This window comes from Hymenobacter sp. (assembly GCF_035709525.1).
Lineage (GTDB): Bacteria > Bacteroidota > Bacteroidia > Cytophagales > Hymenobacteraceae > Hymenobacter.
In genome coordinates this window covers 1-57,671 of record NZ_DASTEP010000213.1, presented here as the reverse complement: position 1 = coordinate 57,671, position 57,671 = coordinate 1, and the positions used below count along the sequence as shown (strand labels likewise).

Sequence of the window (57,671 nt, the reverse complement as noted above, 5' to 3'; positions counted from 1 at the left end):
CAAGTAGACGACTGCGAGCTAAACCAGGATGCCTGCTGGATGCAGAACGTAACCGCCGTCGAACACTTGGCCGCCGCCTGCGCCGACCTCGGTATTCACCTCACGCACCTTAGTACCGACTTCATTTTCAACGGGAAAGAAGGCCCGCTGGCCGAGGATGCCGCGCCCGACCCCCTCAGCCACTACGGGGCCAGCAAGCTGGCGGCCGAGCGCGTGGTGCAGGCTACGCCGGGCTTGCGCTGGGCCATAGCCCGCACTGTGCTGGTGTACGGCACCCTGCACGGCGGCGGCCGCAGCAATATCGTGCTGTGGGTGCGCGACTCGCTGCGCAAAGGCCAGAAAATAAAGATAGTAACCGACCAGTGGCGCACGCCCACCCTGGCCGAAGACCTGGCCGAAGGCTGCTGGCTGCTGGCGCGGCAGTCGGCCCAGGGTATTTACCATATCAGTGGCTACGAGCTATTGACCCCCTTCGGAATGGCCGAGCAGGTAGCCGATTTTTTCGGGCTCGATAAAGCCTTGCTAGAGCCCGTGGATAGCACCACGTTTACGCAGCCGGGGCGGCGGCCGCTGCGCACAGGGTTTATTATCGAGAAAGCCGAGCGGGAGCTGGGCTACCAGCCGCGCTCGTTCAGGGAAGGCATAGCTTTGCTGGCGCACCAGATGGGCTGAATGCGCCAATTGTCAGGCTGGTAGGTGCGTAAAAAAACCCGTTGGCAGAACCAACGGGTTTTTCAGCTATAAACCTTCCGCTTTTTAATAAATGGACTCGAATACTGGACGTTGAATACTTCGAAACGTATGAGCAAGCTGGCTCAAAAGCGAAGCTTGCTAGTGATAAACTACTGAACTACTATGGTTGGGTGGGCCAAAAGCCCACCAACAAGCCACCAACCAGCAAGGCCGTGCGCTGGCGCAAGCCAGCCTCACCCAAGGCGCGGGGTACCAGCCGCCCATCGGGAGTTATGAAGTCGCGCTCGGCCGAGAGATAAGAAAAGTCCTCAGCTAAGGCGCCGGCCGGCGAGATGGCTTGGTTGAAACAATAGGTAGTACTCATGGCAAATGGTAACGGGAGGAGCGAGTGGACTGCCTTGGTCAGCAACTCAGTTCCTGATTCTGTTACAATTTTAGAGAGGCCTTCAGGCCCTCAAAAGGACAAACCGGCCTTTTTTCAGACATTGCAGATTATGGATGTTTGTGGGTTGAAAGGCCTAAAAAACCCCGCATAATTGAAAAAAATAAGCTGGTCACTAGCTATTTTTATGAATTAAATGCTTGATAGTAAGCGAAATAAATAAATAGCTGTAATTTGAAACTGTTGGTTTTTTTGCAAAAAAAGTGCGAAAACGAGACATTTGAACAGCCAAAAAACGCGCTTTTTGCAGGCTTTTTTCTTGAAAAAAAGTCGCAAAATCAGCGCCCACTACGGGCCAGCCGCTGCAATGCCAGCAGTGTGAGCAGCAGGCCGCCGCCGGCGGCGGCCAGTAGCCACCACGCGCCGGGCTCCTGGCGCAGCATGCCGAGTAGCTGGCCCCAGCTAGAAATATCGGGGGGGCGCCCTACCCCCAAAAAGGCCAGGGTGGTTTCTAGCCCCACCAATCCGGCCACGCTAAGCGGCACCGTAGCGCGCAGTGGGCGGCAGGCGTGGGGCAGGGCATGGCGCAGCCACACGCGCGCGGGCGAGAGGCCTGCCGCCCGGGCAGCCTCCACAAAAGGCAGGGCGCGCACTTGCAGCATGTGGGCGCGCACCTGCCGGGCGGGCTCGGGCCAGGTCACGGCGGCCAGCAGCAGCAGCAGCTGGCTCGCCGAAAGTGCGGGGCCAGCGGCCAGCACCAGCACCAGTAGCAGCCGGGGCACTGCCCCTAGCAGGGTAATAGCCCCTTGCAACAGACTATCGAGGGGGAGGGGCCAAGCCAGGCGGCCCAGCCACGGCCAGCGCGGCCCCAGCCGCCAGGCCAGCGCAGCCACCCCCAGCAGCAGCCCGGCGAAGGCCCTGCCGCCCGGCAGCGCGCCTAGCCACCAGGCAAAAGCCACCCCCAGCAGCCCGGCCGACAGGGGCAGCCGGCAGCCCCGGTTGCCCCAGTAGCCCGCACTACCGCCGGCCAGCGCGCCGGCCAGCGCCGCCAGCACGGCGGCGGGCAAGCTCAGCATCACTACCTGCCGGGCTCCGAAGAGCACTTCGGTGGCAACATCGCGCCCCAGCAAGTCGGTGCCCAGCCAGTGCGCCGACCAGCTGGGTGGCTCGGCCACGTGCAGCAGGTCGGGCACGCCGGGCGCAAATGGCAATGGCAGCACCGGGGCCAGCAGGCCCGCCGCCGCCAGCAGCGCCAGCCAGCCAGCCGCCAGCCATGGCCATTCCGCAAAGCGAGAAATGCGCGGTAAGCTCATGAGGCCAGGCGAATACGCGGGTCGGCCCAGGCATAAAGCCCGTCGGCCAGGGCCAGGCCCAGCAGGCGCCCCCCGGCCGTGAGCAGCACGCCCGCCACCACCACGGGGTAGTCGTGGGTGGCGGTGGCCCCGGCCAGCAGGCGGCCCACCCCCGGCACCGCAAAAACCGTTTCGACCAGCACGGTGCCCGCCAGCAGCGTGGGCAGCAAGCCCGCAAAGGCCGTGAGCAGCGGCAGCAGCGCATTGGGCAAGGCGTGGCGGCGCAGCACGGCAGCGGCGGGCACGCCCTTGGCGCGGGCCGTGGTGATGTAGAGCGCCCGCAACTCGTGGCGCAGGGCGGCGGCGAGCGGCAACGTCAGCTCGGGCAGCGTAGCCAGCACCAGCGTCAGCGCGGGCAGCACGAGCTGGAGGGCCATTTCCCCGGGCATCGGCTCGCTGAGGCCATCGGCCGACGAGATGGCTGGTAAGATATTGAGGCCGCTGGGGTTAGCAAAAAGAAACAGCAGCCCGATTGCCAGCGCAAAAATCGGCAGGCCCTGCAAGCTGGTCAGCACCAGGTGCAAGCCCGCCCGCCAGCCGGTAGCTGGCCCACCCGCCAGCGCCAGCCCCAGCGCCAGGGCGGCCAGCAGCGCCGCCGCGGCCGACACTACTGCCAGCGGCAGCGTATAGGCCAGCGCCGCGCGCAGCTTGGGGCCGATGGGCTGGCCGTCGCGATACGACCAGCCAAGCTGGCCGTGCAAAAGCCCACGCAGCCAGCGGTGGTACTGGTTGTGCGGGCCGTGCCAGTGCCAGGCCGCTGTAGCGCGGCTGCGCGTGACGTAAAAAACCGGCTCCTCGAGCCCCAGGCGCTGCCGCAGTGCCTGCCGGGCCACCGTGCTGGTGGCGCTAAAATGCCCCTGCAAGTCGGTGGCTTCGCCCAGCATAGCTTCTTCGACGCCGGTGGCCAGCAGCCGGCTCAATACAAAAACCAGCGAGGCCGTAGCCCAGGCGGCCAGGCCAGCCCGGCCGAGCTGTAGCAGCAGCCAGCGTTTCATAGCAGCGGTAGGGTTACGGCACTACTACGGTAGCGGCGCTGGCCAGGTCCCAAGTGGCCGCCGCCGCGTAGTAGCCCGGCTTATAAACCGAAGGGTAAAGATGCTTGAGCTCGCGGGCGGCCGCCAGCCGGTAGGGCAAAAAGAAGAGCGGCACCAGCGGCATCTGCTGCTGCATCACCATCTGAAAGCGCCGCAGCAGCTTGCGCCGCTGAGCTGGTGCCCCGGTAGCCGCAATGTCCTCGATGAGGTGGTCGGTAGTGCGCGAGCTGAACTTGGGAAAGTTGCTTTCCGGAATGGTGCGCGAATGCAGCAGCATCGTGAAATCGAACGCAAAAGGAGTGCTGCTTATCTTACGAACGTACACATCGAAGTCGCCCTCGTGCATGGCTGTGGTCAGGAGCGCCGGCTCGGTAGGCAGTAGCGCCACCGGAATGCCCAGCTTATCGGCCGCCGACTTAAACTGCAGGGCTACCGTTGCGAATAGCGGCTCGTCGGCGCGGTAGCGCAGGCGCAGGGCCAGTGGCTGCCGTGCCTGCTTGCCGCCGGGCCGCACCCAGCCGGCCGGCTGGCGCTGCCAGCCCGCGCGCTGCAGCAGTGCCACGGCCTGTGCAGGAGCATAGGTGGGCAGCGCCAGGCTGTCGTTGTAGTAGCGCCGGTTGCTGGGGTGCACCAGCCCAACGGTGCGCAGGCCCTCACCCAGCTGCGTGGCTTGCAGCAGTTGGGCAGGGTCGAAAAGCTGGCTCAGCGCCTGCCGGGTCAGCGAGTCGCGGAGCATCGGCTGGCGGGTGTTGAAGCCAGCCAGCAGCAGCTCGTAGGAGGCAACGGTATAAAAGGAGAGTTCCTGCGCCGCTTCGTCGTCGGCCCGCAAGCGGTTGAACGTCCGGGTCGCTAGTTGCGGCAGCACATCCAGCTCTTGCCGCCGCAGCGCCAGCGTTGCTGCCGCTTCGTTGGAAATGATGCGGTAGGTGAGCTGCCGGGGGCGGGCCTGCAGCACAAACGGCGTGGGCCGCACGGCATCGGCCCACCAGTGGGGCTTGCGCACAAACGTGATGTACCGGTCTATTTCCCAGGCCGCCATGCGGTAGGCACCGCAGCCGGGCAGCCGCTCGGGGTGGTGGCTGGGGTCATTGTGCTGGTAGCGGGTTACCAGTGCCCGCAGTGCGGTATCGCGCGGGGTGAGGCTCGCCAGGTTGACCAGCCGGGTTAGCGAGCACGCGCGCAGCGTGTGCTCGGTGTCGAGCGCGGCTTCGGGCAAAATCGGAAAATCACCCGTTTGGTAAACGAAATTAGGTGCCTGGCCCCGGCACACCAGCGTAAAGCGCCGGGGGTTCGCCTTGTCCAGCCTGATATCGCGGATAAAGCTGAGCTGCGCCCGCGTTTTCTCGTTGGGTAGCCCCGGGCACTGATACAGCTTGAGGCTGAAGGCCACGTCGGTGGCCAGCACCGGCCGGCCAGTATCCCAGGTGGCCTCCGGGCGCAGCTCGTAGCGCAATTCGGTAAGGGAATCGCCTACGAGCTGCACGTGGGGGAGGGCCTTGGCCAGGGCCGGGGCGTAGAGGCCCGTCGAAAAATCGACTTGCAGCAAGCTGCAGTGCAGCAAGCCCAGGGCATCTACCGCATTTTGATTGGGCTGCACCAGCGGCGACAAGTTTTCGGGGTCACGAACCCAGCGAATTCTAACGACGCTATGCGTCTGGTGCTTATCTGCCGATGAACACGCACTGCAACCCAGCGCCAGCAGAAGACCAAACCAAAAGAACTTCATTTAACCAGCGGGAAGAAAATCAATACCGGCAAGTTAAGGGAGGGTAGGGCTTTGGCAAGCCTAGTCGTGGTCCCAGCCGCTGCCGCCGATGTTGGTGTCGGGGTTAGGCTGGCCGGTGTAGTCGTGGTCCCAGCCGCTGCCGCCAATGCGGCCTTCGGGGGCAGGCGTGCCGGTGTAGTCGTGGTCCCAGCCGCTGCCGCCGATGCGGCTTTCAGTGGTAGGCTGGCCGGTGTAGTCGTGGTCCCAGCCGCTGCCGCCGATGTTGTTGGTAGGGGTGCCGGTGAGGGTGGCAACTTGGAGCAGCGCGAGTACTATGAGGTCAAACATGGTGGGGGAGTTGGGTTAGCGGGGGTGGTAGGTGATTAACTGATGCAAAATTCCTACTCCGCTCAAGCGCTGCAAAGGACAATGTTCCTGTAAACAGGACATTAAAAATTATAATATTTTATGGGATTATTGCGGGCTAAATAAATCTGAAAACAGCCTTCTTTCATCTAAAAATAGGCTTTGTGCTAGCCTTTTTTTGCAAAAAAAAGTTAAAATTGTGACACGTCTTCGTGGAAAAAACCCACCTGCCCACCTTACAAAGGTCTGCTGCGGGTTTGCCACTGAAAAAGGACAAAGTGTTTGTTTTTTTCTGTGCTATTTTTAGCCCTCGTGTGGGCATAATCCTTGTTATTTGACGCGCCAGCGCACTTTGCCGATGAAAGAGATAGCAAATTTGGCTCGAATTGTGACATTGCGCCGGCTGCGAAACGAACCGTTGCTGGACCTCGACGCCCGGCAGCCTGGCAAGGAAACGCAACTGGCTACCATCCTGGCGGCCGATTCGCATATTACTAATGCTCAAGCTGCTAAGCAGGTGTATGGCAAGAGCTCGGACGCCAGCCAAACGGCTTTTTTGCGATTGCGAGCCCGCGTGCAGGACAAGCTGCTGAATCACCTGTTCTTTCTCGACCACACCGACGCGCGCCTGTTTGTGGCGCGGCGCTACGAGCTCGAATGCTTGGATTTGTTGCATAAAGTGACAATTCTTTACCTCGAAGGCGAATACTCGCTGAGCGAGCGCCTGCTGCGCCGCTGCCTGCGCCAGGCCGAAAAGGGGGAGTTTACGAAGTATGCTGAGCAGGCTTGCCAGCGCCTCGCCACCTTGTATGCCGAGCAGCGGCAGCTGCACAAGTACAACGCCTACAGCAAACAGCTGGCCAAGCTGCGGCAACTGCTTGTGTACGAGCAAGAAGCGGAAAAGCTCTCGATAGAAGTGCGCCTGACCATGACGCGCGCCGTGACGATGCGGCGCACGCTGCTGCCCAAAATGCCCGCTTACATCGAGCAGGCCGAGCAGCTGCACCTCAAGGCCAACACCTTCGCTACCTACATCGCCCTCTACCGCCTGCGCCTGACCCAGGCCGAACTGACGGGACACTACGACGAGATTATCCGCTTTACCACGGCCGCTACCCAGCAGCTGCGCCAAGGCAAGCTCAACGAACGCCGCTTCGACCAGCGCTTCAACCAGTTTATGAGCGTGTACGCGCACTTGCGCAGCCGCCAGTACAAGGCCGGCCTCAAGCTGGCCGAGGACTTTGCCACGCACCTGCACCCCACGTCCAACAACTGGTTTTACTTCTACGAGCACTACTTGCTGCTGGCCTTGCACGCCGGCGAGTACGACCACGCCCTGCGCCTGCTACACGTGGCGCACAAAAACCCGTCTTTTCCGAAGCAGCGGCCGGCCGCCCAGGAGCGCTGGCAGCTGCTGCAAGCCTACGTAGAGTTTGTGCAGCCCGAAGAAGCCCTGCCCACACGCCGGCGCAACCAGATGGCGACCTCAGCCCTGCTGGTAGTGCCCGAGTTCACGCGCGACAAGCGTGGGCACAACGTGGCCATTCTGGTGTTTCAGCTGCTGCACTACCTGCGCCAGCGCGAGCTGGAGCCGGTGCTGTCGCGTCTCGAGCGCCTGCGTAAGTACCAGCAGCGGCACCTGCGCGACGCGGCCACCCTGCGCAGCCGCACCCTGCTGCGCCTGCTGATGCTGCTGCCCGAAGCCGAATTTGACCCCGAGGTGCTGGCCAAGCGTGGGCAAGTCCGTCTGGCCCAGCTCAGCCAGGCCCCGATGGTGGGCGACGCCGACGCCGAGGTCGAAATCATTCCCTACGAGCGCCTCTGGGAGCTGACGCTCGACATTCTGCGGGCCGGCAAGCCGGAGTAGCGGCCGGGCTACGGCTCCACTACCACCTCTTGCGTGGCGCAGTGGCTGCTGGCGCAGTCGCCGGGCCCGTAGCCGCGCAAACTCAGGCGCACCGGGTAGCGCCCAGCCTTGCGAAAGGTGTGCTCGACGCGCTGGCCCTGCTGCGTTACCTCATCGCGAAAGTCCCAGATATACTGCACGTTCTGGCAGGTGGGCAGGCCCGAGTCCAGGGCGTCGAAGCGCACCGGCTGGCCCACCCGCACGGTGGTAGTGGGCAGGCGGAAATAAATGACGGGCTGGGCCAGCAGGTCTACCACGTAGGTTTTTTCGGCCGGGCGCACCTCGCCGGTGGCGGGCACCACCACGTCGAGCACCACCTCGTAGCGGGCGCGGCGCTTGTAGCAATGGCTCACGGTGAGGCCCGTGAGGGTCGTGCTGTCGCCCATACGCCAGCGGTACACGAGCGGGCCGGCCGCCGGGTCTACAGAGCGGCTGGCGTCGAAGTCCACGCACAGCTGGGGCAGTATCGGCGGGCCGCAGTCGGCCCCGGTGTTCTGGGCGTGGGCCGGCTGGCCGGCCAGCACGCTGGCAGCTAGCGCGAAAAGGGCTGATAAAGTAGGTAGTAGCCTCATACAAGCAAAGTAACAGCTGGCCCCGGCCGCCGGGCCTAATACCCGGCGGCCGGCACCCACAAATAATATAATAAAAGGTCGCCCTTACAGCCGGTTGAGCCGCTGCAATACCGTGCGCAGGTAGGTCTGGCCCACCGGAACGTATTTATCCTTAATAAGCAGCGAATTGTCTTCCAGCGCCTGAATACAGTTGATATTGACAATAAACGAGCGATGCACGCGCACAAACTGCGAGGGCGGAAATTTCTCCTCAATGGCCCGCATGGTGCTGTACACGATGAGCTTGCTGTGGCTGGTCACGATGTGCACGTAGTCGCCCAGCGCCTCCACGTACTGCACCTCCTTGAAATCGACGCGCACCAGCTTCGTATCCACTTTCACAAACGTGAAGTCGGGCTCGGTGGCCGGCGCGGACTGGCCCGCGGCCTCGGTTTCAGCGGTGCGCTCGGCGCTGATGAGCTCCAGCACCTTCTGGGCAGCCTGCAAAAAGCGCGGGTACGACAGCGGCTTGAGCAGGTAGTCGGCCACCGCAAACTCGAAGGCCTGCACCGCGTAGTCGTCGCTGCTGGTAATGAGTACTACCTGCGGCAGCTCAATTTGCATTCGCAGAAGGTCGATGCCCGACATCAGGGGCATCTCCACATCCAGGAAAAGTACATCGATGGGCTGCGCCTGCGTGCGAAGCTGCTCGGCAGCCTCCACCGCGCTGGTGCACGAGCCCACGGCTTGCAAAAAAGGCGTGTTGGCGATGCAGTTCAGTACTATCTGTACGGAGAGCGGGTCGTCATCAACCACGAGACAGCGAAGCGGCGCACCAAGGCCCGGCGACTCAGAAGGCGAAATAGTCATAGCAGAACTAGGTTTCATAATGTTGTTTTTATTGAATCAGATAATTGTATAAAAGTAATAGATTGAGCCGTAAAATTCAGACTGATGAAACTCGAATTGAAGAAGTAAAATAAGTAAAAGATAGCTTATCCCAGAGCCGGCTGCTGCTAGGCACGCGCTTGCAGCAGCGGGTAAAGCAGCGCTAGCTGCTGGCGAATGGCGTCGAGCAGCGGCGCGCAGTGGGCGCAGTCGGGGCGGCGGGCGCTGCGCTCCAGCTCATCGAGTTGGGTGTGCAGCACCGGCACCCCGAAATAAGCCACCTGGCCCTTGAGCTTGTGCGCCACCTGCGCTACCTGGGCCGCGTCGTGCGGGAAGGCCGCCGCCAGCAATGCCTCTAGCGGCGGTGCTTCTTTCAAAAAAGTGCTGACAATCTGACTAATGAAGGCCTCGTTGCCGCCCGCTAGCTCTTCCAGGAGCTGCCAGTTGGGCCGCAGAGCGGCGGCAGCCGGCGGCGTTTCTTCGCTGGTAGCGACGGCAGGCGCGGCCCCTACCGCCCGGCCCGTGAAGTGCGCCAGCCGGGCGTGCAGCAGCGCGGGGTCGAAGGGCTTGGCAAGGGTGTCGTTCATGCCGGCCGCCAGGGCCAGGCCCCGGTCTTCGGGCAGCACCGAGGCCGTGAGGCCGATGATGGGCAACTGCCGGGCATCGGGGAATACCTGGCGCAGCGCCCGGGTGGCCGCGTAGCCGTCGAGCTCGGGCATCTGCACGTCCATGAGCACGGCGTCGAAGGGCTCGGCGGCCTGGGTGGCCTGCTCCACGGCCAGGCGGCCGTTGGCCGCTATCACTACCTGCACGTTCCAATTTTCCAGCGTTTTGCGGGCTACGAGCTGGTTTAGCTCGTTGTCTTCGGCCACCAGCACGCGCAGGGCCGGCTCGAAGGCGGGCAGCGGCCCGGCGTGTAGTTCGGGCTGCGCCTGGGCGGCGTCGGCCACCGGGAAAGTCAGCTCGAAGAAAAACTCCGAGCCCACGCCTTCCTGGCTGCGCACGGCCAGCTGGCCGCCGTGCAGCTGCACCAGGTTGCGGGCAATGCTGAGGCCCAGCCCGGTGCCGCCAAACTCGCGGGTAGTGCTGGCATTGGCCTGCGAAAAATCCTCGAAAATGGCCGCCAGCTTATCGGCCGGAATGCCAATGCCCGTGTCCTGCACCCCAAAGCGCAACGCCACGTGGCCGGCGTCGGGCGGGGCGGCGTCGGCCAGGCCCACGCGCACCGATACGCCGCCCCGGCGCGTGAATTTCAGCGCGTTACTGACCAGGTTGACCAGCACCTGCTGCAAGCGGGTAGGGTCGCCGAGCACGGCGGCGGGCACCTCGGGTGCTACCTCCACGCGCAGTTGCAGGCCCTTGCTGTCGGCCGCGTAGCGAAACATGGTGCTGAGGCGGCGCACCGCGTCGGGCAGGCGGAAGGGAATCTGCTCCAGCGTAAGCTTGCCGGCCTCCATCTTCGATGAGTCGAGGATGTCGTTGAGAATTACCAGCAAGTTTTGCGACGACGAGCCGATGGCCGTCAGGTATTCGGCCTGCTCCTGGGTGGGCTGCGTGTTTTGCAGCAGGTTGGTGAGGCCGATAACCGCGTTCATCGGGGTGCGGATTTCGTGGCTCATATTGGCCAGAAACTGCGCCTTGGCCCGGCGCGAGGCCTCGGCCGCGTCGCGGGCCACCAGCAGCTCGCCGTTCATCTGCTCGATGTGGGCGTTTTGCTGGCGCAGCTCGTGGGTGCGTTGGCGCACCGTCAATTCTAGCTGCGCCCGCTGGGCGCGCAGCAGGCGCTCGCGCCCGCGCACCACGGCCAGCGTGCTGGCTACCAGCCCCAGCGCGCCCAGCGCCAGCACCCAGCCGCGCCGCCACCACGGCGTGGCAATGCTGAACTGCGCCCGCGCTACCGGGCTCCAGGGTGCGGCGGCCGGACTGGCGTAGCGCACGCGGGCTTCGAGCTCGTAGTGCCCTGCGCCCAGGCCCGGAAACTGCGCCTCGCCCGCCGAGCTCGGCCGGCTCCACTCGTCCGACAGCCCGCGCAGGCGGTATTGGTACAGCAGCGGCGCATCGCCGGCCGCCAAACTCAGGCCCTGAAACGCAAAGCTGACGCGGTGCGCCTGCGCCGATAGCTGGCCTACGGCGGTGGGCAGGCGGCCTTCGCCATCTACCTCGGCCCCCGTCAAGGCTAAGCTGGGCGCGGCGGCCACTTGGCTGATTTCGGCCAGCAGCGCCGGCCAGTCGAGAGCCAGCAAGCCGGCTTGCGTGCCCACCCACACCGCAGGGCGCGCCCCCCCCAAGTAGGCCACTGCCGGCAAAAAATTGCGCGCCAGCAGCCGGATGGGCTGCCCTGTGCGCGTCTTGGCGTCGAGCAGCGCCAGCGCCTGCGGATGCACCAGCAGCAGCCGCTGGCCCACGGGCAGCATCGCCAGGATGTAGTCGTCGGGCAGCCCGGCGGTGGCCGCGCTCAGGTGCTGCCACCGCTCCGCGCCGGCCGGGCAGTAGTAGAGCCCCTGGCCCTCGGTGCCCACCCAGATGGTGCCCTGCGCGTCTTCGGCCAAGGCATTGGCTTGCAGGCCGCTGGGGTGCAGCTTATAATGCGTGAAACGTCGCTGCTGGGGCTGCCAGGCGGCCAGCCCGGTGCCGTGGGTGGCTACCCATACCCGGCCGCGTCGGTCGGCCAGCAAGGCGTAAATCTGGTTGTGCAGCAGCCCATTGGCAGTAGTGTACTGCACGGCCGGGCCCGCCAGCGGCAGGTGGTACACGCCATCGGCCACGGTGCCCACCCACAGGCCCGAGGTAGGCGAGTAGGTCAGCGCCGCCACGTCGAGGTCAGCCGGCAGGCCCGGCACGGGTGCGGCCGGCCCGCCGCCCGCCGGGGCCAGCCACACGCCGCCGTGCGCCCGCCCTTGCCAGGTGCCGCCACCCAGGGCAACTGGCCGGGGCAGCAGCACGCGCACCGGCGCGGCTAGTGGTGTGCTGTTAATGGCTACGCCACCGCTCAGGTGTACTAGCTGATTTCCCACCGCGCCCAGCGCGGCGGCCGGAATGCCAGCCAGCGCCAGGCCCGCCGCCGGACTGGCCGGCAGCGGTAGCAGCTGTGCAAATCGGTCGCTGTGTCGCCACAGACCCTGGGCCGTGCCCAGCCAGGCGTTGCCATCGCGGTCCTCAAGCAGGCAGATGGGGCTGACTTCGGGTGGCAGATGCAGCGGGTAGCGGCGTAAGTAGGCGCGCAGCCGGGCCGAGTCTGGTGCGGGGGCCCCGAGGCCGGGCGCACGCCAGCCGGCCGGCAGCCGCGCAGTGGCGGGCAGAGGACGAAACGCCGCGCCCGGCGCGGGCCGCAGCGAGCGCCTACCTTCGAGATGGGCCACCCAGAGCCGGCCGGTGCCGGGCTCTTCCCAGAGGCCGGTTACGAAGTCTTCGGCTAGGCCATCCTGAGTGGTAAATGTTTGAAAGCGTGTGCCATCGTAGCGCACTAGGCCCTCGCCGGTGCCCAGCCAGAGGTAGCCCTGCTGGTCTTGCAGCAGGCAGTAGATGAAGGTCTGGTTCAGGCCTTGGGCCGGGCCAAACTGCTGCACGAAAGCCCGGGGCGCGGGCAGCGGCCCGCCCCGGGCCGCCCCGCTCAGCAGCAAGCCAATCAGCCCGAACACCACCCGCCAAAAACCAGCGACACGCCGCATAAACACGATAAGCAAAGCCTAGCCGCTGAAGGCCAGCCGCTGGCCGGCGCTAGGTTGAGCAGGCAAATTAGGGCGGGGCGGCGGCTGCGGGCAATCGGGGCGGTTAGCCGGGCATTTCACCCGGCCAACCGCCCCGATTGCGTAGTGAAAAGCTGGGCTAGTAGCTGGCTATGACCTTAAACTCAGTAGGCCGCTCGCTGTCGGTGAGCGCGGCGGTGGGCTCGCTGGTGGCGGGGCTGGCCGTGCTGAGGCGCTTGCGGGCAATGCCGTGGGTAGCCAAATAGGTAAGCACGGCTTCGGCCCGCTCCTGGCTGAGGTCGGCTGCGGCGTCGGCATCGGCCGGGCCGTTGGCTTGGCCGCTCAGTTGTAGGCGCAGGCGCGGCTGCTCGGCCAGCAGCTCCTTGAGGCGCACCAGTTCGGGCGCGCTTTCGGGGCGCAGCTCGGCCTGGGCCGGCACAAAAAAGATATTGCGCAGCCCCACCGTGGTGCCCGGCACCGGGCGGGCCAGGGCCACGTCTTGCAGGCGCTCGGTGTAGGGCGCATCGGCCGGCAAGTCAAAATTGGCCGAGTGCAGCAGGTAGCCCGGCTGGCGCACCAGCACGCCATAGTTGGCCCCCGAGGGCAAGCTGAGCAGGTAGCGCCCCGTGATGGCGTTGGCCTGAAAAGTGGCCACCAGCTCGTTTTTGCGGTTGTCGACTACCTCTATCGTCGCGCCTAGTGGCTTGTGGCTCACGGCGTCGATTATCACGCCCTTCAGAATAGTGACGTGGGCCGTGGGGGCCGCTACCGTGGGCGCGGCCGGTACACTCGGCGGGGCAGGAGCGGGCGGCGTTGCCCGGGCGGCTGGTTTGGCAGCAGCGGCTGGCCGGGTGGCCGCCGGCCGGGCGACTGGCGCTGGGCTGGGCTTGGCGGCTTTGGTGCCGGTTAGCTTGGGTGCGCTGGGCGTCGCGGCGGGTTTGGTGGCAGCAGGCTTGGCGGTAGGCTTAGCCGGGCCGGATGGTTTGGCGGCGGGCGAGGTCGGCTTGGTCGCTACCGGCTCGGGGCCCAGAAACGTGACGCGGTAAATATCCTTACCGCCGAGGCCATCGGGCCGGTCGCTGGAGTAGTAGGCGCGCTGGCCCGAGGCCCCCATCACGAAATACACGTCGTCGTCGGGCGTGTTGATGGGCCAGCCCAGGTTTTCGGGCTCGCTCCACTGGCCGCTGGCATTCAGCGTCGATTTAAAAATATCGTAGCCGCCAATCGAGCTCTGGCCTTTCGAGGAGAAGTACAGCGTCTTGCCATCGGGGTGCATAAACACGCCTTCCTCATCGTAGGGCGTGTTGATGACGGAGCCCAAATTCTGGGCTGGCGTGCGGGCGTCGAGCTCGACGCGGTAGATGTCGCGGCCCCCGCGCCCGCCCGGCCGGTCGCTCACAAAGTACAGGTACTTGCCATCGGGCGAGTAGCAGGCCGACGACTCGCTGTACTTGGTGTTGACGCGCGGGCCGAGGCTCTTGGGCTTGCTCCAGGCGTTGCCCAGCAGGTTCGATTCGTAGATATCGCCCTCGTTATCTTCGAGATACACCAGCAGGCGCTGGCCATCGGCCGAGAGGCCCGCCGTGGCATCGTGGCGGGGCGTGTTCACGGGCGCGCCCAGGTTGTGGGCCGGGCTCCAGGCCGTGCCGTTCCAGTCGCTCTGGTAAATGTCTTCGAGCATGCCATCGCCGTCGCTGTCGAGCTGCCCGCCCGTCGAGCCCGAGCGCCGCGAAGTCAGCAGCAGCACCGACTCGTCGGCCGACAGCAGCGGCGCGTAGTCCGACATGGGCGAGTTGATGGCCGGGCCGGCATTTTCGACCAGCACGCGCGCCGGGTGGGCTTGCAGCTGCAAGCCGCGGTAGCACTCGCGCACGCGCTGCGCCAGGTCGTCGGTGGTCACGGCCAGGTCGTCGCTGGTGGCGTCGGCCGCCACCGGGCGGGCCTGCTCATATTCCTTGATGGCCGCCTGCCACTGCCCACCCAGGTGCAGGGCCCGCGCCAGCAGGTAGTGCAGGCGCGGCTCGGCGGTGGCATCGAGCTGCTGCGCCTTTTGCAGATAAGCCAGCGCGGCCTGCTTCGTGGAGGAATGCAAGTAGCACTCCCCGATTTTTGCATTCAGCAGCGCGTTGCTCGGATTGAATTTTTGCGCCCGCAGGTAGTGCGGCAGCGCGGCCCCGAAGCGGGCCGGGTCGGCCCCCATTTCGTGGTCGCCGTCGGCTACCTCGCGCTGGGCCAGCTTCAATCCTTCTTTATCAATGTTGAAATGCTCTTTCGTAAAGGGCACGCTTTGGGCCTGAGCTACCACCGCGCCGAACAGCGAAAACCCAGCGCACAGCAGCGCAGAGCGGGTAAAAAGAATCATAGCCTAGTGAAGTATTTAGTAAAGGAATCAGGATTGAAGCTGCGCCACGCTACTGCCCGCCAACTGCCCAACTGAGGGCCCCGAACGGCGTGCAACGCACGGCTCATATGATAGAAAATGGTATAATTTCAAGTATAATATTACGAGATAGCCCGTAGTCAGCCTAAAGGTAAAAAGAAAAAAGTGCAAAAAGATAATCAGGCTTCTATTTCGCTGCGCAGGCTACGGGCCGCCGAACCTTTTGCCAGGGTTGCTACTTATAAAAGGCGGCGCGGTGCCGTGCGTATTTTTGTAAGGAAGCGGCCGCGCCGCACCCTTTATTTTTCTTTAATTGCTATGGCTGTTTACCCCGAATACATGGTAGCCCCCATCCGCCAGGACCTGGTGGAGGCTGGCTTCGAGCAACTTATGTCGCCGCAGGAAGTGGATGCGGCGCTCGCCGACAAAGAAGGCACCGTGCTGGTGGCCGTGAACTCGGTGTGCGGCTGCGCCGCTGCCAAGGCGCGCCCGGCCCTCAAGCTGGCACTTGCCAGTGCCGACAAAAAGCCCACGAAACTCGTAACCGTTTTCGCCGGCATGGAAACCGACGCGGTGGCCAAGATGCGCGAGCACCTGCTGCCCTACCCGCCCTCGTCGCCCTGCATCGGCCTGTTCAAGGATGGCGAATTGGTGCACATGATTGAGCGCTACCACATTGAGGGCTCCGACCTCATGCGCATTGTTAACAACCTGCAGGGCGCGTTTCAGGAGTATTGCTAGTAACCTGACCAGTAGCAACACAAAAAAGCCGTTTCCAGCCTGGAAACGGCTTTTTTGTGTTGCTACTAGATAAAATTTCTGACTACGACTTCTGGTACACGCCAAACAGCAGGTCGCTGGGGTGGTGGCGTAAGAACTCGTCTTCGGCCTCGAAGAGCTGGCGCAGCAGTGCCTGCGTGGCGGCGTCTTCGGGCAGAAAGTGGTGCGCGATGTCTTTAAGCACTAGCGTTAAAATATTGCCGCCCAAAGGCTTTTCCTCCAGCATGCGGAAGCGGCGGCGGATGGCAGGCAGAATGGCCTCGCTTTCCACAGCCTCCGACGGGTCGGCCACCAGCATGCGCAGGCGGCCGGGGCCGCTGATGCGGGTTTTGAGCTGCCGGGCCATGTAGCGGCGGCGGTGGGTGGCGGGTAGCTGCCGCAACAACTGGTTAGCGGCCGCGAGCTGGGCGGGCGTCCATTGCAGGCGATTGGGGCCCACGTAGTCGTTGATAATCAGTAAGCCACCCGGCCGCAGGGCCTGCCACACGTGGCCCACCACAGCCTCTACCTGCCGGAAATGATGCAGCGCCGAGTGAAACAAAATAACATCATACGCGGCCGTGGGCCAGGGCTGGCGGTTCACGTCGCGTACCTCGAAACGCATGTTAGTCAGGCCTTCCTGCCGGGCCTGCGCGGCGGCCTTGGCCAGCAGCGCCCCGGCAATATCGACGCACTCGACCAGCTCGAAGGCCGGGTGGCTCGCAAACGCCAGCTCGTGGCTGCAACTGCCGCTGCCCAGCGAGCACAGACGCAGGCCGGTGCGCCCGCGCAGGTACTTCTCCACCACATAGCCTTCGTAGGGCCGGGCCGGGTCGCCGGTAATCTTGGCGTTCCAGCGCCCGCGCACAGCGGGCAGTATCCACCAGTTGGCGGTGCGCAGCGTGGGGTCGTCGAAGGCGCTCTGGGTGCGGGCCAGCGCGCTGAAATTTAGCTTGGAAAGCAGAAACCCCGCGCCCCGCTGCCGCAGCTTGGCCAGGGTTTCTACAAAGTCGTCGGAAGTGAGAAGCGGCATAAATCTAAGTAACCGCAGATTCAAACAGATTTTTACCGCAGATTCAAACGGATTTTTAGGATTTAACGGATACGCCTGCTGCGCAGGCTGACTACATAGCCAGGCTGACAAAATTAAATCGGCCTCAAGATTAGCCAGCCTGCGCAGCAGGCGTATCCGTTAAATCCTAAAAATCCGTTTGAATCTGCGGTCTAGTTGGCTACCTCACTCAAGAACTTGATGCGCACCAGCCGGACTTCTTCCTCCGTGAAGTCATCGGGGCCCAACTCGTTCATCGCCACCGCAATGTTGTCGGAAGTGGCCGACATGAAGTAGTCGAAAATCTCGTCCTGCTTGTCCTCGTCCACTGCATCGCGCAGGTAGTAGTCGAGGTTGAGCTTGGTGCCCGAGTAGCAAATGTGCTCAATTTCTTCCACTAAATCGGCCATCGAAATGCCCTGGCTGCGGGCAATGCCCGCCAGGTCCATCTTCTTGTCAATCTGCTGGATAATGTAGATTTTGAGCTTCGAGCGATTGACGGTCGACTTGATAACCACGTCGGCCGCCGTCTCAATCTCGTTTTCCTCCACGTGCTTCTTTATGGCGGCCACGAAGGGTGCGCCAAACTTCTGGGCCTTGCCCTGGCCCACGCCCGCGATGTGCGTTAGCTCGTGCAGGCTTTGCGGGTAGGTCGTGGCCATTTCCTTCAGGCTCGGGTCCTGGAAGAGCACGTAGGGCGGCAGGTTTTTTTGCTTGGCCAGCTGCTTGCGGAGCTCCTTGAGCTGGGTAAACAGCACCTCGTCGTGGCCGGCCGCCTGCTGCGACTTCTCCACGTCGGCTTCTTCCTGCTTTTCGGCCTCGAAGTCGTGGTCTTTGGTGAGTGTAATGCGCTGCGGATTCTCGATAAAATCGATGCCTTTGTCGGTGATGTGTACCAGGCCGATAGAGTCGATGTCCTTCTCCAGCAGGCCATTGAGCAGGCACTGGCGCAGCACCGACAGCCACAGCTGCATGTCGCCGCTCAGGGCCTTGCCCTGGCCGTACACCGGCAGGCCATCGTGGCCGTAGCTGTCGATATGCGGGTTGCGCAAGCCCAGCAGCACCTGCGCCACGTGGTCGAGGCCAAAGCGCGCCTCCGTTTGCACCACGGCGCGCAGGGCCAGGCCCACGTGCTCGGTGCCGTCAAATTTATCCTTGGGGTGGCGGCAGTTGTCGCAAAAGCCGCAGTCGGTATCGAGCTGCTCGCCAAAGTAGTGCAGCAGCTGCCGCCGCCGGCACACCGACGACTCAGAGTAGTTCGTCATTTCCAGCAGCAGCTGCCGGGCGTTGTCGCGCTCGGTCACGGGCTTGTCTTTGCTGAATTTTTCGAGCTTCAGAATATCGTCGTAACTGTAGAACATCAGGCAGTTACCTTCCAGGCCATCGCGGCCGCCGCGGCCGGTTTCCTGGTAGTAGCCCTCAATGCTCTTGGGCGCATCGTAGTGAATGACGAAGCGCACGTCGGGCTTGTCGATGCCCATGCCAAAGGCGATGGTAGCCACAATCACGTCGCACTCCTCGCTCAGGAAGGCGTCCTGGTTGTGCATGCGGGTGTGCGGGTCGAGGCCGGCGTGGTAAGGTAGGGCGCGCACGTCGTTTACGCGCAGTAGCTCAGCTACTTCCTCTACCTTCTTGCGGCTGAGGCAGTAGATGATGCCCGCCTTGCCCTTGTGCGACTGCACGTACTGAATGAGCTGCTTTTTGGTGTTGCGCTTGGCGCGCACCTCGTAGTAGAGATTGGTACGGTTGAAGCTGGTTTTGAACACGCTGGCATCGTCCATGTGCAGGTTTTTCTGGATGTCCAGCTGCACCTTGGGCGTGGCCGTGGCCGTGAGGGCGATGAGTGGAATCTTGCCGCCCAGGTTGTCGATGATACCGCGAATCTTGCGGTACTCGGGCCGAAAGTCGTGGCCCCACTCCGAGATGCAGTGCGCCTCGTCGATGGCTACAAACGAGATGCTGGCCTTCTGCAAAAAGGCGATAGTGTCCTCTTTCGTAAGGCTTTCGGGGGCCACGTACAGCAGGCGCACCTCACCGCTTATCACGTCTTTCTTGACGCGGTTCATTTCCGTCTTGGTTAGCGTTGAGTTGTACACCTGCGCATTCACGCCGAAGGCCGCCAGCTGGTCGACCTGGTTTTTCATGAGCGCGATGAGCGGCGAAATCACGATGGCTGTGCCCGGCATCACCAAGGCCGGCAGCTGGTAGCATAGGCTTTTGCCCGCCCCGGTGGGCATGATAACAAAGGTATTGTGCCCGGCAATAATATTTTGAATAACAGCCTCTTGCGTGCCCCGGAACTGGCCGAAGCCAAATACTTCCTTCAGTTTGGTTTTAATTCGGGCAGCGGGAGCCAGCGGCTCGGCAGTAGCAAGCATCGGCATAGAATGGTATCGGGGTGCTAAGGAGGGCAACGGAAAGTAACGAAGATAAGCACAAAGGGAATTTTTTTGGAGAAAAACGGGTTTTTGCGCAACATTTTTTGAACGCTGCCAATACGGCGGTTTTTAGGCTTTTGCGCTCCGGCTTTGCGGGGCCGGAGCGGGCCAGCTAAGCAGGCTCGCCGTAGCTTTGGCCGTGCATCCGATTTCCGACTTTCCCGTGCTGCCGGCCCCCATCGACGTGCCGGCCCTCGCCCGCCAGGTGCTGCTCGAAGAAGCCGACGCCCTGCGCGACGTAGCCCAGGCCGTGGCTGCTACCCCCGATTTTGCGCAGTGCGTGGCGGCGCTACTCGGCCTGCGCGGCCGCGTAGTGGCCACCGGCGTAGGCAAGAGCGCCCACATTGCCAGCAAGCTGGTAGCTACCCTCAATAGTACCGGTACGCCCGCGCTTTTCATGCACGCCGCCGATGCCATTCACGGCGACCTGGGCATGATTCAGGCCGAGGATTTCGTCATCGCCATCAGCAAAAGCGGCGATACGCCCGAGATAAAGGTGCTGGTGCCGCTGCTGCGCCGCAAGGGCGTGCCGCTGGCCGCGCTCGTCAGCAACGCTGATTCGTACCTGGCCCGGCAGGCCCAGTACGTGCTGCACGCGCCCATCCGGCGCGAGGCCTGCCCGCACGACCTGGCCCCCACTACCAGCACTACCGCTGCCATGGCCCTGGGCGACGCCTTGGCCGTGTGCTTGCTTGAATGCCGCCAGTTTTCGGCCCAGGATTTTGCCCGCCTGCACCCCGGCGGCACGCTGGGTAAAAAGCTGTATTTGACCGTAGGCGACCTCAGCCGCCAAAACCAGCGCCCGCAGGTGGGCCTTGCCGCGCCGCTGCGCGAGGTGCTGTTTGAGATATCGGGCAAGCGCCTGGGAGCCACGGCCGTGCTCGACACCGAGGGCCGCCTGGCCGGCATTATTACCGACGGCGACCTGCGGCGGATGCTGGGCCGCTGCCAGCTGGCCGAGCTCGATACGCTGACGGCCCAGGATATTCTCACGCCCACGCCGGCTACCATCGGGCAAGAAGAATTTGCGGTGGAAGCCCTGCGCCTGATGCAGCAGCGCAACATCACGCAGCTGATAGTGCTGGACGGCGGACAGTTCGCGGGCTTTATTCACCTGCACGACTTGCTGCGCGAAGGGCTGGTATAAGAATAGCGCCCTAACTTCACCGGCAACTGTGTTGCCCACCTTCGTTTTGCTGCCTTGGCTGCTCTCGTCCTTTCGTTTCTCATTCCGGCCTATAATGAGTCGGCGCGCCTGGGGGCTACCCTCGACCAGGTGCTGACGTACCTGCGCGCGCAGCCTTATGATAGCGAAGTGATAGTGATGGACGACGGCTCGACCGACAACACCGTGGCCGTGGCCGAAGAATATTTTGCCACGCACCGGGGCCGGGTGGCTACCCGCGTGCTCAGCTACACCCCCAACCGGGGCAAGGGCTACGCCGTGCGCCAGGGGCTGCTGGCCGCGCGCGGGGCGGTGGCGTTGTTTTCGGATGCCGACCTCTCGACGCCTATCGCTGAAACGCCCACCATATTGAGGCCAATTCTGAACGGCGACTACGACGTGGTGTTCGGTTCGCGGGCTCTGCAAGGTAGCGTCATTGGCCAGCACCAGCCTTGGCTGCGCGAGGCCAGCGGCCGGTTTTTCAACCGCATGGTGCGCCTGGTCACCGGCCTGCCCTACGCCGATACGCAGTGCGGCTTCAAGGCTTTTCGGCTCGATGTGTGCCGCCCGGTAGTGGAGGCGGCCCGGCTCGACCGCTTTGGTTTCGATGTGGAGCTGCTGTTCTTAGCGCACCAGGCGGGCCTGCGCCTGCGCGAGCAGGCCGTGCGCTGGAACGATGCCGCCGGCAGCAAAGTGGGCCTGCTCAGCGGCCTGCACGGCTTTCGCGAGCTGTGGGCGCTGCGGCAGCACCAGCGACGGGGGCACTACGCGGCGGCGCTGGCTTGCTCGCGGGCGCTGGCCGCCAGCCAATGCGCCGCGCCCGCGCGCGGCCTGGTTTAGCTCCTACCTTTGTAACTTCTATATAAGCTCAACCTTAGCTTACCTTACATGCAAAGCACTTATCTGGTTGTGATGGCCGGCGGCATTGGTAGCCGATTCTGGCCTTTCAGCCGCACGCAGCACCCCAAGCAGTTTCACGACGTGATGGGCGTAGGCCGCTCGATGCTTCAGCTAACGGTAGACCGCTTCCGGGGCATCTGCCCGCCCGAAAATGTCTTCGTCGTAACCAACCGCGACTACGTGGCGCTGGTGCAGCAGCACCTGCCCGACCTGCCCGCCGACCAGATACTCGGCGAGCCCATCGGGCGCAACACGGCCCCGTGCATCGCCTACGCCAGCTACCGCATTGCCCAGCGCGACCCGCAGGCTACCATCATCGTATCGCCCGCCGACCATGCCGTGCTGCGCGAAGAAGAGTTTCGCCGCCTCATTCAGGAGGCGGTGGCCGCCGCCCGGCAGCACGAGGTGCTGCTGACCCTGGGCATCCAGCCCTCGCGGCCGGATACCGGCTATGGCTACATCCAGTACATGGACACCGAGGGCCACCGCCTGCCCGGCTTCAACTTGTACAAGGTCAAGACCTTTACGGAGAAGCCCAACCTGGAGCTGGCGCGCATGTTCCTGGAAAGCGGCGATTTTCTTTGGAACTCGGGGCTGTTTGTGTGGCGCGCCGCTACCATTATCGAGGCCTTCCACCGCTCGCTCAATGATATTGCCGAGGTGTTTGAGGAAGGCAAGCATGAGCTTGGTACCCCGCGCGAGGCGGCCTCCATCGATGGGGCTTACGCTCGCTGCCGCAACATCAGCATCGACTTCGGCATCATGGAAAAGGCGGATAACGTGTATGTGCTGCCCGCCGACATCGGCTGGAGCGACCTTGGCACCTGGGACTCGCTGCACCGCGTAGGCCAGCCCGATGCCGCCCGCAACGTGATTGACGGCGACGTAATTCTCTACGACACGCAGGACTGCATCATCAAAACGCCCCACGAGCGCCTGGTAGTAGTGCAGGGCCTCGAAGGCTACATCGTGGCCGAGTACGACAACGTGCTCCTCATCTGCCAGCGCTCGGAAGAGCAGCGCGTGAAGGACTTCGTGGCCGATGTGAAAGCTAAAAAAGGGACCGGCTATAATTAAGCCGCAACTAATTTTGAAAATAAAGAAGGCCCGCTGTGCAGCGGGCCTTCTTTATTTTCAAAATTAGTTGAGCTTGGAGAGAATCAAATCCAGTTTGTTGCCAAACTCGGTTCGCATTTCGGTGACGTCCGTTTGAATCTTCGCAACGTCCCCTTTCAGCGTTGCAACGTCTTCTTTAATGACGATGTGCTCGTGAAGCAGAAAAGAAATATTATCGCTCTGCTGAATGAGTACCTGCGTGTTCTGCGAAACAGCGTTATGTAGCTGCTTGAGTTGGGCGGTGTGGCGGTCTAGCACAGCCAGCGCTTCGGCTACCAGCGGCTCGAGTTGATTGAGTCTTTCGTCGGCGTTCATGTTTGTTTTGTTTGTATGAGTAGTAGCAGGGCCACGGCTCTGCCTTAAATATACAGTCAAAAGCTAGGCCCGGTTCTTGGCCACCTCGAATAGCATGATGCCGGCCGCCACGCCCACATTGAGGCTCTGAATCTGGCCGCTCATCGGGATGCGCAGGCGCTGGTCGCAGAGGCGCAGCAGGTCGGGCGAGATGCCATCTTCCTCGGAGCCCATCACCACCGCGATAGGGCCGCTGAGGCTGGCGGGCGCGGTGTGGCCGAGGTCGGCGTCGGCCTTTTCGGTGCAGGCTACCACCGTGAGGCCGCTGTTTTTGAGAAACTCGATGGTGCGGTGCAGGTCGGGCTCGCGGCACACGGGCAGCAGGTTCAGCGCACCGGCCGAGGTTTTCACGGCGTCGCCGTTGATTTGGGCGGCGCCGCGGGCGGGCACTACTAAGGCCTGCACGCCCAGGCACTCGGCGGTGCGGGCGATGGCGCCGAAGTTGCGCACGTCGGTCACGCGGTCGAGCAGCAGGATAAAGGGCACTTTGCCTTCCTCAAACAAGCCGGCCAGCAACGAGTCGAGCGGGGCAAAATCGATGGGCGACACGTAGGCTACCGCGCCTTGGTGGTTTTTGCGGGTCATGCCCTCCAGCTTTTCCAGCGGCACCATGCTCACGGGCACGTTGGCCGCGCGGGCCAGGTCCGAAATGTCCTGGGTCATGCTGTTCTTGGTGCCGCGCAGCAGGAAAATCTTATCCAGCGTGCGGCCCGCGTTCAGCGCTTCCAGTATCGGGCGCAGGCCGAAGAGCATGTCGATGCTGCGGTCGGCGGCCGGGCGGGTATTGTGCTGCTTGTAGGGCGCGTCGCCGCTGGGCTTGCGCGGCACCTGCCGGCCCTGCTCGTCGTAAAACGGGCGATTGGGGCGCGCACGGTTGGCCCCGGCATCGCCGCCGGGGCGGCGGTCGCCGCGATTTTCACGGGGCGCATCGCGGTTGTCGCGGCGCTCGGGGCGGCTGTCGCCGCTGCCCTCGCGGAAGCGGCGGGGCACGTAGTCGTCGTCAAACCCGCCAGTTAGCGAGCGGTCGTTGTCTTTCTCCATCGTTCAACGGCGGCGTACCAGCCCGCTTCGTAATCGGGCCGGCGCACCAGTTCATAGTTATCAGGTGCTAAGGTACTAGGGCGGGGGCGGAAGGTAAACGTGAGGTCGCGCCCGCTCTGGTCAAGCTCGGCGTATTGCCAGCGCTCGTCGCCGGTGGGCAGGCGGCGCACGCTGGCCGGCGCACCCAGCACCACGTACACCAGGCCGCGGTCGGTGAGCCAGCCCGGCTTGTGGCCGGTGAAGAGCTCGTTGGCCGCCGTCACGAGGCCGTAGTAACGCCGGATGAGGTCGCGCGCCCGCGTTTGGTCGCCCCCGGCCGCCGCCAGCCAAAACTGGTCGACGGCGCGCTTGGGGCTGGCAGCCTGGCGCAGCTGCTGGCGCTCGGCGGCAGTGGTGAGGTAGAGTAGGTTTTCAATCAGCTCATCGGCCGTGGTCTGGCCCGGGAAATCGGGGCGCGCCACCAGCAGCGGCACCGTGCGGGTGGGCTCGCCGCCCGCGCCGCCCACGCGCAGCGCATACAGCCCCGGCTGCGGCAGACGCAGCAGGTGGTCGGGCGGCAGCGGCGCGGCGCTTGAGTCGAGCACGCCCAGCTGGCGCGGGGCGGCCGGCTGGCGGCGCGGGTCGGCAAAGGGCGGCAGGGCCGCCACGCCCGTAGCCGCGTAGCGCCGCCAGCGCACCGGCTGCGGCAGCCCGAAGCCCGCTACTACCACCGCCTCGCCGGCCCGCACATAGGGCCGGCCCAATATCATGCCCATCGAATCGAGCAAGACAAAAGGCCGGGCCAGCCGCTCGGCGGTGAGGCGCAGCCAGGCCGTGGTGACTGGGCTTTGGTCGGGGCCGTCGGGCTGGCTGGTGCCAGCGGGCAGCTCCAGGCGCGCTTGCAGCACGGCCCCGGCCGGCAACTGGGCGGCGGGCAGCGCCGCCGTGAGCACCACCGTGGGCGCGTTGGGGTCAGCGCCGGGGTAAAGGCGCAGGCGCTTGGTGGCTTGCAGTAGCGGCTGTTTGGCATCATAAGCGGGCCAGGCCGTGAGGCGCACCAGCGGCCAGGGCTGCCCGGCCGGGCGGCCCGGCTGGTTGAGCAGCAAACGCAGGCTGTCGCCTTCGCGGCGGGTTTCGACTACCAAGCGGCTGGCCGTGGCGTGGTAGAGGCCGGCAAAATCGGGGCGCGGCGGCACTGCCTGCGCTTGCGCGCCCAGGCTCGCTAACAGCCCAAGTAGCACAAAACCGGCCCCGAAGTTGTTAAACTTGTGCCCCCGTTGGCCGTATGGTTTTCTTTCTTTCTGCTCGCTGCCTGTCATGACGTTTCTGCTCGCGCTACTGGTTTTTTCGCTCCTTGTACGCTACTTGCTGCCGGTGGTGCTGCGGGCGGTGCTTGGCAGCTTCGTGCGCCAGCAGGTGCACAAGGCGCAGCAAGGCGGCTTCTACCCGCCCACTGGCGGCCCGCAGCCGGGCTACCGCTCGCAGGCCCGCCAGCCCGAGGCTGCGCCCGGCCAGGTGCGCGTCGACTACGTGCCGCCCAAGACGGCCACCGAGCGCCCGCGCGAGTTTCGCGGCGGCGAGTACGTAGATTTTGAAGAAGTGAAGTAGGCTGCCCGCTTACTGGGCCGCTGGCACTACCACGGCTGGTGGCAACACGCCGGGCTGGTTTAAAGCATCGCGGCGCTTCGCATAAGGAGTGCCGTAGATGCCTACAAAATCCATTACCGCCTGCGGGTCGAGCGCGCCATCTTTCAGCAAGTGGGCGTTGTAGATGATGCGCGCCAGGGTAGTAGGATAAAGAATATTGAAGACGTCGAGGGGGCGCGGCGTTTCTGCCTTCGCGTAGTGGCCATTGAGGAGTCGCGAACTGGTGAATGGGCCAGTGAAACCAGTAAATGTGTATTCCAGATAATTAGCTGAGCCCAGCGGGTCTTGCAGCGTCATTTGCCGCACCACGAAAAGACGCTCGTGCTGCGGCGAGCTAACGTAAAATTCCTTCAGCTCGCCCCGCTCAATCCGCAGGTAAGGCTGCCCGTCTACGGTGATGAGGTCTTTCTTAATCGCAAAACGCTGGGCCCGGGCCGGTAGCGCCAGCGTGCTGAGTAAGCAAGCGAAAAGGAGGTAAGTGGCAGCTTTCATGGGTGGAAAGTAGGAAAAGGGTGTAAGTCAGCCGTGCCAAAAGCCGTGCCACCGGCGCGCCGAGAGCTTTAGTAGACTCAAATACCCAGCCCGAGGCGGATGCCCGAGCGGTTGGGCTCGCCGCGCTGCATAGACGTGAAGAAGTCGACGCGCCCGATTTTAAAGATGTGCTCGATGCCCGCGCCCAGCTCCAGGTAGGGGCCCGACTGCCCGGTCTGGAGGTAGTTGAGCGAGAAAACCTCCTGCCACTTCAGGGCCTTTAGCAGCGGGATTTTATTGAAAATAAACCCGTTGAAGTGGTGGTTGAAATGCCCCTCGAAGTAGCTGTGCCGGGTGCTGAATTGGTAATAGTCGAGCAGCTGAAACTGGCTGAAATTGCCGGTGAAGATGGTGCGGTTGCCCGAGAAGTGCCGGAAATCGATAAACGTCAGATTGGCCTGGCTACCCACGAAGCCGCCCAGCACAGCCTCGTAGGCCGAGGTGCCTAGCAAGCCCAGCTGCACCGTCTGGCGCACCGAGCCTTGCAGCAGCGTGTAGCGCACGTGCGTGCCCAGCACGCCCACGCCCTGCCGAATCTGGCCCGTGAAAGTGGGGTACTTGGTGCCCAGGTTATACTTGCCATCGGGGCGGGTAATGTACTGGGTGCCGGGCCGGTAGCTTACCACCAGCGAAAGGGTAGTGGCCCGGCTGCGGCCAAAGCCCGTGCCTTCGGGCATCTCCTCGGCCACCGGCTGGTTGGGGGTAAAGGCCCGGCCCCGCACGTCGTTCCAGAGGTAGGTGCTGGTATTCTCCAGCTCGTGGCGGTCGAAGTAGCTGGCCATGCCGCGCACCGTGAGGCCGTTCACCGGCTCCCAGAGGTAGCTGATTTCGGCCCCGTCGCGGCGGTACAGCTTGGCGTAGTTGCGGTTGGCCAGCAGCGAATAAGCCGAGTTGATAAACGGCGTGAGCTGCGAGTTGCGGTCGAAGTTCTCGATAGTGCGGCCCGCTACCAGGCTCACCTGGCGCAGCTTCACCGCGTCGAGCTGCCAGCTCAGCGCCAGGCTGGGTTGCAGCTGCTGGTTTTGGAAGCCGTAGCGCAGGGTAGGGGTGAGGGTGACGAAGCGGCGGTTGTCGGTGCGCTGGGTGTAGGTGGCCTGCGCGTTCAGCACGTAACCCTCCACGGTGTTGTATTGCAGCTCGTTGAAGATGGGGTCAATCGAAAAGCTGCGCTTGTGAAACGTGTTACGGTAGGTGTAGCCGCCCAGCAGCAGCTTGGTCGGCGTAAACTCGTTGCGCTTGCGGTCGAGCGAATCCTGGTAGGGGCGCGAGTTGCGCACCACTTCCGAGCTGTCCTTTTTGTGGTAATCGAGCTTTTCCTCCTCCGTCAGCGGCACCGGGCGTAGCTGGTTCCAGTAGGCGCTGTCGCGCTCGTTCACGCCTTTTTCTACCAGCATTACTTCGCCTCTTTTCAGCTGGGCAAACGGGTCGTTGCGCACCGAGTCGCGCCGGGCCTGCTTCACCTGGCGGCGCACCTGCCGGTTGAGGCCCGTGAGGTCGGGCTTCTGGCGCTTAATCTGGCGCGTCAGCTCCTTGGTCGTGACCGGGGCGATAACGGGTGGCGCGGCGGGCTGGGCCGGAGTGGGCTGGGCGGCCGTAGCGACTGGCTTCTTCACCTCGGGCGGAGCGGGGTAGGTAGCCACCACGTGGTTGTAGTTGGAAAGAATCGCCGTGGCGTAGCCCGAGCCTTTGAAGCCAAACGCCGAAAAATTGACGCTCAGCTTCTGCGATTGCAGCGCCCACACGTGCGGCACGCCCGGCGCGGGCGCAAACAACTGCTCGATGTGCAGGTCGTCGACGTAGTCGAGCTGGGCGTCTTTGGTCAGGCGCACATCCACCGAGTGCAGCCGCCACGAGCCATCCACGATGTACACGAAGCCCGAAAACACGGGGTCGGTGCGGCGGCGCGGAATGAGTTTAATCTTATGCACCAGTTCGCCGCCTTGCTGCGTGGTGCCCACCAGCTCGTACTGGTAAAACAGAAACGAGTTGTTGGCAATCGGCGACACGAAGCCGCGCTGCGAAAAGCTGGGCTTTAAGACGTTGTCATAAAAATCGAGCCCCGTCTGCGCCCGGTTGAAGCTGATGCCGCGCGAGTCGCCGCTGACGCGGCTCGAAATCATGCGCTCCTTGATGGTATTGGGCTGCGTGAAGCGGATATCCGACAAGCTTTCAGAAAGATACAGAATGCCCGGCTTCACGTCGGGCCCCACTTTAAACAAGCCGAATACCTTGCTGGGCGTTTCGCTGAGGCGAATCAAGCTCTTGATATACAGCCGCGCCTGAAACGTGGCCACCTCGCGCTGGTGGTAGCCGCGCCACTGCTGCGCCTGCTGAATGATGGCGTAGGCCGGGTCGCGGTCGGAGCCGCGCACCGCTACCTCGCCCAGGCTGTAGGCCTCGGGCGTCAGGGCCACGTTGAGCACCAGGGTCGAGTCGCCGCTGGGCACGCGCACGCTCTCGGTGCGCGGCCGGTAGCCCACGTACTGAAACACAAGCTGATACTGCCCGGCCGGCAGCTTGAGCTGGTACTGGCCCTGGTCGTTGGAGCCGGTACTGGTGGCCGAGCCGCGCACCGCCACGTTGGCAAAAGCCAGCGCCTCGTTGTTGGTGCCGCTCACCCGGCCCTTGATGGTGCCGGCCTGCGCCGGCCGCGCCAGCAGCCCGCCCAACACGGTAAATAATAACCCTAAACGATAGTAAAAGCGCATACGCTGACGAAAATCCGAAGTGGCCGGCAAGATAGGAGCCGCCGCCACTGCCTAGATGAATAATTCCGGGAAAGGGTTGGCTAGGCGCATTATTTAGCGGCCTCGGCGGGCCGGTGCCGGGCAGCGTACCAGGCATTGAGGGCCACGCCCAGCAGCACCAGCGCCATGCCGCCGTAGGCCAGCGGCTTGATGCGCTCATCGAAAAACCAGTAGCCAAACGCCGCCGCGTACACCAGCCCGAGGTAGTCGAGCGCCGCAATGCCGGCCGCCTGCTTGCCGCGCTGGTAGCTCTGCGTCACGCACCACAGCGCGGCCTGCGTGAGCAAGCCCACGGCCGCCAGCCACGCCCACTCCAGCCCCTGCGGCGCGTGCCAGTCGAAGGCCGTCCAAGCGCCCGCCACGGGCAGAGTAACCAGCTGAAAATAAAAGATAACGACCAGCGGGTGCTCCTTCTGGCCTACCCGGCTGTTGAACACGTAGCTCAACCCCGAGGCCGCCGCCGCGCCCAAACCCAGCGCCACGCCCGCCCAGCCCAGGCCGCTCACGCCCTGCGCCACGGCCACCCCGCCCAGCGAAATACCAAAAAACAGCCATTGCCAGCCGCGCACCGGCTGCCCCAGCAGCCAGATGCCCGCCACCGCCGTGAAAACTGGCCCCAGATACTGCAACGTCACGGCCGGGGCCAGCGGCAGTTGCTTGATAGTGAGAAAGCCCAGCACCAGCGCCGCCGTGCCCATAATGCCCCGCCACACCAGGTCGGCCCGCTGCGGGGCGTGGCCCCAGGGCGCACAGCGCACCCCGCGCAGCATAGCCAGCGTGAGCAGCAGCGAGATAGCCGAGCGAAACAAGATGATTTCGCCGGCCGGGATGTCGGGCAGCTTTTTGAGGCACACATTGACCAGCGCGAAGAGCAGCGTCGAGGCCAGCATATAGCCCACGGCGGGCAGGGAAGAATTTTTCAACGAAGACGGGGCTGGGCGCGTTCTTTACCAACGCCGCCCGGCCAACTTCGTTCGGCTGCCACCTTCTTTTCTCATGTTCAAGAACCCCGACAAAGCGCCCAAAACCTACACCCCCGCCGAGGCCCTACCCAAGATAGCCGCCTACTGCGCCTACCAGGAGCGCACCCAGAAAGAGGTAGCCGACAAGCTGAAAAGCTACGGCCTCGACGAAGACGAGGCCGGCGAAATCATCATCCGGCTAAGCCGCGAAAAGCTGCTCGATGAGGAGCGCTACGCCCAGGCCTACGCCCGCGGCAAGCACCGTACCAATGGCTGGGGCCGCCGCCGCATCCGGCTCGAAATGAAGGCTAAGGGCCTAAGCGACTACTGCATCAAGAGCGGCCTCAAGGAGCTGGATGGCGACGAATACTACGACAAGCTGAAGCAGCTGCTCGGCCAGCGCGACGCCCGCGAAAAGGAAAGCCACCCCCAGAAGCGCAAGATGAAGCTCATGGCCTACCTCACCCAGAAAGGCTACGAGTCGGATTTAATCCAAGACGCGCTGGCCGAGCTGTAGATGGGCAGCCCGGCCGCCGCAACTGCCGTGTGGGCAAAAGCGTAACGCGGGCGAAATGTAGCCGCAACCAAGCGTGGCGGTACTGCTACGGTGTGTAGCTGCCTAAGCCAGAATGGCCTTTGCCCAAGCATAATTTTTACCAGCTTATTCCATTTTTTTGCGGCACGCAGGATATGAAAGCAACTATTATTAACTTATATTTGCCCGCATCAGGCTGACTTCGTGCAAATTTTTGCCGATAGGAATCGGGCTGATACGTAGCTAGTTGCCAAGTTGAGGCATTTGCCCGAGCCCAGGGCGTAGCACTGGGCCTGCGCCGGCGAGTGCCGCCATTTTACTTTTTTGTTAGCTGGCGCGCCTTCGGGCCCCGGCTAGCTTTCCTCGTTAAATCACACTTCTATTTCTCACATTTTCTCCCCCACTAATGCCAAATTTCTACTCCACGCTGCGGAGGCTCGCGCTGACGACTCTGCTGGGCGGTGGCGGTTTGCTGTCGGCCCAGGCCCAATTGGGCCAGACCGTAACCGCCGCTTCTAACGCGGCCGGCACCTACACCGACCTGGGTACGACGGGCACCGTCATTGCCACCGCTAACACAGATGACGCCAACTCGGCCGCGCAGAACATCGGCTTTACGTTCGGCTACAATAAGCTGACGTTTACGCAGTTTGTGCTGAACACCAACGGGGTTATCCGTTTGGGTAGCGCCGCGCCCTCTACGGCCGCGCTCTACCTCGATACCAACACGGGCAGCACCGCCACCGACCCGCTGCAAAGCACCAACGCCGCCGACGTTAACCTGATTCTGCCCTTCAATACTGACTTGGTAGCGGGCACGGGCGGGGCCGAATACCGGGTGGCTACCACCGGCAGTGCCGGTAGCCGTGTGTGTACCATTCAGTGGAAAAACGTGGCCGATAAGGCTGGCGCAGGCACTAACACGCAGCAGTTCAGCAATTTCAGCTTCCAAGTGAAGCTTTATGAGAGCGGTCGCATTGAGTTTGTATACGGCACGGCCACGGCCGGCTCGGCTGCGGCCAACGCCCGCGACACCGACGTGGGTCTGAAAGGCTCGGGTATCGGCACCGGGCAGCTGCTGCTGGCCACCAAAGCCAGCACCGATGCCTGGAGCGCGGCTACCTTCCGCAGCAGCAACTATGGCCTGAATACGTTTGTCGTTTCTAAAACGCCGCTGCCCGATGCGGGCCGCACGTTTGGCTTCAGCGACCCGTCGTATTGCGTGGCGGGGGCGGTTACGCAATATCCTTACCAGCAGAATTTTGATGGTGCAACAGCCCCGGCTCTGGCCTGCGGCGTTACGACCATCAACTCCAACAACGACACCGGCGTGTGGGCCACCTATAACGGTAGCGATGCGAGCTCAGCTCCCAATGCCATGCGCTACAACTACAGCTTCGCCAACGCGGCCGACGACTGGTTCTTTACGCAGGGCCTGACCATGACGGTGGGGCAGAGCTACCAGCTCCAGTTCAAGTACAAGTCGGGCTCGGCTACCTACACCGAGGCACTGGAGGTGAAAGTGGGCAACGCCGCTACGGTAGCCGCCCAAACGACGACCGTATTCTCGAACACCGCCATTAAGAATACGACGTACAGCACCACGGGTGCCGGCAGCGGTGCCGGGCAGGTAATTCTCTTCACGCCGACTACGAGCGGGGTGTACTACTTCGGCTTCCACGCCATCAGCATCGCCAACCAGCTGAACCTCTTTGTAGATGACCTGCAAGTGACAGAGGTGCCCTCGCCGACTTGCCCGCAGCCCACGGCAGTAGTGGTTAGCAACATCACGACGACCGGGGCCACGGTTTCCTTTAACGGCCCCACCAACGGCACGGCCTACAGCGTGGTGTACGTGCCGCGCGGCACCACTCCCACGGCCACCAGCCCCTCGGTATCGACCACTACCTCGTCGGCAACCCTGACGGGCCTGAACTCGAACACCAACTACGACATCTACGTGTTGGCTACCTGCGGCACCAGCGGCAACAGCGTACTTACCGGGCCTACGCCGTTCACGACGGCCTGCGCCATCGTGACTAATTTCCCCTACACCGAAACCTTTGACGGTGTAACGGCCCCGGCGCTGCCCTGCGGCATCACGGTAATCAACACCAACAACGACACCGGCGTGTGGGTCAATAACAGCGGCAACGGTAATACGGCCCCTAACGCCATGCGCTACAACTACAGCAGCACTAATGCGGCCGATGACTGGTTCTTTACCAACGGCATCACGATGACGGTGGGGCAGAGCTACCAGCTGCAGTTTAAGTACAAAACGGCCTCAACGTTCTACAATGAAGGCCTGGAAGTGAAAGTGGGCAACGCCGCCACGGTGGCTGCCCAAACGACCACCGTGTTCTCGAACACCGCTATCCAGGGCACGAGCTACGTGACGACCACGGCTGGCACCGGGCCTGGGCAGGTAGTTCTTTTCACGCCGACTACGAGCGGGGTGTACTACTTCGGTTTCCACGCCATCAGCATCTCCAACCAACTGAACTTGTTCGTGGACGACTTGCAAGTGACGCAGCAAGTATCGCCAGCCTGCCCGCAGCCCACGGCAGTGCAGGTCGGCAACATCACGACGACCGGCGCTACGGTTACTTTCACCGGCCCCACCAATGGCACGGCCTACAGTGTGATATACGTGCCCCGTGGCACTACCCCCACGGCCACAAGCCCTTCGGTAACGGCTACGACCTCGCCCGTTACCCTGACGGGCCTGAGCTCGAACACCAACTACGACATCTACGTGCAGGCCACCTGCGGCACCAGCGGCAATAGCGTGTCTTCGGGCCCGGTAGCGCTGCTCACGGCGTGCGCTATCGCTACCACGTTCCCCTACACCGAAAACTTTGACGGCGTAACGGCCCCGGCGCTGCCCTGCGGCATCACGGTAATCAACACCAACAACGATACCGGCGTGTGGGTCAATAACAGCAGCAGCAACGGTAGCTCGGCCCCTAACGCCATGCGCTACAACTACAGCAGCACGAACGCGGCTAATGACTGGTTCTTCACCAACGGCATCACGATGGTAGCCGGCGGTACCTACCAGCTCCAGTTCAAGTACAAGTCGGGCTCGACGTTCTACAATGAAGGCCTGGAAGTGAAAGTGGGCAACGCCGCCACGGTGGCTGCCCAAACGACCACCGTGTTCTCGAACACCGCTATCCAGGGCACGAGCTACGTGACGACCACGGCCGGCACCGGGGCCGGCCAAGTGGCGGGCTTCACGCCTACTGCCAACGGCGTATACTACTTCGGTTTCCACGCCATCAGCGTAGCCAACCAGCTGAACCTGTACGTGGACGACCTGCAAGTGACGGTAGTCAGCCTGGCCTCGTGCCCGACGCCCACCAACGTAGCGGTTAACGGCATCACCGACACGCAGGCGCAGGTTACCTTCAACGGCCCGAGCATTGGCACGAGCTACACCATTATCTACGTGCCGCGCGGCACTACCCCCACGGCCACCAGCCCCTCGATAACTGGCACCAGCTCGCCCATTACCCTGACGGGCCTGACGCCCAACACGCCTTACGACATCTACGTGCAAGGCACCTGCGGCAGCGCCGGCCAGGGCATCACGACCACGGCGGTTGGCTTCACCACGGCTTGCCTCACCACCGCTACGTTCCCCTACACGCAGAACTTCGACGGGGTAACGGCCCCGGCGCTGCCCTGCGGCATCACGGTACTCGACGCCAACAACGACGGCAGCACCTGGATGAACAGCAACGACCAGCCTAGCTCGGGCGTTAACTCGATGCGCTACATGCCGAGCGCCGTCAACCCGGCCGACGACTGGTTCTTCACCAACGCCCTGCGCCTGTCGGTGGGCAAGAGCTACCAGCTGAAGTTCAAGTACCGCGCTTTCTCGTACAACTACCCCGAGAAGCTGGAAATCAAGATTGGCACCAGCACCACGCCCGCCAGCCAGACCACCACGTTGTTCTCGAACAACAACATCATCAACAACGCTTACGTGACGTCGGCTTCGGGCAACGCGGCCGGGCAGGTAATCAACTTCACGCCGACCGCCGCCGGTATCTACTTCATTGGCTTCCACGCCATCAGCGCGGTCAATTCGTTCTCGCTCTACATCGACGACCTCGAAGTAGTAGAGGCCCCGGCTCTGGCTACCAAGAGCAGCGTAGCGCCGGGCTTCAGCGCTGAGGCCTCGCCGGTACCGTTCAGCGACCACCTCAACCTGTCGCTCACCACGCTGAAAGCCGGCCCGCTCCAGCTGACGCTGCTCGACGCCGTAGGCCGCGTAGTGCGCGAAACCACGACCAACGTACCGGCCGGGGCTAGCTCGCTGGCCGTGCCCCAGGCAGGCAGCCTGCCCGCTGGCATGTACATCCTCACGGTGCGCCAGGGCGGCAATACCCAGGTTATCCGCGTAGCGCACGAATAGGCGCTACCCATTTGCAGAAAGACCCCGGCTACTATAGTGGCCGGGGTCTTTTTTTGGGTGGGGGCGTAGTAGCCAGCCGCAGTATTGGTTTCGGGGCAGGGTAGCCACCCCAATTGCATTTCTACCTGGCAGTTCAGCATATTGCTGAAGTATAATCTAGGTAATAAATTGTATACTAGATTTTTGCATCAGGTATAAGCAGGCCCTGGCTGCTTGATGAGTAGCAACTAAAACAGTTTTTTATGGATTGGTTCATTCGGCTTATTATCTTTTATGCCTATTTTTAGGCAGCCGAAACACTTTCTTTACTTAGAAGAGAGTTTTGGCTGGTTGCAGCCAGGTCGGTGCCACGAGTGGCCGGCCTTTCTAAGACGAATAACTTCTTTACCAAGCTCCTGCCTCGCCAATCATCCCCACTTCTTCTCATGAAAAAAAAATTACTGGCACACCCGCTTTTGCGCTCGGCCTTGCTGCTACTGCTGGCGCTGCTCGCGCGCCCAGCAATGGCCAGCCACTTGCTGGGTGGTGAGCTTACGTATCGCTTCGTTGATGCCCTGGGCCCCGCGTCGGCCCCGTTGCGCTACGAGCTGACCCTGACGGTTTACACGGTCTGCAACAACACCGTAACGCTTGACACCAATATCGGCATCTACGAGCGCTCGACTGGCGCCCGCGTTGTTATGACGACGGTCAACTACCCGACGGTGTCGGGTGGCAACATCAACGTCACGTTCCCGGCAACGGCCGCCTGCAACACGCCGGCCCAGATACCGGGCTGCACCATCACGGGGCCTTCGCAGCCGTTCTCCTTTTACCGGGCCACGGCGCTGGTCAACCTGCCCAACACGACGGCGGGCTTCTACGCCGCCTACTCTTCGAATGCGCGCACCAGCGACATCCTTAACCTGGACAACCCGGGTAGCCAAAACCTGGAGATATACACCCTGATGGCGCCGCCCACGGTGTTCAACCGCTCGCCTGTTTTCGCTAACACGGCCGTGGCCGTTATCTGTGCCAACGACACGACTTACTACCTCAACAACGCCATCGACGCCGACGGCGACGAGCTGGAGTACTCGTTTGGCCAGCCCTACAGCGGCGCGCTGCCCACCACCGCTCCCTTCAACCCGGCCCAGCCGCTGGCCCCGTATGCTACCACCAATGCCTACTCGGCCACTACGCCGTTTGGGGTGGGCCGGGGCATTATCAACCACCTGAATTCCTCGACGGGTATTGCCACCTTCTCGACGCCGGTGCTTGGTAAATATGCAGTAGCAGTAGACGTAAGGGAGTACCGCATTATCAACGGGGTGCGCACCTTGCTGGGCTCTACCCGGCGCGACGTGCAGCTGGTAGTAGCCAACTGCCCCTCGACGCCCGCCCCGGTGCTGCCGGCCCCCATCGCCATTGGCGGCACTACCACGCCGCTGCCCCGCAACTATACCATTGAGGCCGGCACCACCCAGACTATTCCGATTACGGCCACGCAGAAAGCCGGCAACCCGCTGACCATGACCGTGAGCAGTGCCCTGCTCGATGGCCCCGGCGGCTACGATGCTACCGTGAACGGCAGCACGGGCACGGCCGCTGGCCTGGCCGGCGCCGTAACGGCCAACGGCAACGGCTCCGTAGTGGGCACGTTTGTATACAAAGCCAGCTGCACCGAGGCCCGCACCCAGCCCTACGACATCGCCGTGACGGTGAAAGACAACGGCTGCGCCGGCAAAACCATCTACGACGTGTTCCGCATCACGGTAGTGAAGCCGCAGGGCCCCACCGCCATCACCGGCAACCTGGCCGTGTGCGGCGTGGGTGGCACCACTAGCTACACCGCTACCGGCGGCACCACGGCCGGCGTAAGCTGGACCGTAACGGGCGGCACCATCGTGGGCAGCGCCACCGCCAACCCCGTGCAGGTGCAGTGGAGCGCAGCTGGCCCCGGCACCCTCACCGTCAACGGTGTATCGGCCGCTGGCTGCATCACCGACGCCGTAACGCAGAACGTGGTAGTATCGGCCGCCCCGACGCTCACCATCGCGGGCAACCGCAACGTGTGCCAGGGCGCCAGCACTACCCTCACGGTAAGCGGCGGGCCCACGGGCGCGGTGTACACCGTAACCGGCGGGCCGGTGTCGGGCACCAGCCCCACCTTCGTGCTCACGCCTACGGCCACTACCATCTACACCATCACGGCACCCGGCGCGTCGGGCGCCTGCGCGGCTACCAGCCAGGTTACCATCACCGTGAACCCCGCCGTGACGGCCAACGCCGGCCCGGCCGTGAGCACTACCAACGGCCGCGCCGTAGCTATCGGAGCCGCACCCGTAGCGGGCTTCACGTACAGCTGGAGCCCCACCACGGGCCTCAGCAACCCCACCAGCGCCAACCCCACCGTGACGCTGCCTAACACCACGGGCACCCCCATCACCCAAACCTACACCCTGACCACCACCAGCACGGCCACCGGCTGCTCGGGCACGGCCAGCGTAGTCGTAACCGTGGGCGTAGACCCCAACATCGAAGTAGCCAACGTAATTACGCCCAACGGTGACAAGCTCAACGACTGGCTGCAAGTCAAAAACGTGAACGCTTACCCCAACAACACGGTCGAGATTTTCAACCGTTGGGGCCGCCGCGTGTTCTCCACGCAGAACTACAACAACACGACCAACTACTGGGGCACCGACCCCAGCATCGCCGCTGGCATGTACTACTACACTTTCACGCAGCCCAACGGTTCTATCACCCGCGGCTGGGTAGAAGTAATCAAGTAGCGCTAGCTACTAATCAGCCTACTCAAAAAAGGCTCCCCGTGCATCGGGGAGCCTTTTTTGCTTTTGGGGGTACTACCCCGCAGCTACAGTTTGCGGGCGGGTGCCGGCGCCACCAGCCGCTGCCCGATGATGACGCGCCGCCCGGTGAGCGTGCGTAGCATGGGCACCAGTATCTGCTCGGCGTTGCGCTGGGTTTCGGCCAGAATGCCCGATTGCAGGGCCGAGCGGCGCACCTGCGCCTCGGCGTAGCGGTAGGCCTCGTCCACTACCTGCGCATCTTGGAAAAACGTGTTTTCGGTGCTGAACACCCGGCTCTGGCTATGGTCGACCTGGAAGGTGCAAAGCTCGGGCGCGGGCAGTAGAAGCCGTACCACCGAGTCGCCTTCCAAGGCCACGTCCTGGGGTTTTATTTTCCGTAAATCGAGGCAGCCCACGGCCTCGCCACCCACGATGAGGGCAGCCTTGGCATCGGGCAAAAAGGGGTATTTGGAAGAGCGCTTGTACTCCACCACATCCTTAAAGCGGTAGCGCACCAGCTCCAGCCGGCCCAGCGCTTCCACCTGCGTCAGCACGGTGTTGTGAGTCACGGTTACTTGGGGCTCGCGGGCGGCGAGCGGGTTGAGGCCCGCCAGCGTGGGGCCGATTTTGCGCCAGAGAAAAACCCCCAGGGCAATGAGCAGGGCAAGCGGCAGCAAGCGGCGAAATAAGCGAACGAGTGGCATAGCCCCTGATACGGCCCGCCCGCCGCGCCGTTGGGCTAAGCCCGGCCTTTACCTTTACGGGCTATGTCCCTTCCTCCTCTGCTGCTACGCCTGTGGCCTTGGCACCGTGCCGCGCTCGTGGGGCTGTGGCTGCTGGTGCAGGTCGGCTTTTTACTTAAATTTCAGGGCCCGCACCTGGCCAACGACAGCGAGCTTTACCTCAGCTACGCCGCCAACGTGGCCGAGCACGGCCACTACCAGTTTGCGCACCCGCAGCCGGCCCGCGAGCTCAGCCCCGAGCTGCCCAACCCCGATACCTTCGAGTACGAGCACGTGCAGCGCTACATTGTGTACGCGTGGTTTGAGAGCATTTGGCTGCGCCTCGGCACCGGCCTGTGGGGCATCGTGCTGGGGCAAATAGCCGCGTCGGGCCTGGCCGCCGCCGCCCTCTACGGGGCCACGCGGCAACTGGCGGGCGGGCGGCGGCGGGCAGCGGCACTGGCCACCCTATTTTTTATTTTATGGCCCGATATCCAGCAGTTCAATTGTTTTCTGCTCACCGAGTCGCTGTTTATCAGCTTGTCGGTGCTGGCGCTGGCGGCCTTTGTGCGGGTGCGGCATGGGGGCTGGCGCGCCTGGGCTACCCTGGGCGCCGTGCTGCTGCTCGCGGCCTTTACGCGGCCCAATGGCTTTGTGCTGGCGGGCGCGGCGCTGCTGGCGGGCCTCGAATATCTGCGGCAGCAACCCGGCCGGCGCTGGTTTTGGGGGGTGGTGGCTGGGCTGCTACTAGCTATTCCGCTGGCGCTGGTAGTGCTCAATCACCACTTGAAAAGCTACTTTATCGTCGAAACCTACGCGCGGGGCGAGCTCATCTTTGGCACCTCGGCGTGGGCCGTGCAGCCGGCCGCCCCCCTGGCTATGCCGCCGCCCGGCACCGGGCAAGTGCCGCGCATCCTGTATTTCGCGGCGCACAACCCCTGGTTTTTGCTGAAGCTGATGGCCGGCAAGCTGTTCGTGTTCGTGAGCGGGCTCAAGCCGCACTACTCGCTGGCCCACCGGCTGGCCTACGTGCTGGTGCTGTGGCCGCTGTACTGGCTGGCCGCCCGGGGCACGCAGCTAAGTAGCGTATGGAAGCTGGGCCGGGTTTTTCTGTTAGGCGTGCCGCTACTGCAAGCCAGTATCGTGATGCTGACCGTGGACGACTGGGACGTGCGCTTTCAGGCCCCGGTGCTAGCCTTCGTATTTGTGCTGGCCGCTTTGCAATTGACAGTGAGTAATGAGCAATGAGCAATAAGCAATGAGCAATAAGCAATGAGCAATTTCAGCCTTTGCTCATTGCTCATTGCGAAAACCCCGCCCAGGCTTGCAACCCGCCCGTGTGCACGGCCACCACGGTGCTACCGGGCGCGAAGTGGCCTTTTTCAATCAAATCGAGCACGCCCGCCAGCAGCTTGCCGGTATAAATGGGGTCGAGCAGCACGCCGAAGTCGGCTTCAAACTGCCCGATAAACGTCCGCAATTCGGCAGGCAGCTTGGCATAGCCGCCGAAGTGGTAGCCGGTGTGTACTTCGTAATTGTTCAGCGTGCGGCCAGCCGCCGCCTGCGTCAGCGCGTCGATATCGGCCCGCAAAAAGTCGCCGCCCTTCAGCGCGGCCACGCCCACGGCACGGGCCGGGTGCCCGGCTTCGGCCAGGCCCAGCGCCAGCCCGGCCAGCGTGCCGCCGGTGCCAGCGGCCACCGCCACGGCGTCGAAGTCGGTGTGCTGGCGCAATTCGCCTATCAGCTCGGCCACGCCGCGTAGGGCCAGCGCGTTGGTGCCGCCCTCGGGTAGCAGGTAGGCGGGGCCAAACTGCGTCTGGATTTCAGTCAGAAACTCCGGCTCGGCGCGGTGGCGGTAGGTGGCGCGGTCGAGGTAGTGCAGCTGCATCCCATCGGCGCGGCAGCGGGCCAGGGTGGGGTTGAGGGGCAAGTGCTCCTCACCGCGCACCAGCCCGACGGTGCCGAAGCCGTAGAGCCGGCCCGCCGCCGCCACGGCCGCCAGGTGGTTGGAGTATGCCCCGCCGAAGGTGAGTAGGCGCGTGTGGTCTTGCGCACGGGCGGCTAGCAGATTGTATTTAAGCTTGCGGGCCTTGTTGCCGGGCAGGTCGGGATTTATCAGGTCGTCGCGCCAGAGCAGCAGGCGCACGCCGCGCTGCGCGGCGGCAAGGTGGGGGATGGGTAGCAGCAGGCGAGCATCAATAAGCATAGGCAGCCGCCAAAAGTAGCCGCCGGGGCCTCGGAAACCACACCGGGAGCCTCGGAGACCACATCGGGAGCCTCGACAACCATATCAGGAGTGTCGGAAGCTGTATCAGGAGCCTCGACAGCCACATCAGGAGTGTCGACAATCACGTCAGGAGTGTCGAACGCCCTATCAATAAGGTCGGAAGCCACACCAACAGTATCGCCGGTGGCGCCAGCGGCTTCAGAGAACAAGCCAGGAGGCGCGGCCGGTGCGCCAGGTGGCACCTGCCTGGTTACCCCAAGTTGCGGAATAGCCCCAGCGGGGCGCCCCGCCGGTAGTAGCAAGTAGCGAGCGAAAAACAAAAGCCCCGTAGGGGCGGCCCAACAGGTGAGTGGGTCGCCCCTATGGGGCTTAGGGTAAAAAAGGCTCGCGAGTACTACCGACGGGGCGTCCCGCTGGGGCTACTGCTGGATTAGCTAATTGGCCGCACCCCGCCACCGCTGGCGCTTTGGCCCAGCGGCTACGCCTCCGCCCCCTTGCGCCGCGCGCCCACCACGCAGGCGCCCGCTACCAGCAGCAGCACGCCCAGGCTCGACACCAGCGACACGGTGTTGCCGATTTTATATTCCTTGGGCTCAAACACGAACTTAATTTCGTGCGCGCCGGCCGGTACCTGCATGGCCCGCAGCACGAAATCGGCCCGGAAATGCGGCACCTCCTTGCCATCCAGGAAAGCCTGCCAGCCGTCGGCGTAGTACACCTCGGAGAACACCACCGTGCCCGGCTGCGCGGCCGAATACTTGTAGGTCAGCGCATCGGGCGCGTAGTCGGTGAGCACGATGTTGGCCGAAGAGTCGGCGGAGGTAGCCGGCTTCACTTCGGGGAATTTCGTGGCGTCGAACACCGCTGCTTGGCGCGGATTGAGGGTAGTGAGGGCGTCCATCTCGGCGTCGGGCGACTGCACGGCGCGCAGTTCGCGCACAAACCAGGCGTTGCCGAGCGCGTTGGCGTTGCGCAGCACCTGCTCGGGCTGGCCGGGCTGCCCCTGCTGCCCTTGTTGGGCGGGCACAATGAGGTAGCGCGTGTTCAGCATGTTGAGCACGGGCGTTTTGGCGAAGTCGCCGTTGCTGGCGAATAGGGCTTGCAGGTTGGGCGAAATCTGGCGCTCAATCAAGTCCTGGTAGCGGCGCAGCTTGGCCCCGTGGTAGCCCCCGATGCTCTTGTGGAAGTACGACGTGCGCGCCTCGTTGAAGGGGTTGCCGGCGTTGAGGACGCGGAAGCTCGGGTCTTTGTCGTTGAGAATCTGCTGGTCCACGGCCGAGGGCTGGAAGCTCTCCACGATAGTTTCGGTCTGGTAATTTTTCTCGCCGAGGTAGCGCTTGTCCACCGTCCAGAGGTCGAGCAGCACCAGCGCTACCACGATGGCCGCCGCCACGCCCGCCTGCACCTTGCCCTTCAAATAGAAGTACAACGCCCCCAGCGTGAGGCCCACCAGGAGCAGCCCGCGCCACACGTCCGAGCGCAGCAAGTCGGCGCGGTCGGCGCGTAGGGCGCTCAGCAGCTGCGCCGAAAAGCCTTGCTGCGTGAGGTTGGCATCCTGCGGCGAGGCAAAATCGAAGCTGAAGCTCAGCAGCCAGGTCAGCAGCAGAAAGCCCGCCGTGATGGCCCCGGCGTAGAGCAGCTGCTTGGTGCGCAGCTGGTTTTCGGGGGCATCCACGGCCCCGGCCGGGGCGCTGCCCGCCGCCCGCGCGGCCTTGGCCAGGGCAGGGTGCAGCGGCTCGGTACCCACGACCGGAGCCGCGCCAACCGGCAGCGCGGCGGCGCGGGGCCGCAAAATGCGCGAGAGCGCCAGCGCCGCCAGCAGCGGCATGGCCAGCTGCGCGATAACCAGGCCCATGCTCACGGCCCGGAAGCTGCGGTAGCCCGGCAGGTAGTCGAAAATCAGGTTGTTAATTGTCTCGAAATTCTTGCCCCAGGCCAGCACGAAGGAAACCAGCGTGCCCGCCAGCAGCCAGTAGCGCGTGCGCTTATCGACCACAAACAAGCCCAGCACGAATAAAAAGCACACCACCACGCCCACGTACACGGGGCCGGCCACGTAGCTCTGGTCGCCCCAGTAGGTAGGCATGGCGGCCAGCATGTCGGTGCCGTAGCCGGCCGAGGTCAGCTCGCGGGCCATGTTTGAATTGGGGCCGAGCGGCATGGCGCTGCTGCCGCCGTAGAAGTTGGGCACCAGCAAAGTCATCGTTTCGCCGATGCCGTAGCTGTAGGCGAAGGCATAATCGCGGTCTTGCTGGCGGGCGCTGGGCGCGGCGGGCTGGCCCGGTGCGGGCGGCAGGGCCTTGAGCTCGGAAGGTGAGCGGTTGCTGAATTTGCTGTATTCGTAGGTGGTATAGAGGCGGCCAAAGCTGACGCCGATGGCCAGCGCCGCGCCCACGCCCAGCAGCGCCCCGCGCCCCGCAAAGTCGCCCAAGCGGCCAGCGCGCACCGCGCTCACCAGCTCGATGATGCCATAAATAACGACCAGCAAGCCCAGATAATAGGTGATTTGCGGGTGGTTGGCGCGCACGTTCATGGTCAGGCCCAGCGTGAAGAGCGCCGCGCCCAGCCATTTATTTTGCCGGAAAGCCAGCAGCAGCCCGCCCAGCACCAGCGGCGCGTAGGCCAGCGCCCACGACTTGGTGTTGTGCCCGGCCGCCAAAATGGCGATGTTGTAGCTCGACAAGCCCAGCGCCACCGCGCCGGCCACCGCCACCAGCGGGCGCACGCCTAGCGCCACCAGCAGCACGTAGCCGCACAGCAGGGCCACAAACAAATTGCTAACCACGGCCGGCAAGCCCAGCGCGATAAACTTCTGCACGTACACGAACAAATCGCCGGGGAAGTGCACCGAAATCAGGTACGTGGGCATCCCCGAAAACATGGAGTTGGTCCAGAGCGGCTCGTGGCCGTGCTCAGCGGCCCACTGCTGCGTTTCGCGCGCGCCGCCCTGAAACTGGGTGATGTCGTGCTGCGCCAGCGTTTGGTGGTCGAACACGATGGGCGCGAAGTAGGCCACGGCCAGCACCACAAAAAACAATACGGCCAGCACGTGCGGCCAGGCCCGCTGCCACAGCGGCGCCGGCGAAACGGAAGAATTAACAGCCATCGGGCGGTTTTTAGCGAGTAGGCAAATGAAGCCCGAAGGTAGCGCCGGGGCGGGGAAGGCGCGTATCGGCGTGGTTTCGCGCAGGGTTTCGCGGTGTTAAAACGCAGGGTCGCGCAGTGGTTTGCCGATTGACACTGCGGAACCCTACGCGAAATGCACCTGCTTATTTACCCAGTATTTCGGCCCGGTAGGTAACAAATTCAAGTTACGGCCTAGCCCCAGCGGGGCGACCCGTCGGTAGAAAACGCTGGTAGCAGAAGAAATAAAGCCCCGTAGGGGCGACCCAATCAACTAGATGGGCCGCCCCTACGGGGCTTGGGTACGTGGTACCCGGTATGTTCTACCGACGGGTCGCCCCGCTGAGGCTAGGCCGTAACTTGAGTTATAGGCTTTAGCGCAGCTTCTGCAGAATAGACTGCGACAGGGTTTTCAGGCCCTCGTTTTGCTCGCGCAGGTTCACTTGCCGCACTTGCTCCTTGAGGCTGGCGATGTTGCCCAAATCCACCGACTTGAGGGCAAACTTGCGCACGCCCAGGTCTTGGTCGTCGAGCAGGCGGCCGAGCAGGCGGATGCCGGTGGCGCTGGCTGGCGCGTTGCGCAGGGCGTAGGCCGCCGCGATGCGGTACACCGGGTTGGGGTGGGTTACGGCGCTTTGCAGGCCGGCCACGGCAGTTTCTTCACCCATCAGCCCCAGGCAGCTGATGGCCTTGGTAGCCAGGCCGGGGTCGGGGTCCTGGGCCAGCTGCGTGAGCAGTGGAATATCGTCCTTGGTGAGTTGGCGGACGATGGCGGGGTAGTCGGGCTCATCGAGGTTGATGAGGCGGACGAGTTCTTCGCGGGTGCGGGCCATAGCGGTGGGTGGGCTTAAACGGTGAACGGACTGTTTTTCATGGTCTGGACTTCGCCGGCCGTCAGGTCGGGTGGTGGGTTAGTGATGTTGGCCGTACCGTTGCCCGTCATCAGGCGGTTGTTGTCGTTTACGTGGTTCAAGCCCAGCACGTGGCCTACCTCGTGGGCCAGGGTGTAGCGCGTGGCGTAGGAGGCCACCACGGCCATCGGCCGGCCTGCCGGAAAGGAGGCGCAGCCGTTGAGCGTGCCCTTGTCGTAGGCCACCGTGCGGCACATGTACACTACCACGTCATTGGCCCCGGCATTGGCCCGGAAATTTGACAGCGCCTGCTGCTCGGCCGAAGGGTTGCCGCTGGTGCAAGAGCCGGTGTCCACGTCGTTGAGGGCCGCCAGCGTCGGGTTGGCCAGGTTCAGGGTTTCCGTCGAGCGCAATTGCACGGTGAAGCCCGCGTCGAAGTATATGCTGCGCATCGTATCCACCATTTGCGTTACCGAGAAGGTGGTGGGGGCCGTGAGAATCTTCACGTGCAGGTTCACCGTCTGCATCCAGGTATTGGTCGACCACGCCGGCGTGTTGTTGGCGCGGTACACCACGGCGTTGGCGTCGTCCTGCATCACCAGCCGCGCCCCGGCGTCCTTGAAGGTGTTGCTCGACCACAGCGCTGCGCCGTCCACGTCGTAGAGTACCAGGTTGCCATCGCCCTGCATAATGCAGACCTGCGTGGGCCGGCCGTTGGTGTTCGAGGCCCACAGTGCCAGCTGGCCGCCGGTGCTCAGGCTCTTGTACAGCACCAGGTTGCCATCGGTTTGCAGCGTGAAGGTAAACCGGCCGTTGTTCGCGCGGATATTTTGGCCGGGGTTCAGCACCTGGCCCGGCCGCATGGTGTCGCCGGTGGCGGTGGGGCCGCTGGGCACGGTTTTCTGCACCGTGTTGCTGGCCCAGATGGCTTTGTGCGCCGCGTTGTAAATCACGGCGTTGCCATCGTCCTGCATCACCAGCGTGCTGTTGGCATCCTTGAAGGTATTACTCGACCACAGCGGCTTGTTGGCTGGGTTGTAAATCACCAGGTTGCCATCACCCTGCATAATGCAGCGGTTGCCACCCTTGCCGTTGGTGTTCGACGCCCACAGGGCCTTCTGGCTACCATTGGGGTAGCGCTTGTACAGCACCAGGTTACCATCGGCTTGATAAATAAAGTAATAGCGCCCGTTCAGCGAGGTAATGCTCTGGTTGGGCAAGAGGGTCTGGTTGGCGGTGAGCTTGTCGGCCATGGCGCGAGGTGGAAAAAAGATACGAGCCAGCAAGACGACGCTGCTGGCTCGTAAAGCTCTTGTTTTCAAGTATCCACTTGCATCAGTGCTGCCACTGAATTTTGCGGCTGCGCACGCTGCCGCTCGCTCGCACTACTTCAGTACTACCTCGGCCAGCACCGGGAAGTGGTCCGACGGGTAGTGCCCACGCAGCGAGTCGGTGAGCACCGCGTAGCTGCGTACCGTGCTGCCCCGGCTCACAAAAATGTAGTCGATGCGCTCGTTCAGCGGGGCGTTCAGCTCGAAGCCGTTGAAGGTGCCGACCGGGCCGTAGGTGGGCGTTTGCGTGAGCAGGTAGGCATCGCCGAATTGGGCTTGCAGGGTTTTCACCTGCTCGGTGTCGGGCGTCGAGTTGAGGTCGCCCACGCAGATGACGGGCGCGCTTTGAGCGATTTCCTTGATTTTGTGCACCATGAGCAGGCCCGACTGGCGGCGCGCCTCCGTACCCTGGTGGTCGAAGTGCGCGCTGAAAAAGAAAAACTCCTTTCCGCTCTGCAAGTCCTTGAACTTGGCCCAGGTGCAGAGGCGGTTGCAGCAGGTAGCATCCCAACCTTTAGAAGGTTTGTCGGGCGTCTCACTCAGCCAGAAGTCGCCGGTTTGCAGCAGTTGCAGGCGGGCTTTTTTGTAGAAGATGGCCGAGTGCTCGCCGGCCTCCTTGCCATCGTCGCGCCCGCGGCCCACGAAGGCGTAGCCCGGCAATTCGGCTAGTCCGGTGAGCTGCCCGCGCAAGCCCTCCTGGGTGCCAAACACGTCGAAATCGTGGTAGCGAACCAGGTTCTTTACCATTTCTTTACGATTGGGCCAAGCATCGGCCCCGTCGTCGGGGTTGTTGTAGCGGAGGTTGTAGGTAGCCACCCGCAGCGGGATAGGGGCCGGGCCAGCGGCAGCCCGCAGACTACCCAGTAAAACACTGGCCAAAAGAAGAATAACGAAGCGCATAAGCAGCTTAAAATAGAAAATAGCGCAAGCCAACCGGCCCAATGCTACCGCCAAAATAGCGCCGCCCGCCAGTGCCGCCGCGTAGTAGCGGCCGCGCCCGACCTTTGCGCCCGCTATGCCTATCCGCTTCCTCGACCTGCCCGCCCTGCTCGGCGGCACCCTGCTACTCGCCCCCGCCACCGATGCCGCCCTGGCCACCCTGCTGCTCGACAGCCGCCGCGTGGGCCTCACCGAAGGGGCCGTTTTCTTCGCCCTGCGCGGGCCTAACCACGACGGCCACCACCACTTGGCGGCGCTCTACGCCAAGGGCGTGCGGCTATTCGTAGTGAGCCATGCGCCGGCTAGCCTGGCCCCGTTTGCGGGCGCGGGCTTCGTGCTGGTGCCCGATGCGCTGGCGGCCTTGCAGGCGCTGGCGGCCCGGCACCGGGCGGCGTTTGGGGGGCCGGTGTGGGCCGTCACGGGCTCTAATGGCAAGACCATTGTGAAGGAGTGGCTGGCGCAGCTGCTGGCCCCCGACGAGGACATTTGCCGCTCGCCCAAAAGCTACAATTCGCAAATAGGCGTGCCGCTAAGCGTGTGGGAGTTGGCTCCCGGCCGGCATACGCTCGGCATTTTCGAGGCCGGTATTTCGGAGCGCGGCGAGATGGCGCAACTGGCCGAAATTATCCGGCCCACGCACGGCATTTTCACTACCCTGGGTACAGCGCACGACGCCGGTTTTGCTTCGGAAGAAGAAAAGCTGGGCGAGAAGTTGCGCCTGTTCGAGCGGCCCGGCTTCGAGCTGCTGGTGTACTGCGCCGACCAGCCGGCCGTGCACGCCGCCGTGCAGGCGCGCGCCCTGCCGGCCCTGGCCTGGACGCGCCACGACGTGCCCGGCGCGGCCCTGCGCTTCCGGCTGAAAGCCACCACGGCGGGCACCACCACCGTGCGCGTGCGCCTGGGCGAAACGGCCGCCACCGCCCACTTCCCAGCCGAGCACCTGACGCTACGGGCGGCCGCGCGTTTCACGCTGCCCTTCGCCGATGAGCCTTCGGTCGAAAACGCCCTGCACTGCCTAGCCGTGCTGCTATGGCGGCAGCTCAGCTCCGCTACCGCTCTCGCCCCGGCCGAAATTCAGCGCCGCCTGCTGCGCCTCCAGCCGGTGGCCATGCGCCTCGAAATGAAGCAGGGCCGCCACGGCTGTTACCTCCTCGACGATACCTACAACAACGACCTCGCCGGCCTGGCCTTGGCCCTTGATGCCCTCAGCCGGCAAGCGCGGCCGGGCGGCCGCACGCTCATCCTCAGCGACGTGCTGGAGTCGGGCTTGCCGCCCGCCGAGCTATACGCTCGTGTGGCTAAGCTGCTACAAGCTCACGGTGTGACGCGGCTTATCGGGGTAGGGGAGGCAGTGAGTTCTGAGTTAAGAGTTTTGAGTTCTGAGTTGGACGCGGAGGTAAGCCCAAACCAGCAGAATCAACTCAAAACTCAAAACTCAAAACTCAAAACTCTCTTCTATCCCTCCACCGAAGCCCTGCTGGCCGACCTGCGACCGGCCGATTTTCAAAACGAAACCATCCTCATCAAAGGGGCACGGCGGTTTGGGTTCGAGCGGGTGGTGGCGGCGTTGCAGCAGTTGCAGCACGGCACGGTGCTGGAGGTGAACCTCGACGCGCTGACGCACAACCTGCACTACTACCGCCAGCGGCTGAAACCCAGCACCAAGCTCATGGTGATGGTCAAGGCGTTTGCCTACGGCAGCGGTTCGTATGAGGTGGCCAGCCTCTTGCAGTTTCAGCGGGCCGACTATCTCGCCGTGGCTTACCCCGACGAAGGCCAGCAACTGCGCGAAAACGGCATCAGCCTGCCCATCATGGTCTTGAACCCCGGCCCCGACAGCTTCGAGCAGCTGCGCCGCTACCGCCTGGAGCCGGAAATCTATTCCGTGGAGCGCCTGCACGACTACCTCGCCGCCGCCCGCGAAGCCGCCGACAGCCCCACCCCGCTGCCGCCGCTGCACCTCAAGCTCGATACCGGCATGCGCCGCCTGGGCTTTGATGAAAACGACCTGCCCGCCCTGCTCGACCTGCTAACCCAGTACCGCGCCCAGCTGCCGGTAGCGAGCATTATGACCCACCTCGCCGCCGCCGATGACCCCGCGCACGACGCCTTCACGCGCCAGCAACTCAGTACTTTCCAGCGCATGGCTGCCGCCATCGAGGCCGTGCTAGGCCGCCCGGTGCTGAAGCACGCGCTGAACTCGGCCGGTATCCGGCGCTTCGCGGAGACGCAGTTTGACATGGTGCGGCTGGGCGTGGGCCTCTACGGCGTGGAGGCTGGCGACGAAACCAGCCACAACCTGCGCCCCGTGAGCACCTTGCGCACTACCGTGTCGCAGGTGAAAACCCTCCCCGCCGATACTACCGTGGGCTACGGCCGGCGCGGCGCGGCGGCCGACTACGAGCGCCGCCTCGCCACGCTGGCCATCGGCTACGCCGATGGCTACGACCGGCGCTTTGCCAACGGCGCGGGCACGGTGCTGCTGCACGGCCGCCGCGCCCCGGTAGTGGGCTCGGTGTGCATGGACATGGTGATGGTCGATGTCACCGACATCCCCGAAACGCAGCCCGGCGACGGGGCCGTGCTCTTTGGCGAGGGGCTGACTATCAACGAGCTGGCCGGGCGCATCGGCACTATCCCCTACGAAATCCTGACCAACGTGAGCGAGCGCGTGAAGCGCGTGTTTGTGAGCGAGTAGGCGTGCCGTAAGCTTTAGCTTGGGCATAAAGTCAAGTTAAAACGCCACTCGCGAACGCCCAACGCGGCGGCGCGGCTTCGCGTAAACGGCCCACCTTTCTTTCACACCTTACGTGTCTTTACCATGAACAAGCCCACGCTCGCCCTGCTGGCCGCCGCTACCTTCGCCTTCGCCAGCTGCAACGACCTGAAAAAATCGGACGATAAAAACACGCTCGGCGATGCCACCGCCGACACGGCTGTAGTAGCCCGCACCGGCCAAACGGCCGGCGACGTAGCCGCCAACGCCGCCAATTCGGTCGAAAATGCCGCCGACAAAGCTGGCAATGCCGTCAGTAACGCCTTCGATATCACGAAAGCCAAGCTGGCCGACGTAAAATTCCCGGAAGTAAACCTGCCCGGCGTAAGCATTCGTGGCAACGACGACTACCAGGTGTACGGCGTCGATGAGAAAGTGCTCTTCGATACTGACAAAGCCACCATCAAGCCCAGCGCGGCCGAGGCGCTCAAGCAAATTACCGCTTCCATCACCCAGCGCTACGCTGGCAAAGACGTGCGGGTGCTAGGCTTCGCCGACTCGCGCGGCGACAAAAGCTACAACCGCGAGCTGAGTAAGGAGCGCGCCGAGGCGGTCAAAAACTACCTCGTAACCACCAATAAAATGCCCGCCGACCGCGTCAGCACCGAAGCCTTCGGCGAGGAGCAGCCCGCCGCCAGCAACGCCACCGCCGCCGGCCGCCAGGAAAACCGCCGCGTCGAAATCGCGGTGAAAGTCAAATAGACCGCAGATTCAAACGGATTAAACGGATTTCGCAGATACGCTTGGCTGCGCCAAGCTGATTAGGGCTGCCAAACAAAACAAAAAAGCCGCCCGAAAAGGTGACTTTTTGTTTTTAATCGGACACCTTATATCTCATCTAGTCAGCTTGGCGCAGCCAAGCGTATCTGCGAAATCCGTTTAATCCGTTTGAATCTGCGGTCTATTTGACGTAGGCATCGACCTCGGCGCGCATCATGGCGTTGAAGCGCGAGCCGCCGTTGGCCAAGGTCACCAGGTTCCAGCCGCGGCCGATGGCGTAGCTCCAGGTGCGGCTGTCTTTGAACTCGAACGTGGGGCGTAGAATCTGGCCGTAGGGCGTGTAGTTGTCCATGAAGTTGGTGGTGTAGAACTTATCGCCGCTCACAATCCATTCCATCGCCACGTAGAAGCCTTCTTCGGGCGCCGGGATATTGTAGCTCGTGAGGTCTACCGTAAACCACTCGCCGCCGCGCGCCGCCGACACAATCACGCTCTCGCCGAGCATGTCCGAGTTGGGGGCGTTGTAGTTGCCATCGGCCTTGTAGAGGCGCACCCGGAAGGGCTCGCGCGGGAAGCCATTCTCGCCAATGTAAAACGACACCGAGCGCACAAAGCCCAGCTTTTTAGCCTTCTCATTTTTGCAGAGAAACGCGTACTGGCTGCCTGGCATGCCCTGAATCATGCCCGCGCCGGGCGAGTTGGAGTGCGCGCCCAGCATCAGCGGCTTCACCTTGCTGGCTTCCACGTTCACACTGGCCAGCTGGATGGGCTGCTTGGGAATTTGCAGAATAACCTCCTCCATGTTGGCCCCGCGCTTCACGAAGAGCGCCGTGCGCTTATAGCCCAGCGCCATCACGATGATGGAGTCCTCGGTGACTTTGGTGGGCATGGCCAACTGGAAATAGCCATATTCGTTGGTGAGTGCCCCGGTCTGCTCCTCGCGCAGGTTGATGGAGGCAAACGGGATGGGGCTCTGGGTTTCGGCATCGACCACGCGGCCCGTGATGCGGCCCTCCTGGGCGTGGCTAAGGATAGGCGATAGCCCGATAACGGATAGAATAAATAGTAGTCGCTTTAGCATATCGGTAAAAGCTAAAAAAGATGCTTAATGCACAAATTTAGTACAGGGTTAAATGAACTTCCGCGTCTTTAAATAAAAATAAAGCCAAGTAAGCCTTTGGGCTAAGATAATTTATTTACATACTTGTTTTAATTATATTAATAAGCAACAAAATTGATGATTGTCACTTGTAAGCACCACTATTATGCAAATGCGGAGTAACTTGCGGGCATTATATAAGTCGCTATACTATCTAAGCTAAGTGAAAAATAGGTATCTGCTTGCTATGCTATTAGGCGGGTGCGCCATAGTACCGCGCAGCCGGGCGCAAAGCCCCGGTGCCGCAGTAGTTACGTCGCATCCGCCGCCTGCGACCTCCGCGTCGGTTCCGGCCCCGCCACTGGAGGGGCTGTGGCGCGGGGCGCTGCCGCTGCCGGGCGGTCGCTTGCCCTTGACGGTGAGCGTAGTAACATTGACCGGAGGCGGCTATTTCGCGGCCCTTGATGTGCCGCTACAGAAGCTCAGCCGCGTGCCCGCCGACCTGCAAGCCGTGCCCGGCACCGATTCGGTGCGCCTGGAGGTGCCGCAACTGGGCAGCCGCCTGGTGGCCCGCCTTGACTCGGGCGGCCTGGTGCTGCGCGGCACCTGGGCGCAGCCCGGCCTGCGCGCGCCGCTGGTGCTGCGCCACGCCGCCCTGCCCGCCGCCACTGCCAGCGTGGCTACCCTGAGCCGCCCTTATCGGGAGGAAAAAGTGCTATTATCCAACTTCGCGGCCCGGCTCAAGCTGGCGGGTACGCTCACGGTGCCGGCCGGCGCGGGGCCGTTTCCGGCGGTGGTGCTGCTCTCCGACCTGGGCGCGCAGGACCGCGACGGCCACCCCGCCGAGCAGCCCGAAGGTGGCTCGGCCGTTCGGCCTTATCCACTATTGAGCTTACTGGCCGACTACCTCACCCGCCACGGCGTGGCCGTGCTGCGCATGGACGACCGCGGCGTGGGGCAGTCGGAGGGTAACAATGCCACCGCTACCCCCGCCCAGCGCGTAGGCGACGCCCAGGCCGCGCTCAATTTCCTACGCACCCGGCCCGAGGTCGATTTGCTGCACCTCGGTCTTATTGGGCACGGCGAGGGGGCCAACGTGGCGCTGCTGGCCGCCGCCCAGCCACTGCCGCCCGCCTTTGTGGTGAGCTTGGCGGGCTACGGCCTGCCGGGCTTCGAGACGCTGCAAGCCCAGCAAACGGCCGCGCTGCAAGCCCAGAAGCTGGCCCCGGCGCAGCTCGACGTGCGCCTGCGCCGCCTCGCCACCCTGGCCGAACTGGTGCGCTACTCCACCAACCTCGACCAGACGCAGGCCATGATAGCCAATCTCTTGCGCCAGGACGAGCCCGACCTGCCACCCGCCACCATTCAGGCCCGCGCCGCCGCCCAGCTCACGCCCTGGCACCGCGCCTTCCTGGCCTTCAACCCCCTCGAAAAGCTGGAGGCCGTGCAGGTGCCCGTACTGCTGCTGAGTGGCCTCGCCGACGAGCAGGCCCCGCCCGCCCAGCACCAGGCCGCCCTCGAAAAAGAGCTGCGCGACAACGGCAACCGCGCCGTGGTGGGCCAGCGCCTGCCGGGCGTCAACCACTTGCTGCAACCGCCTACTAACCAATGGATAGTGCTCGACGGCGAGCCGCGCCCCATCGTGGCACCGGCCCTGCTCGAAAGCCTGAAAACGTGGCTCGCCGCCCAGACGAAGAAGTAGCGTGGGCTTTTAAGTCAGTGTTAAAACATGCGGCGGTAGGGCAACTGCTGGCGACATTGGCTGCGCCAGAACCCATAGCGTGCGCTATCATTGTCGGCCGCCAGCGCTGGCGGCTGCGCGCCGGCCAAGCATTGGTAGGTGCGCAGCCAGCGGCTAGTGGCTGGCCGACAACAGCTTAGGCGCGTATGGATTTTAAATACGATACCGACTTAATACTACTGGGGCCGCTGGCCATGCTGGGGGTGCTGGCCATGCGGCGGCTTTTTGACCTGCCCGAGCGCCTGCCCCGCTGGAACCGCTGGCTGTCGTGGCTGTGGCTGCCGGCCATCGCCGCATTTGCCTACTCGGCTACGCACTTTCGCCGCGATACTGCGCTAGGTGAGGCGTACATGTTTTTCGTCCTCACGGTGGTGTTGGGCACGCTGTGGCGGCTGCGCGATTACCGCCCGGCCCGCCCGGTGTTGGTGGGGGTAGCCGTGCTGTGGGTGCGCTGGGCGATTAAGCTGACGCTGTTGCTGGGCCATTACCAGTTGCTGCCGCCTTACAAAAGCTACTACAACACGGCCGCTACCCTGAGTAATATGCTGATGCTCGCGCTGTTGGTGGCCGCCCGCAGCCAGAAGCAGTCGTTGCTGAAAGAGCAGAAGCAGCGCGAAGAAGAAGCCCGCGCCCGCGAGCAGGTAGCCGCCCAAAATGCCGAGCTGGAGCGCCTGGTAGCCGCCCGCACGGCCGCCCTCACGCAGCAGTCGGAAGAGTTGCGCGAGGCCCTCGATGAGCTACAAACTATCCAAAGCCAGCTCATTCAGGCCGAGAAGATGGCGAGCTTGGGCGAGCTCACGGCGGGCATCGCCCACGAGATTCAGAATCCGCTCAACTTCGTCAACAACTTCGCTGAGGTTAGCAGCGAGCTGCTCGATGAGCTGGCCGACGAGCAAACGCGCCCCGCGCCCGACCTGGAGCTGGAAACCGAGCTGCTGGCTGACTTGCAGCAAAACCTTGAAAAGATAACCCACCACGGCAAGCGGGCGGCGAGCATCGTGCGCGGGATGCTCGAGCACAGCCGCACTAGCACGGGCGAGCGCCAGCCCACCGACCTCAACGCGCTCTGCGACGAGTATCTGCGCCTAGCCTACCACGGCCTGCGGGCCAAAGACAAGAGCTTCAACGCCACCTTGCAAACGGACTTCGCCCCGGTGCTGCCGCTGGTGGAGGCCGTGGGGCAGGATTTGGGGCGGGTGCTGTTGAACTTGTTTACCAACGCCTTCTACGCCGTGCGCCAGCGCCAGCTGGCCGCCGCCGAGCCCGGCTACGCGCCCACCGTGCGCGTGAGCACGGCCCGCGCGGGCGATGAGGTAGTAGTGCGCGTGCGTGACAACGGCACGGGCATCCCGGAAGAGGTGCAGCAGAAAATTTTCCAGCCCTTTTTCACCACCAAGCCCAGCGGCGAGGGCACGGGCTTGGGTCTCTCCTTGAGCTACGACCTGGTAGTGAAAGGCCACGGCGGCACGCTGGAAGTGGATAGCGAAGAAGGTGAGTACACGGAGTTTATCATGCGGCTGCCGTTTCGCACGGCGGAATAGATACTTTCGATACGCCCACAAGCACCTGTCCTTGCAAGCGCAGCGAAGTAGTCGCACCAGCACAGAACCCGAACGACGCGGCTAAACAGGTGCTACTGCTTCGCTGCGCTCGTAAGGACAGGCGTTTTGACAAAAGGCAATAGCTCAATAACTAGAAAAGAAACTAGGAATCTCACATGGCAAGCAGCACTGAAGTGATGGGGGCGGCAATGGGCCTGGGGCTGGTGTACTGGGGCCGCCGCGCCCTCGACCTGCCCACCCGCCTACCTACCTGGGACCGCTGGCTGACGCGGCTGTGGCAGCCTGCGGCGGCCATTATCGTGTTGGGCGTGGCAGTGGGCGGGCCGGTGGCCGTCTGGTTAGGTGACCTGTTCTTTGGGGGTGTTTTAGGATTGGGCGCGGTCATATGCTGGCAACTGCGCAGCTACCGGCCGGCTTTTTGGGTGGGCGTGGGCTTGGCACCTTACGCGGCGTACATGCTGGTAGGCACGCTGCTACGGCTATCGGGCAGCGACCCGCTGGACGTGGCTGGCAGCAGTAGCAACCTGAATGGATTTCTGGTAATGTGGACCGGCAGCCTGTTTTTCGTGGCCCGCAGCCAGCACAAAACCCTTGCTGCCGAAGCCCAACGCCGCCTCGAAGCCGAGCAGGAGCAGCGCCGCATCCTGGGCCAAAACCACACCCTCGAACATGAGGTAAACCAGCGCACCGCTGCCCTGGCCCAGCAAACCGACGCCCTGCGCACTACCCTGCAAGAGCTGCGCGACACGCAGGAGCAGCTCATTCAGGCCGAGAAAATGGCGAGCCTGGGCGAGCTCACGGCCGGCATTGCCCACGAGATTCAGAACCCGCTCAACTTCGTCAATAACTTCGCTGAAGTGAGCCGCGAGCTGGCCGACGAGCTGGCCGAGGAGCGCGCCCGCCCCACCCGCGATGCCACCCTGGAAGCCGAGCTGCTGGCCGACCTCAAGCAGAACCTGCAAAAAATAAATCAGCACGGCAAGCGGGCGGCAAGCATCGTGCGGGGGATGCTGGAGCACAGCCGCGCCAGCACGGGCGAGCGCCAGCCCACCGACCTCAATGCCCTGTGCGACGAGTACTTGCGCCTGGCCTACCACGGCCTGCGGGCCAAAGACAAGAGCTTCAACGCCACTTTACAAACGGACTTCGCCCCGGTACTGCCGCTGGTCGAGGCCGTAAGTCAGGACCTGGGCCGGGTGCTGCTGAACCTGTTTACCAACGCCTTCTACGCCGTGTGCCAGCGCCAGCTCGCCGCCGCTGAGCCCAGCTACGCGCCCACGGTCAGCGTGCGGACCGCCTTTGTCAACCGCGAGGTGTGCGTGGTGGTGCAGGATAATGGCACGGGCATCCCGGACGCGGTGCAAGCCAAGATTTTCCAGCCCTTTTTCACGACCAAGCCCAGCGGCGAGGGCACGGGGCTGGGGCTGGCGCTCAGCCACGACATCGTGGTGCAGGGCCACGGCGGCGCGCTCGAAGTGGCCAGCGAGGCGGGTGTGGGCACTACGTTTACCATTAAATTGCCAGTGTAGGGGCGGGCCAAACCTTCCCCTACGAGTACTTTTACGAAGATGAAAATCCTGGTTGTTGACGACGAAAGCGACGTGCAAGTGCTGTTTGAGCAGCGTTTTCGGCGCGAAATCCGCAGCGGCGCGCTAAGCTTCTCGTTCGCCTTTTCGGGCGAGCAAGCGCTTGATTACCTGCACGAACATCATTCCGAAGTCGTGCTCATTCTCTCCGACATCAACATGCCCGGCATGAGCGGGCTTGAGCTGCTGCGCCGCGTGCGTACCGAGGCCACCCCGCCGCCCCCGCCCCGCGTGATGATGATAACCGCCTACGGCGACGACGACAGCCGCCGCCAGGCGCTGGCCCTCGGGGCCGACGATTTCCTGACCAAGCCCGTCGACTTCGCGGCGCTCAAAGAAAAGCTACTGGCCCTGCCCGCATGAAAACGAAAATACTGGTCGTAGACGACGAGGCCGACCTCGAACTGCTTGTAAAACAGAAATTTCGCCGCAAAATCCGCGAAGGCGAGTACGAGTTTGTCTTTGCCGCCAATGGCCAGGAAGCGCTCGTGCGCGTGGCCGAGCACCCCGACACGGCCATCGTGCTCTCCGACATCAACATGCCCGTGATGGACGGCCTCACGCTGCTCACCGAGTTGCATCAGACCAATCCGGTCATCAAAACTGTCATCGTATCGGCCTACGGCGACATGGCCAACCTACGGGCGGCCATGAACCGTGGCGCGTTTGACTTCGTGTGCAAGCCGGTCGATTTCAGTGACTTGGAGGTTACGATTGAGAAGACTATCGTGCAGGTGCAGCAGCTGCGCGACACCCTGCGGGCCATGCAGGAGAATAATATTCTCAAGATGTACGTCGATGAGACGGTTATCAACTTCATGTCGCGCCCCGATGTGGAAAACCGCCTGCTAGCCTCCGAAACCATTGAGGGCACGGTCGTTTTCATCGACATCTGCGGCTTCACGTCGCTGTCCGAAAAGCTGCCCGCCGCCACGGTGGTCGAGCTGCTCAACCGCTACTTCGACCAGATGGTGAAGGAGATAATCGCGCACGGCGGCTACGTCGATAAGTTTATGGGCGACGCCGTGATGGCCGTTTTCCGGGGCGACTACCACCTCGACCGCGCCGTAGATGCCGCCCTCGCCGTGCGCGCCAGCCTCATGGCCCACGCCGACGAAAAAGTGCCCGGCACCGAGTACCGCCCCGCCGTGAGCATCGGCATCAACACCGGCGAAATGGTATCGGGCAACATCGGCTCGGCCTCGCTCAAACGCCTGGACTACACCGTAATCGGCGACACCGTGAACGTGAGCCAGCGCCTGCAAAGCAGCGCCAAGCCCGGCCAGATTATCGTCAGCGAAGCTACTTATCAGCGGCTCAAGGAGTCATTCGAGTGCCGCCCGGTAGGGGAGGTGAAGCTCAAGAATAAAGAGCAGCCGGTGATGACGTATGAGGTGGTTGCGTAGTGCCGTTGGCACGCTGCACGCTGGCCGCCGTTTAGCGCGCAGCGCGTAACGGCAGGCCGACCAGTGGGGCGAGTCTCCAGACTCGCGTAGCGAACCGACTAATCGGCCCGGCTCATCTCAAACTGCCATTAATTCGCGAGTCTGGAGACTCGCCCCACTGGTCGGCCTGCCGTTGCGCGCTGCGCGCTAAACGGCGGCCAGC

The 57,671-nt window shown here is 63.3% G+C and carries 42 protein-coding genes (1 of these 42 running past the window's edge); 18 read left to right on the top strand and 24 right to left on the bottom strand.

The features are described from left to right. Positions 1–672, top strand: partial view of an NAD(P)-dependent oxidoreductase gene (locus VFO93_RS18805; protein WP_325135930.1) — the 3' portion only. 231 nt of this gene lie to the left of the window's left edge; only the last 672 of its 903 coding nucleotides appear in the window; its start codon lies off the left edge, out of view; it ends in the stop codon at positions 670–672. 181 nt (positions 673–853) lie between these two features. Here the strand turns inward: VFO93_RS18805 and VFO93_RS18800 are convergent, their stop codons facing one another. From VFO93_RS18800 to VFO93_RS18780, 5 genes are all read right to left on the bottom strand, one after another. Next, entirely contained in the window at positions 854–1,057 is a 204-nt protein-coding gene (locus VFO93_RS18800) for a hypothetical protein (RefSeq protein ID WP_325135929.1), read from the bottom strand. Positions 1,058–1,413: 356 nt separating this feature from the next. Next, positions 1,414–2,388 (bottom strand): ABC transporter permease subunit, encoded by a 975-nt coding sequence (locus tag VFO93_RS18795; RefSeq protein WP_325135928.1) that lies wholly within the window; start codon positions 2,386–2,388, stop codon positions 1,414–1,416. Continuing rightward, the gene (locus tag VFO93_RS18790; protein WP_325135927.1) at positions 2,385–3,422 is read right to left on the bottom strand and encodes an ABC transporter permease; all 1,038 of its coding nucleotides are present in this window, start codon (positions 3,420–3,422) and stop codon (positions 2,385–2,387) included. The genes VFO93_RS18795 and VFO93_RS18790 overlap by 4 nt, the downstream gene beginning before the upstream one ends. Positions 3,423–3,435: 13 nt before the next feature. Then, positions 3,436–5,187, bottom strand: a complete 1,752-nt coding sequence (locus tag VFO93_RS18785; RefSeq protein ID WP_325135926.1) for an ABC transporter substrate-binding protein — start codon at positions 5,185–5,187, stop codon at positions 3,436–3,438. Positions 5,188–5,247: 60 nt separating this feature from the next. Further along, a complete protein-coding gene (locus VFO93_RS18780; RefSeq protein WP_325135925.1) occupies positions 5,248–5,514 on the bottom strand; it encodes a hypothetical protein in 267 nt (88 codons plus the stop codon). A 436-nt stretch (positions 5,515–5,950) separates the two neighbouring features. Here VFO93_RS18780 and VFO93_RS18775 point away from each other — a divergent pair, with 436 nt between their 5' ends. Further along, positions 5,951–7,399 (top strand): hypothetical protein, encoded by a 1,449-nt coding sequence (locus tag VFO93_RS18775; protein ID WP_325135924.1) that lies wholly within the window; start codon positions 5,951–5,953, stop codon positions 7,397–7,399. Positions 7,400–7,407: 8 nt separating this feature from the next. On the opposite strand, the gene VFO93_RS18770 is transcribed toward VFO93_RS18775, so the two are convergent. From VFO93_RS18770 to VFO93_RS18755, 4 genes are all read right to left on the bottom strand, one after another. Then, positions 7,408–8,010, bottom strand: a complete 603-nt coding sequence (locus tag VFO93_RS18770) for a PKD domain-containing protein (RefSeq protein ID WP_325135923.1) — start codon at positions 8,008–8,010, stop codon at positions 7,408–7,410. Positions 8,011–8,094: 84 nt separating this feature from the next. After that, complete coding sequence (locus VFO93_RS18765) at positions 8,095–8,859, bottom strand: LytTR family DNA-binding domain-containing protein (RefSeq protein ID WP_325135922.1); 765 nt, start codon at positions 8,857–8,859, stop codon at positions 8,095–8,097. A 146-nt stretch (positions 8,860–9,005) separates the two neighbouring features. After that, positions 9,006–12,545 (bottom strand): hybrid sensor histidine kinase/response regulator, encoded by a 3,540-nt coding sequence (locus tag VFO93_RS18760; RefSeq protein WP_325135921.1) that lies wholly within the window; start codon positions 12,543–12,545, stop codon positions 9,006–9,008. Between the two features lie 157 nt (positions 12,546–12,702). Beyond that, positions 12,703–14,925: an OmpA family protein gene (locus tag VFO93_RS18755; RefSeq protein ID WP_325135920.1), complete on the bottom strand. Its 2,223-nt coding sequence runs from the start codon at positions 14,923–14,925 to the stop codon at positions 12,703–12,705. Positions 14,926–15,261: 336 nt separating this feature from the next. Here VFO93_RS18755 and VFO93_RS18750 point away from each other — a divergent pair, with 336 nt between their 5' ends. After that, positions 15,262–15,684: a BrxA/BrxB family bacilliredoxin gene (locus tag VFO93_RS18750; protein ID WP_325135919.1), complete on the top strand. Its 423-nt coding sequence runs from the start codon at positions 15,262–15,264 to the stop codon at positions 15,682–15,684. Between the two features lie 82 nt (positions 15,685–15,766). On the opposite strand, the gene VFO93_RS18745 is transcribed toward VFO93_RS18750, so the two are convergent. Beyond that, positions 15,767–16,735, bottom strand: coding sequence for a class I SAM-dependent methyltransferase (locus VFO93_RS18745; RefSeq protein WP_325135918.1), 969 nt, complete (start codon positions 16,733–16,735; stop codon positions 15,767–15,769). Between the two features lie 191 nt (positions 16,736–16,926). Beyond that, entirely contained in the window at positions 16,927–19,131 is a 2,205-nt protein-coding gene (gene recQ / locus VFO93_RS18740) for a DNA helicase RecQ (protein ID WP_325135917.1), read from the bottom strand. 208 nt (positions 19,132–19,339) lie between these two features. Here recQ and VFO93_RS18735 point away from each other — a divergent pair, with 208 nt between their 5' ends. Genes VFO93_RS18735 through VFO93_RS18725 form a run of 3 tightly spaced genes read left to right on the top strand, consistent with a single transcriptional unit; the run spans position 19,340 to position 22,333 of the window. Further along, on the top strand, positions 19,340–20,338 hold the full coding sequence (locus VFO93_RS18735) for a KpsF/GutQ family sugar-phosphate isomerase (RefSeq protein WP_325135941.1): 999 nt from the start codon (positions 19,340–19,342) through the stop codon (positions 20,336–20,338). Positions 20,339–20,392: 54 nt separating this feature from the next. Further along, complete coding sequence (locus VFO93_RS18730) at positions 20,393–21,196, top strand: dolichyl-phosphate beta-glucosyltransferase (protein WP_325135916.1); 804 nt, start codon at positions 20,393–20,395, stop codon at positions 21,194–21,196. 48 nt (positions 21,197–21,244) lie between these two features. Then, positions 21,245–22,333 carry a mannose-1-phosphate guanylyltransferase gene (locus tag VFO93_RS18725; protein WP_325135915.1) on the top strand — a complete coding sequence of 363 codons (1,089 nt, stop codon included), beginning with the start codon at positions 21,245–21,247 and terminating at the stop codon, positions 22,331–22,333. 63 nt (positions 22,334–22,396) lie between these two features. Here VFO93_RS18725 and VFO93_RS18720 read toward each other — a convergent pair whose 3' ends face one another. The 3 genes from VFO93_RS18720 to VFO93_RS18710 all read right to left on the bottom strand — a co-directional run bounded on the left by VFO93_RS18720 (position 22,397) and on the right by VFO93_RS18710 (position 24,987). After that, on the bottom strand, positions 22,397–22,687 hold the full coding sequence (locus VFO93_RS18720; protein ID WP_325135914.1) for a hypothetical protein: 291 nt from the start codon (positions 22,685–22,687) through the stop codon (positions 22,397–22,399). A gap of 63 nt (positions 22,688–22,750) precedes the next feature. After that, positions 22,751–23,767, bottom strand: coding sequence for a 23S rRNA (guanosine(2251)-2'-O)-methyltransferase RlmB (gene rlmB / locus VFO93_RS18715; RefSeq protein ID WP_325135913.1), 1,017 nt, complete (start codon positions 23,765–23,767; stop codon positions 22,751–22,753). Further along, a complete protein-coding gene (locus VFO93_RS18710; protein ID WP_325135912.1) occupies positions 23,740–24,987 on the bottom strand; it encodes a GWxTD domain-containing protein in 1,248 nt (415 codons plus the stop codon). The genes rlmB and VFO93_RS18710 overlap by 28 nt, the downstream gene beginning before the upstream one ends. 76 nt (positions 24,988–25,063) lie before the next feature. On the opposite strand from VFO93_RS18710, the gene VFO93_RS18705 reads away from it, so the two are divergent. Continuing rightward, a complete protein-coding gene (locus VFO93_RS18705) occupies positions 25,064–25,354 on the top strand; it encodes a DUF4834 family protein (RefSeq protein WP_325135911.1) in 291 nt (96 codons plus the stop codon). Between the two features lie 9 nt (positions 25,355–25,363). Here the strand turns inward: VFO93_RS18705 and VFO93_RS18700 are convergent, their stop codons facing one another. The 3 genes from VFO93_RS18700 to VFO93_RS18690 all read right to left on the bottom strand — a co-directional run bounded on the left by VFO93_RS18700 (position 25,364) and on the right by VFO93_RS18690 (position 29,594). Continuing rightward, positions 25,364–25,885: a hypothetical protein gene (locus VFO93_RS18700; RefSeq protein ID WP_325135910.1), complete on the bottom strand. Its 522-nt coding sequence runs from the start codon at positions 25,883–25,885 to the stop codon at positions 25,364–25,366. Positions 25,886–25,962: 77 nt separating this feature from the next. Then, positions 25,963–28,632: a DUF5686 and carboxypeptidase regulatory-like domain-containing protein gene (locus VFO93_RS18695; RefSeq protein WP_325135909.1), complete on the bottom strand. Its 2,670-nt coding sequence runs from the start codon at positions 28,630–28,632 to the stop codon at positions 25,963–25,965. A gap of 89 nt (positions 28,633–28,721) precedes the next feature. Continuing rightward, positions 28,722–29,594, bottom strand: a complete 873-nt coding sequence (locus VFO93_RS18690; RefSeq protein WP_325135908.1) for a DMT family transporter — start codon at positions 29,592–29,594, stop codon at positions 28,722–28,724. 73 nt (positions 29,595–29,667) lie between these two features. Between VFO93_RS18690 and VFO93_RS18685 the strand changes: the two genes are divergently transcribed. The 3 genes from VFO93_RS18685 to VFO93_RS18675 all read left to right on the top strand — a co-directional run bounded on the left by VFO93_RS18685 (position 29,668) and on the right by VFO93_RS18675 (position 37,368). Next, positions 29,668–30,150: a regulatory protein RecX gene (locus VFO93_RS18685; RefSeq protein ID WP_325135907.1), complete on the top strand. Its 483-nt coding sequence runs from the start codon at positions 29,668–29,670 to the stop codon at positions 30,148–30,150. Positions 30,151–30,574: 424 nt separating this feature from the next. Then, the gene (locus tag VFO93_RS18680) at positions 30,575–34,594 is read left to right on the top strand and encodes a fibronectin type III domain-containing protein (protein ID WP_325135906.1); all 4,020 of its coding nucleotides are present in this window, start codon (positions 30,575–30,577) and stop codon (positions 34,592–34,594) included. A 425-nt stretch (positions 34,595–35,019) separates the two neighbouring features. Beyond that, entirely contained in the window at positions 35,020–37,368 is a 2,349-nt protein-coding gene (locus VFO93_RS18675) for a gliding motility-associated C-terminal domain-containing protein (RefSeq protein WP_325135905.1), read from the top strand. A gap of 83 nt (positions 37,369–37,451) precedes the next feature. On the opposite strand, the gene VFO93_RS18670 is transcribed toward VFO93_RS18675, so the two are convergent. Continuing rightward, positions 37,452–38,063 carry a DUF4230 domain-containing protein gene (locus VFO93_RS18670; RefSeq protein WP_325135904.1) on the bottom strand — a complete coding sequence of 204 codons (612 nt, stop codon included), beginning with the start codon at positions 38,061–38,063 and terminating at the stop codon, positions 37,452–37,454. A 90-nt stretch (positions 38,064–38,153) separates the two neighbouring features. Here VFO93_RS18670 and VFO93_RS18665 point away from each other — a divergent pair, with 90 nt between their 5' ends. Then, positions 38,154–39,356, top strand: a complete 1,203-nt coding sequence (locus VFO93_RS18665; RefSeq protein ID WP_325135903.1) for a hypothetical protein — start codon at positions 38,154–38,156, stop codon at positions 39,354–39,356. A 52-nt stretch (positions 39,357–39,408) separates the two neighbouring features. Here the strand turns inward: VFO93_RS18665 and VFO93_RS18660 are convergent, their stop codons facing one another. The 5 genes from VFO93_RS18660 to VFO93_RS18640 all read right to left on the bottom strand — a co-directional run bounded on the left by VFO93_RS18660 (position 39,409) and on the right by VFO93_RS18640 (position 46,540). Then, positions 39,409–40,314: a 1-aminocyclopropane-1-carboxylate deaminase/D-cysteine desulfhydrase gene (locus VFO93_RS18660; protein ID WP_325135902.1), complete on the bottom strand. Its 906-nt coding sequence runs from the start codon at positions 40,312–40,314 to the stop codon at positions 39,409–39,411. A 499-nt stretch (positions 40,315–40,813) separates the two neighbouring features. Next, positions 40,814–43,441: a hypothetical protein gene (locus tag VFO93_RS18655; RefSeq protein WP_325135901.1), complete on the bottom strand. Its 2,628-nt coding sequence runs from the start codon at positions 43,439–43,441 to the stop codon at positions 40,814–40,816. Positions 43,442–43,832: 391 nt separating this feature from the next. Beyond that, positions 43,833–44,291 carry a HEAT repeat domain-containing protein gene (locus VFO93_RS18650; protein ID WP_325135900.1) on the bottom strand — a complete coding sequence of 153 codons (459 nt, stop codon included), beginning with the start codon at positions 44,289–44,291 and terminating at the stop codon, positions 43,833–43,835. 14 nt (positions 44,292–44,305) lie between these two features. Next, positions 44,306–45,562 (bottom strand): hypothetical protein, encoded by a 1,257-nt coding sequence (locus VFO93_RS18645; RefSeq protein ID WP_325135899.1) that lies wholly within the window; start codon positions 45,560–45,562, stop codon positions 44,306–44,308. A 132-nt stretch (positions 45,563–45,694) separates the two neighbouring features. Continuing rightward, on the bottom strand, positions 45,695–46,540 hold the full coding sequence (locus VFO93_RS18640; RefSeq protein WP_325135898.1) for an endonuclease/exonuclease/phosphatase family protein: 846 nt from the start codon (positions 46,538–46,540) through the stop codon (positions 45,695–45,697). Positions 46,541–46,655: 115 nt separating this feature from the next. Here VFO93_RS18640 and VFO93_RS18635 point away from each other — a divergent pair, with 115 nt between their 5' ends. Then, complete coding sequence (locus VFO93_RS18635; protein WP_325135897.1) at positions 46,656–49,277, top strand: bifunctional UDP-N-acetylmuramoyl-tripeptide:D-alanyl-D-alanine ligase/alanine racemase; 2,622 nt, start codon at positions 46,656–46,658, stop codon at positions 49,275–49,277. A gap of 123 nt (positions 49,278–49,400) precedes the next feature. Further along, complete coding sequence (locus VFO93_RS18630) at positions 49,401–50,057, top strand: OmpA family protein (protein ID WP_325135896.1); 657 nt, start codon at positions 49,401–49,403, stop codon at positions 50,055–50,057. Between the two features lie 199 nt (positions 50,058–50,256). Here VFO93_RS18630 and VFO93_RS18625 read toward each other — a convergent pair whose 3' ends face one another. Further along, a complete protein-coding gene (locus tag VFO93_RS18625; protein WP_325135895.1) occupies positions 50,257–51,156 on the bottom strand; it encodes a carboxypeptidase-like regulatory domain-containing protein in 900 nt (299 codons plus the stop codon). Between the two features lie 484 nt (positions 51,157–51,640). Between VFO93_RS18625 and VFO93_RS18620 the strand changes: the two genes are divergently transcribed. The 5 genes from VFO93_RS18620 to VFO93_RS18600 all read left to right on the top strand — a co-directional run bounded on the left by VFO93_RS18620 (position 51,641) and on the right by VFO93_RS18600 (position 57,469). Further along, positions 51,641–52,876 carry an alpha/beta hydrolase family protein gene (locus VFO93_RS18620; protein WP_325135894.1) on the top strand — a complete coding sequence of 412 codons (1,236 nt, stop codon included), beginning with the start codon at positions 51,641–51,643 and terminating at the stop codon, positions 52,874–52,876. Between the two features lie 185 nt (positions 52,877–53,061). After that, complete coding sequence (locus VFO93_RS18615) at positions 53,062–54,456, top strand: ATP-binding protein (RefSeq protein WP_325135893.1); 1,395 nt, start codon at positions 53,062–53,064, stop codon at positions 54,454–54,456. Between the two features lie 176 nt (positions 54,457–54,632). Beyond that, on the top strand, positions 54,633–56,006 hold the full coding sequence (locus VFO93_RS18610) for a sensor histidine kinase (RefSeq protein WP_325135892.1): 1,374 nt from the start codon (positions 54,633–54,635) through the stop codon (positions 56,004–56,006). Between the two features lie 39 nt (positions 56,007–56,045). Beyond that, positions 56,046–56,426: a response regulator gene (locus tag VFO93_RS18605; RefSeq protein WP_325135891.1), complete on the top strand. Its 381-nt coding sequence runs from the start codon at positions 56,046–56,048 to the stop codon at positions 56,424–56,426. After that, entirely contained in the window at positions 56,423–57,469 is a 1,047-nt protein-coding gene (locus VFO93_RS18600) for an adenylate/guanylate cyclase domain-containing protein (protein ID WP_325135890.1), read from the top strand. The genes VFO93_RS18605 and VFO93_RS18600 overlap by 4 nt, the downstream gene beginning before the upstream one ends. The last annotated feature ends 202 nt before the right edge of the window (positions 57,470–57,671 follow it).

Coding starts and splice junctions, on each gene's coding strand:
- VFO93_RS18800 (WP_325135929.1), bottom strand. CDS start 1,057: ATGAGTACTACCTATTGTTTCAACCAAGCCATCTCGCCGGCCGGCGCC.
- VFO93_RS18795 (WP_325135928.1), bottom strand. CDS start 2,388: ATGAGCTTACCGCGCATTTCTCGCTTTGCGGAATGGCCATGGCTGGCG.
- VFO93_RS18790 (WP_325135927.1), bottom strand. CDS start 3,422: ATGAAACGCTGGCTGCTGCTACAGCTCGGCCGGGCTGGCCTGGCCGCC.
- VFO93_RS18785 (WP_325135926.1), bottom strand. CDS start 5,187: ATGAAGTTCTTTTGGTTTGGTCTTCTGCTGGCGCTGGGTTGCAGTGCG.
- VFO93_RS18780 (WP_325135925.1), bottom strand. CDS start 5,514: ATGTTTGACCTCATAGTACTCGCGCTGCTCCAAGTTGCCACCCTCACC.
- VFO93_RS18770 (WP_325135923.1), bottom strand. CDS start 8,010: ATGAGGCTACTACCTACTTTATCAGCCCTTTTCGCGCTAGCTGCCAGC.
- VFO93_RS18765 (WP_325135922.1), bottom strand. CDS start 8,859: ATGACTATTTCGCCTTCTGAGTCGCCGGGCCTTGGTGCGCCGCTTCGC.
- VFO93_RS18760 (WP_325135921.1), bottom strand. CDS start 12,545: ATGCGGCGTGTCGCTGGTTTTTGGCGGGTGGTGTTCGGGCTGATTGGC.
- VFO93_RS18755 (WP_325135920.1), bottom strand. CDS start 14,925: ATGATTCTTTTTACCCGCTCTGCGCTGCTGTGCGCTGGGTTTTCGCTG.
- VFO93_RS18750 (WP_325135919.1), top strand. CDS start 15,262: ATGGCTGTTTACCCCGAATACATGGTAGCCCCCATCCGCCAGGACCTG.
- VFO93_RS18745 (WP_325135918.1), bottom strand. CDS start 16,735: ATGCCGCTTCTCACTTCCGACGACTTTGTAGAAACCCTGGCCAAGCTG.
- recQ (WP_325135917.1), bottom strand. CDS start 19,131: ATGCTTGCTACTGCCGAGCCGCTGGCTCCCGCTGCCCGAATTAAAACC.
- VFO93_RS18725 (WP_325135915.1), top strand. CDS start 21,245: ATGCAAAGCACTTATCTGGTTGTGATGGCCGGCGGCATTGGTAGCCGA.
- VFO93_RS18720 (WP_325135914.1), bottom strand. CDS start 22,687: ATGAACGCCGACGAAAGACTCAATCAACTCGAGCCGCTGGTAGCCGAA.
- rlmB (WP_325135913.1), bottom strand. CDS start 23,767: ATGGAGAAAGACAACGACCGCTCGCTAACTGGCGGGTTTGACGACGAC.
- VFO93_RS18705 (WP_325135911.1), top strand. CDS start 25,064: ATGACGTTTCTGCTCGCGCTACTGGTTTTTTCGCTCCTTGTACGCTAC.
- VFO93_RS18700 (WP_325135910.1), bottom strand. CDS start 25,885: ATGAAAGCTGCCACTTACCTCCTTTTCGCTTGCTTACTCAGCACGCTG.
- VFO93_RS18695 (WP_325135909.1), bottom strand. CDS start 28,632: ATGCGCTTTTACTATCGTTTAGGGTTATTATTTACCGTGTTGGGCGGG.
- VFO93_RS18685 (WP_325135907.1), top strand. CDS start 29,668: ATGTTCAAGAACCCCGACAAAGCGCCCAAAACCTACACCCCCGCCGAG.
- VFO93_RS18680 (WP_325135906.1), top strand. CDS start 30,575: ATGCCAAATTTCTACTCCACGCTGCGGAGGCTCGCGCTGACGACTCTG.
- VFO93_RS18675 (WP_325135905.1), top strand. CDS start 35,020: ATGAAAAAAAAATTACTGGCACACCCGCTTTTGCGCTCGGCCTTGCTG.
- VFO93_RS18665 (WP_325135903.1), top strand. CDS start 38,154: ATGTCCCTTCCTCCTCTGCTGCTACGCCTGTGGCCTTGGCACCGTGCC.
- VFO93_RS18660 (WP_325135902.1), bottom strand. CDS start 40,314: ATGCTTATTGATGCTCGCCTGCTGCTACCCATCCCCCACCTTGCCGCC.
- VFO93_RS18655 (WP_325135901.1), bottom strand. CDS start 43,441: ATGGCTGTTAATTCTTCCGTTTCGCCGGCGCCGCTGTGGCAGCGGGCC.
- VFO93_RS18650 (WP_325135900.1), bottom strand. CDS start 44,291: ATGGCCCGCACCCGCGAAGAACTCGTCCGCCTCATCAACCTCGATGAG.
- VFO93_RS18645 (WP_325135899.1), bottom strand. CDS start 45,562: ATGGCCGACAAGCTCACCGCCAACCAGACCCTCTTGCCCAACCAGAGC.
- VFO93_RS18640 (WP_325135898.1), bottom strand. CDS start 46,540: ATGCGCTTCGTTATTCTTCTTTTGGCCAGTGTTTTACTGGGTAGTCTG.
- VFO93_RS18635 (WP_325135897.1), top strand. CDS start 46,656: ATGCCTATCCGCTTCCTCGACCTGCCCGCCCTGCTCGGCGGCACCCTG.
- VFO93_RS18630 (WP_325135896.1), top strand. CDS start 49,401: ATGAACAAGCCCACGCTCGCCCTGCTGGCCGCCGCTACCTTCGCCTTC.
- VFO93_RS18625 (WP_325135895.1), bottom strand. CDS start 51,156: ATGCTAAAGCGACTACTATTTATTCTATCCGTTATCGGGCTATCGCCT.
- VFO93_RS18615 (WP_325135893.1), top strand. CDS start 53,062: ATGGATTTTAAATACGATACCGACTTAATACTACTGGGGCCGCTGGCC.
- VFO93_RS18610 (WP_325135892.1), top strand. CDS start 54,633: ATGGCAAGCAGCACTGAAGTGATGGGGGCGGCAATGGGCCTGGGGCTG.
- VFO93_RS18605 (WP_325135891.1), top strand. CDS start 56,046: ATGAAAATCCTGGTTGTTGACGACGAAAGCGACGTGCAAGTGCTGTTT.
- VFO93_RS18600 (WP_325135890.1), top strand. CDS start 56,423: ATGAAAACGAAAATACTGGTCGTAGACGACGAGGCCGACCTCGAACTG.